Genomic DNA, 56222 nt, shown 5'->3' with positions numbered 1-56222 from the left:
AGCCGCGGCCGCGGGCCGGCTTGACCACCCACGGGCCGCCGAGCAGGGCGGCCTCGCGGGCGGTGCGCACGGTCGCCGGGTGCGGCACGCCGGCGGCGTGCAGGGCGGCCGCGAACGCCGCCTTGTCCAGGCACGTCTCGGCGGCGGCGGGCGACGGCAGCCAGGTGCGGCAGCCCAGCTCCGCGAGGCGGCCGGCCAGCGGGGTCAGGGCCGCGTACTCCTCGGCGACGGTGCACACCAGCGCGGCTGGGCGGTGCTCCGCGACGGCGGCCAGCAGCGCCTCGGCGTACCCGGGCGCGTCGGCGCGGGGGAGCACGACGGCGATGCCGCCCAGGCGCAGGCCGACCGCGTCGGGGTTGGCGTCCAGCGCGACGACGTGGTCGCCGGCGGCCTGCAGCGCGCGGATGACCGCCACCCCGGCGGGCCCGCCGGCGCCGGTGACGGCGACGAGGCGGCCGGAGCCGCCGGGCAGGTCGCGGCGCACCGGCGCGCGCATCAGCCACGCCCGCGCCCACAGCCGCAGCGCGACGACGTCCCTCGCGCTGACCGGCTCCCACTGGCGGGCGGCGACGGCGTCGGCGAGGGCGTCCAGCACGATCGGGTCGGTCTCGTGGGTGGCGACCGCGAGCAGGGTGGCGGTGTGCACGCCCAGGCCGCGGCCGGCCAGCTCGCGCACGGCGGCGGCGCGGCGCCCGGCGGTCTGGTGGCCCACCCGGTAGTCGACGCGGCGCGCCTCGCGGCGGGCGTTCAGCCACCGCGACACCGGCGCCGGCAGCACGTTCCGGTGCAGCCAGGCGGCGACCCGCACTGGCGGGCCCTGCGGCGCGCCCGCCACGGGCGCCCGGTAGCCGAGGCCCGGGCGGGCCCAGGCGTCGGGACGGTTCGCGGTGTGCCGGCCGGTGCGGTCCTGCTCCGCCTGCTGCGCGTCGTGCATCGTCAGTCCGATCATGATGAGCAGTCCGATGAGGGTGTAGGCGAAGTTGAGCAGGGCGCCCACCCAGTCGTGGAAGAACACCAGCGCGTCCACCGCGAGGTACCGGCCGGCGAGCAGCGACAGGATCAGCCGCAGCTGGTTGGCGAACAGCACGAACGCGCACGCGGCGGCCAGGCCGACGACGACCTGGGCGCGGCGGCGCAGCGCCACGACCGCCAGCGCGGACAGGGCCAGCACGCTGGTCAGCGCCGAGCAGGAGGCGCTCATCTCGGCCACCACCGGCGAGCCGTCCGGCCCGAAGACCAGGAACGCGTCGCCGAGCACGCCGGAGATCTGGCCGCCGAGCCCGAACGCGTCCAGCACGCCGGTGGCCAGCGCCACCTCGAACCTGCGCGCCCACTCGATGAGCAGGGCGAAGCCGCCGGCGCACCAGGCGACCGCGAACGCGATCTCCAGCAGCACCAGGTGCCGGCGCACGGTCGTGCCGCCGGGGGCCGGCCGCCCCGCCGCGCGGGCGAGGGTGCGGTCGAGCCGGCGGTCCAGCCGCCGGTGCACCAGCGTGCTCACGCCGCCACCCCCCGCCGGGCGAACGAGACGGTCGCCGTGGCCGGCGCGGCGGCGGCCGGGACCGGCGCCGCCGGCGCGGACGTCGCGCCGGAGCGCGCCGTCTTCGACCAGCTGTAACGCCTTCCCCACATTCCGTCGAGATACGCGGCCGTGGCGGTCAGGATCGACATCCCGAACGCGGGGATGAAGCCGACCAGCATCCACGCGGCCCGCCGCTCCACCCGGCCCAGCAGCAGCCCGACCGCGAGCTCGCAGAACGGCCCGGCGAACAGCAGCGCCGACAGCGGCAGCAGCGTGATGCCCGACGTGCCGCCGATGCCGAACGCGCGCAGCGAGATCAGCAGCAGGCCCAGCCCGCACAGCACCGGCACGTGGTAGACCCAGAGGAACAGCATCGTCTCGGCCTTCTGGGCGAGCGTCAGGTGCGGGCTGGCCAGCATCGGCCGCCAGTAGTCGCGCAGGCACTTCTGGTGCCCCCGCGCCCAGCGGTAGCGCTGCTTCCAGAACCGCCGCGACGACAGCACGGCCTCCTCGAAGTCGACCGCGGTCGGGTCGTAGCGCACCCGGTGCCCGCCGAGCAGCACGCGCAGCGTCAGGTCGGTGTCCTCGGTGACGGTGTGCGGGTTCCAGCCGCCCAGGGAGTGCAGCAGGTCGGTGCGCACCGCGCAGTTCGCGCCGCCGTACGCGGGCAGCTCGAACAGGGCCTGCCGGCCGTACTCGTTGACCAGGTAGCCGGACAGGTAGTCGATGAAGATGGTGGAGGCCAGCGACGACTCGACGCCGTTGCGCACCACGCAGCGGCCCATCACGGCGCCCACGTTGGGGTCGCGGAAGTGCCGCACGAGCCGGCGCAGCACCGAGCGCTCCGGCTGGTGGTCGGCGTCGAAGATGACCGCCACGTCGGCGTCGACCATGGCGAGGGCGTCGTTGAGCGCGCCGGACTTGCCGCCGCCCGCGCCGGGGGCGCGGTGCAGCACCCGCAGCCGCGGGCTGGCGGCCGCCCACGCGTCCAGCCGGGCGCCGGTGCCGTCGGTGGACGCGTCGTCGACGACGACCACGGTCATCGCCTCGTGCGGGTAGTCCAGCGCGAGCAGCGCCGCCACCATGCCGTCGACGACGAGCTCCTCGTCCTTGCACGCGACGAGCACGGCGATAGTCGGCGTGAACGACTCGGCGCCGACGGTGGGCGCCGCCAGGTCCCGCTCCGCCCACCGGGCGGCCGAGATCGCGAAGGCCAGGTGCCGGAAGAAGAACAGCAGGAAGACGACGTTGAGGACGGTGGCGATCGCGCCCAGCACGGGGTCGATCCCGAACAGCGCCACCGCGGCGGCGAACAGCACCGCGTAGGCGGCGAGGGCGGGCCGGTGGTGCTCGGCACGGGCGGCACGGGCGGCGCGGCGCCGCCCCGGGAAGGAGGAGGACGGCGCCCGCGTCACCACGCCGCGACCCGCGCGAACGCGGGCGCGGGGACGAGGGGGGCCACGGGTTCGGCGACGGGCAGGACGGGCACGGGCAGCAGGTCCCAGACGAACCGGGCCGGCGCGAACGCCTCGGCGTAGCGGACGCGCGCCTGCGCGCCGAAGTGCCGGGCGGAGGCGGCCACGACGTCGGGCTCCACCATCGCCGAGCCCTCGACCTGGCTGCGGTGGCAGGCCAGGGCGGCGAGCTTGCGCGGCAGGTGCGCCGAGATGTCCACGTACACGGTCGGCTCGAAGCGCACCGTCGACGGGCTGCGGTAGTGCAGCACCCGCGAGCTGTGCCGGGCGGCCGACAGGGTGGCCGCGGCGGCGGCCCGGTGGTCCTGGTGCGAGTCGTCCGGCGCGTGCACGTACACGACGTCGGCGTCGACGCTCTCCAGCACGCTCTCGATGAGGGCGATGGTGGCGGTGTCCGGCTGCATGGCGCAGTCGGCGAGCCGGCCCCAGACGAGCAGGCAGTCCAGGGCGCGGGCGGCCGCCTCGGTCTCGGCGCGGCGCTCGGCGTCGGTGCCGGGGCCGTTCTGCCCGCCGGTGAGCACCAGCATGGTGACGGCGTCGCCGGCGGCCCGGTGCGCGGCGAGGGTGCCCGCGCAGCCCAGCTCGATGTCGTCGGGGTGCGCCCCGATGGCCAGCACGCTGCGCATCACGACCCCAGCGGCTTGATGCGGAACCGGCGGGTGAGCACGACGCCGGCCGCGATGAGCAGGCTGGCGGCCAGCGCGATGACCGGGCCGGAGCCGTTGCCGTCGGCGGGCAGGCTGACCGAGGGGCCGCAGGTGGGCTTGTTCCAGTTCGCGACGACCCGCTGCGAGCCGATCGTCCAGGTGACGACCTGGTCCTTGTTGACCCAGCCGGACGCGAACGCGGCCTTGTGGGTGCCCGGCTCGAACCGGGTGACGACCTTGGTGCCGGTCGAGCCGCTGACGGTGTTGTACTGCCCGGCCTCGAAGCGGCCGATCTTGTCGGAGGTGTTGGAGTAGCCGAACACGGCCTTGTACCGGTCGCCCTGCTTCACGACGCAGTCGCACGACGCCTTCGCCTCGAACGTCGTCCACGTCGCCGTGGCCGGCGAGGAGGCGAGGAACGTGCCGCCGACGGCGACGACCACCAGGGCGGCCACGGCGAGGCCGGCGCGGACGATCCGCCGGCGGGCGGACGGGGCGAAGCGGGCCATGACGGGGAACCTCCGGGAATGCGCGGCGTCGGGTACGCCCGCACCTGTCGGCCCGGCGGGGGCCCGGTTGAGGGGTTGCCGGGGCGGCCGATGCGTCGCTTGCCCCGCTCGGGCAGGCTGTGAGACGTGGATCTCACCGACACCGGCTCGACCGTCACGCTCCTCAGCGGCCTGGCCGTCCTCGTGGGTGTGCTCGGGGTGGTGATCCCCGTGCTGCCCGGCCTGCTGCTGTGCTGGGGCGGGGTGCTGCTATGGGCGCTGCTGGGCGACGCGGGCGGCGGCCGCTGGCTGGTGCTGATCCTGGCCACCCTGGTCGCCGGCGCGGGGGTGCTGGTGAAGTACCTGTGGCCCGGCCGCCGGCTGACCCGCACCGGGGTGCCGGCGTGGTCACTGGCGGCGGGCGGCCTGCTCGGCGTCGCCGGGTTCTTCGTGGTGCCGGTGATCGGCCTGCCGATCGGCTTCGTCGGCGGCGTGCTGCTGGCCGAGCGGGCCCGGCTCGGCGGCTTCGCCCAGGCGTGGCCGTCGACGCGCGGCGCGCTGGGCGCCGTGGGGCTGTCGATGGCGGTCGAGTTCACCGCCGCGCTGGGCGTCGCCGCGCTGTGGCTGGCCGGGGTGCTCTGGGCCTGACCCGCTGAGCCTGACCCGCTGAGCCTGACCCGCTGGGCCGGTCAGCGCACCGCGCGGCGGAACCGGGGCCGGCGGCCGTACCGGCGGCGCCGGTTGAGCAGCAGCAGCGACAGCGGGGCCGCGGCCAGCGCCGCCGCGACGGCCGCCATGGCCGCCGGGTGCAGCGTGAACGACGTGGCGCTCGACGCCGCGGCGGGCGCCCGCAGGGGCGTCGACCCGGCCGGCGGCTCCGACGCCGTGGCGCCGGTGGCCGGCTCGTCGTTCGTGCCGGGCGGCACCAGCTCGCCCACGCGGGCGTCGGCCGGCAGCGAGAAGCCCCAGTCGAGCAGCGCCGCCCCCTGCTCCCAGCCGCGCAGCGGGCGCGCCTCCGCGCCGAGCACGGTGGCGACCAGGCGGCGGCCGTCGCGCTCCGCGGCCCCGACGTAGGTGTGCCGGGCGAGCTGCGTGAAGCCGGTCTTGCCGCCCAGCGCCCCCGGGTAGTTGAAGACGAGCTTGTTCTCGTTCTGGATCTGGAACCCGCCCTTCTTCTTCTGCGGCTGGGCGGGGATCTGGGTGTTGCGGGTCAGCGCGTAGTCCTGGAAGCCGTCGACGGCGAAGCACGCCCGGGCGATCAGCGCCAGGTCGTAGGCGCTGGTGAACTGCCCCGGCCCGTCGAGCCCGGACGGCGTGACGGCGTGCGTCTGGAACGCGCCGAGCCGCCGGGCCTCGGCGTTCATGGCGTCGATGGTGGCGGGCAGGCCGCCGTCGCCGCCGCCGAGGCGGGCCAGCACGTTCGCGGCGTCGTTGCCGGACTGCAGCAGCAGGCCCAGCCACAGCGTCTGCACCGTGTACCGGCCGCCCTCCAGCAGGCCGACCGCGGAGCTGCCCGGCTCGAACGCCAGGTCCTCGCGGGTGACGGTCACCTTGCGGTCCGGGTCGAGCCGCGGCATGACGGTGGCGGCCAGCAGCAGCTTCTGCACGCTCGCCGGGGTGCCGCGCACGTGCGGGCCGCAGCCGCCGAGCACCGCGCCGGTGTCCAGGTCGGCGACCAGCCACGACGCGGCCGTCAGCTTCGGCGGGGCGGGCGCGCCCTCCGGCACGACCAGACCGTCGGTGTCCAGCCCGGCCCCGCCCACCTGGCGCAGCACCGGGTCGGCGGCGGGCGGGCGCGGCTTCGGCGGCCGGCTCGGCAGCGGGTTCGCCTTCACCCGCGGGCACGGCACGTCGGCGCGCAGCGCGGCCGCCGGTGCGGGCGCCGCCGGTGCCACCGCCGGTGCCACCGCCGGTACCACCGCCGGTGCGGCGGAGGCATGGACGGGAGTCGCTGCGGGCAGCGCGAACGCGAGCGCCGCAGCGGCGGTGGTCGCCGCGAGCCGTCGGGTCATCCGGGCCAGATTAGCGGCGGCGCGGCGCGGTTCCCAGGGGCGGGTCACCCGGGCCAGCGGGCGGGCAGCGTCAGCCGCCGCTCCAGCAACTCCTTCAGGGGTACGGACTCCCCGTCGCCGCCGCCCGCGCCCACCACGAGCCGCGGGTCGGACGGCTCCACGGCCGCGCCGCGCAGCCGCGCGCGCAGCGACGGCGGCACCGACAGCACGTAGTAGCCGCCGTCGGCGCCCACCGCCACCGACCGGTTCGACTTCAGGTACCAGCCCCGCAGCGCCGTGCGGTACGTCGCCCCGCCGCTGAGCGCCCGGGCGGCCAGCGGGCCCGGCTCCAGGCCGGCCGCCGCGGCGCGGCGCACGAAGTCGGCGATCAGGGCGCGGCCCTCGGCGGCCTCGGCCGCGCGGGCGGCCTCGAGCGCCGCGGCATGCCCGGCGACGGCCTGCCGGCGCTGCTCGGCCCAGGACGGGGGTTCAGCCACACCGCGACTCTACCGGGCCCTTTCTCCCGGCGTGTCGCGCACATTTCCGTACCGAATACTGGACGGGGATCGAACCGGGGACCCTAATACAAACAACCCTCTGGCGATCTGTGTAAAGTTCCGCGGGAAAAGTTGCGTCTCCCGTTCTGGCCGGGGGAGACTCGACTCGGCTCTCGTTGAATGGCTTCAGGAGTTGTCATGGCGCGGCAGGTAATCACCACTCTGATCGACGACCTGGACGGAAAGCCGGCGGATCGCACCGTCGAGTTCAGCCTCGACGGAACCAACTACACGATCGACCTCTCCGACGCCAATGCGGGAAAGCTGCGCAAGGCGCTGGACCCGTTCATCGCGGCGGGCACCCGGGTCGGCCGGGGTGCGGCGGCCCGGTCCGCCGGGCGTCCGGCCTCGTCCACGGGCCGTGCGGGCGGCGACCGGGACCAGAACCGCGCGATCCGGGAATGGGCCGTGCAGAACGGCCACCAGGTGAGCGAGCGCGGCCGCATCCCGCAGAACGTCATCGACGCGTTCCGGGCCACCCACGGCCGCTGACCGTTCGCGGACTTCCCGGCGCCGCCGGGTGGTCCGCATTCCGCACCAGGATCGCCGGATCGCGCATTCGGCCGCGCCGTCCCCGCCGGGCATTGCCGCCCGGGCCGGGGGCGGCGCGTTCTGTATCCGGCGCACATCCGGGCCCGGGCGGACGGCCGCGCGCACCGTCCGATCAGGAACCGATCACGTTCCGCGCAGTTCCGGCAGCAGCGCCGCCACGCTTTCCAGGATTGCCTCGTCGCCGGCGTACCAGCTCGATTCCCGGGGCCAGTGGACGACCACGTCGGTGAATCCGAGCGCGGCGGCCCGGCCGACCGCGTCGGTGAACGCGGCCACGCTCGACAGCGAGTAGACGGGCCCCGCGTCCAGCGTCAGGTAGCGGTCGACGGCCCCGGTGCGACCGGCCGCCGCAAGCGCCTCGTCGAACCGCCGGGCGTTGGCGGCCACCGATTCCCACCACGCCCCGGCGCTGTCGGCGGCGTGACCACCCGCGGACACCCCCGCTCCGCCGGTGGTCACCCAGCCGTCGCCGAACCGCGCCGCCAGCCGCATCGCCCGCGGCCCGTTCGCCGCCACCACGAACGGCACCCGCGGCGTCTGCACGCAGCCCGGGCGGCTGCGCGCGTCCACGGCCGAGAAGTAGGCGCCGCGGCGGGTGACCGGGTCGCCGCGCAGCAGCTCGTCGAGCAGCTCCAGGAACTCCGCGAAGCGGTCCACCCGCTGCCGCGGGGTGGGCTCCGGGGAGCCCAGCACCGTGGCGTCGAACCCGCCGCCGCCCGCGCCCAGGCCGAGCAGGACCCGCCCCCCGGAGATGTCGTCCAGCGCCGTCACCTCGCGGGTGAGGTGGACCGGGTGGCGGAAGTTCGGCGACGCGACGAACGTGCCGAGGCGGATCCGCGACGTCACCGTGGCGGCGGCCGTCAGCGTGGGCACCGCGTCGAACCACGGGCCGTCGGCCAGGTCGCGCCAGCCCAGGTGGTCGTAGGTCCAGGCGTGGTCGAAGCCGTACCGCTCCGCCAGCTGCCAGCGGCGCCGGGCCACGGCCCAGCGCTGGTCGGGCAGGATCACGATGCCGATACGCATCGCCGGACCGTATCGCGGCGCGGATCAGGCGGTGCGCAGGCCGGGCTCGGCCGGCTCGTCGCGCCGGGCGGCGGCGTCGAACGCCTGCAGCGCGCGCACCAGGTCCTGGCGGGCGCCCGGCGGCATCCGGTCGAGCACCTCGGCCAGCGCCAGCCGGCGCCGCTCCCGCAGGTCGTCGAGCAGCTGGCGGGAGGCCGGCGTCAGCTCCAGGCGCACCTCGCGGCGGTCGCGCGGGTCGACCACCCGGCGCAGCAGGCCGGTCGCCTCCAGGCGGTCGCACAGCCGGCTGGCCGACGACGGGACCACGTCCAGCGCCTCGGCCAGCCGGTTCATGTTGGTCTGCTCGGCGGCCGCGACGATCAGCAGCACCCGCAGCTGCGTCGGCGGGACCGCCGGCGACTGGGCGAGGCGGGCAGCGTCGAGGACCGCCAGCAGTGACTCGACCGCCGACTCCACCGCCGCCGCATGGTCCGTGACCCGCTCCATGTCGTCCTTACCGCGCCGATCGGACAACGCACATCGTGGCCGATCACGTTACCCCGTGGCGGAGCGTAATCACACCCGCGACACCAGGGCGGGGCCGGCCCAGTCGAGGCACACGATCACCGCGTCGTCGGTCGGCTCGCTGCCCGCGTGGTACTCCTCCAGGCTGCGCATGACCGTGCCGATGGCATCGGCGGCGGGCTGCAGGCGGGTCCGCCGGACGGCCGCCGCGAGCGCGGCGTCGCCGTACGGGGCCCGGCCCGCCGGGGTCGCGTTGTGCACGCCGTCGCTGATGACCAGCATCCGGTCGCCCGGCTCCAGGGCGAGCCGCTGGATCTCGTAGCGGGCGTCGCCGAACATGCCGACCGGCAGCTGCTGCTCCAGGTCCAGCATCCGGACCAGCCCGTCGCGGGCCACCACGGCCTTGGGGGAGCCGGCGTCCACGGCCTCGACCGCGCCGGTGGCGAGGTTGACCTCCAGCAGCAGGGTGGCGACGTGCCGGGTGCCGCCGAAGCGGGCGTACACCGCCTCGGAGGCCAGCTCGGCCTGCTCGACGATGTTGGCGCCGGAGCGGCGGGCGTTGCGCATGGCGTTGACCGCCACCGCGGTCAGCAGGGCGGCGTCCATGCCCTCGCCGAAGCCGTTGAGCACGGTGACGGTGAGCCGGTCGCCCTCCAGCGCCCAGTCGAAGTGGTCGCCGCACACCGAGTAGGCGGGCTCCAGCTGCCCGGCCAGGGTGAAGCGCTCGTCGCCGAGGCAGCGCCCCGGCAGCAGGTCCCACTGCAGCTCCGCAGCCATCGTCAGGCGGGCCCGGCGGCGCACCCGGCGGTACCGGTCGGTGACGCTCTCGGCGGCCCTCAGCGCCACCGCGAACACGTCGGCGGCGGAGCGCAGCGCCTCCGGGCCGGCCGGGCCGGGCTCGACGACCAGCACGCCGACGCGCTCGCCCCAGGCCGACAGGGGCACGTGCAGCAGGCCCTCCCCGCCGGTGCGCCGGCTGGCGACGATCTGCTGGCTGGAGAAGCAGCGGTTGGCGGCCTCCCGGTCGGGCACCGCGTCCCCGCCCAGCACGGGCCACAGGCCGCTGAGCTGGTAGTCGGGGAGCAGGATCTCCACGCGGCCGGTCCCGCACTCCTTCTGGAGGTGGTCGCGCAGCGCTTCCGCCAGGCGGTCCGGCGCCGCCGCCCGGAGCTGCGTCCCGACATCGGGATGGGTCATGCCTCTCCTTCACACGTTTGCCGTAGGGCAAGCATGATAGGTCGCCCCGGGCCGTCGACCGCGGACCCGGTCGGAGAGACCTCCGTGCTCCTCAGCAGGCCGGGGCGGTCCCGCCCACCGAGGTGAACCGCTTCTCGAAGTGGATCAGGCTGCCGCGGCGCGGGCTGCTGTCCATCCGCACGTTGTCACTCAGCGCGCGGATCAGGAACAGCCCGCGGCCCCGGTCGTGGTCCGGGGCGGCGACGGCGGCGCTCGCGGCGGCGGCGTCGAACCCGGAACCCTGGTCGACCACCTCGATGGCGCAGCCGTCGTCGGCGACGTCGAGCAGCACCTCGAACTTGTCCGCGCCGTCGGCGTGCTTGACGACGTTGGCACACGCCTCGGTCAGCGCGATCTCCAGGTCGGCGCCGTCCTGACGGTCCACGTGCAGCAGCGACAGCGCACAGCGCAGCAGGCGGCGAACCGCCGGCACGCTGTTCACCTCGCGCGGCAGATTCAGCCGGACCGACATCCGCATCGCGTGTGCCCCTCTCCTACCGTGAACCCCGTACCCGTGTTGTGCCCGCCGGTGGCACCCCCTAATCCCCGGCGTGGCGCGGGGCACCGGCCCGCCGACCGGTACGGTGCCACCATGTCGTCCGAGGTGCGGTCCGTCGTCCCCGTGGTCTACGTCGCCGATCAAGCGCGAGCGCAGGCGTTCTACCAGCTGCTCGGCTTCAGCGTGGCCGCCGAGGGCACCGGGGACGGCTGGGCCTGGACCCTGCTGCAGTCGGGCGAGCTGTCCGTCATGCTGGCCACCGGCGCCCAGGAACCGCAGCCCGACTCCGGCCCGGCGGTCCTCTACGTGCTGCTGACCGAGCTGGACCCGGTCCTGGCGGCCCTCACCGGCGCCGGCTACGCGGCCGAGCACCTCGGCTACCCCGACCACGCCCCCGGCGGCGAGGCCCGCGCCACCGACCCCGACGGCCACGGCATCATGCTCGGCCAGCCCACCGCCCTGCCCACGGCCGACGGCCGGCCCGGCGTGCCCGGCGCCCGCGACGGCCTGCGCGCCGCCGCCGAGGCCGTCTCCCGGCGCGGCGGCGCCGCCCAGCGCTGCCAGATCGGGCTGTCCGGCGGCGCCGTGTGCCCCGCCGACGCCGACGTGAAGCTCGCCGACTCGTGGGGCGACACCGCGTGGGCCTGCATCGAGCACGCCGACGAGGTGCTGGTCAACGCCCGCGGCGCGTTCATCGCCAACGAGGACGCCCAGGGCCTCACCCAGTTCCTCCGGCTGCGCCGGCTGCCCCGGCCGGCCGCCGGCGCCTGAGGGGGCGTTCGGGCAACGCCGTTGACCTGGCCCTTCCGCCGGTTTCGGTTATCGGGTTTGATGACGGGCGTCTCCTGACCGGACGCACGGCGCCGCCGAGCGGTGCGTCGGTCACGATCCGTCGCACGAGGAGAGGTGCCGTCCCGTCATGGCAGACCAGACACCCGACGCCCGTACGGTCGTCGCGGCCCAGGCCGGCGACCCGGCCGCCGTCGACCGGCTCGTCGCGCAGAGCCTGCCGCTCGTCTACACGGTGGTCGGGCACGCCCTCGGCGGCCACGCCGACACCGACGACGTCGTCCAGGAGACGATGCTGCGGGTCCTGCGGCGCCTCGGCACGCTGCGCGACCCCGAGAGCTACCGGTCCTGGCTGGTCGCGATCGCCGTCCGGCAGGTGCGCGACCGGCACCGGGCCCGCCAGGACGTCGACACGTTCCCCGACGAGCCCGTCGACCCGGGCGCCGACTTCGCCGACCTGACCGTCGCCCGCCTGGAGCTGTCCGGGCAGCGGCGCGAGACCGCCCTGGCCACCCGCTGGCTGGACGAGGACAACCGCGAGCTGCTCGCGCTGTGGTGGCTGGAGGCCGCGGGCCGGCTCACCCGCGACGACGTCGTGGCCGCCGTCGACCAGCCCCGCCAGCACGTCGCCGTGCGGGTGCAGCGGATGAAGGCGCAGCTCGACACCGCCCGGGCCGTGGTCCGCGCCCTGGAGGCCCGGCCGGGCTGCCCGGACCTGCTGCTCATCGCCGCCCGCTGGGACGGCCGCCCCGAGCCGCTGTGGCGCAAGCGGTTCGCCCGGCACACCCGCGACTGCGCGCACTGCGCGAAGGCGTGGGAGGGCCTGGTCGCCACCGATCGGCTGCTGGTCGGGCTGGCGCTGGTGGCGGTCCCGCCGGGGCTGCTGGAGTCGGCCGCGTCGTCGGCCGCCCTGTCCTCGGCCACCGTCTCGTCCACGGCGAGCCTGTCCACGGTCGCCGTCTCGTCGTCGGCCGGCGTCTCCTCCGGCACGGCGGTCGCCGGGGCCGGGGGCGCCCACGCCGCCGCCGCGACCGGCATCTTCGGCGGGTCCGCCCTCGCCGTCGCCGGGTCGGCCGCCGGCGTGCTCGCCGTGGCCGTCGTCGCCGCCGTGGCGCTGCGCGCCGGCCCGCCCGCGCCCACCCCCGCGTTCGCCGCCGAGGCGCCCGCCCCGGTCAGCGCCCCCGCCGGCCCGTCGGCGGCGCCCTCGCCGTCGGCGACCCCGTCGGCCACCCCGTCGCCGAGCGCGTCGCGCTCCGCCACCGCGCCCGCCGCGCCCGCCACCCCGGACGCCGCCGCCACCAGCGCCAAGAAGGGCGTCAGCACCTGGGAGTTCGCGGGCGTCAAGGGCGCGCTCGCCGACGTCGGCGCCGGCTGGTACTACAACTGGTCGGCCACCAACGACTCCATGCCCGGCCCGGACGGCGTCGAGTTCGTCCCCATGATCTGGGGCAGGGCCAACGTCACCGACGCCACCCTGGCCCAGGCGAAGCGGGAGGGCGACGTGCTGCTCGGCTTCAACGAGCCCGACCTCGCCGGGCAGGCCGAGATGTCCGTCGAGCAGGCCCTCGACCTGTGGCCGCGGCTCGAGTCGACCGGCATGCGGCTGGGCAGCCCGGCCGTCGCCTTCGGCGGCGACACCCCCGGCGGCTGGCTCGACCGGTTCATGACCGGCGCCGAGCAGCGCGGCCTGCGCGTCGACTTCATCACCGTGCACTGGTACGGCTCCGACTTCAGCGCCGCCGCCGTCGGCCACCTGCGCGACTACCTGGACGCCGTGCACCGCCGCTACGGCAAGCCGATCTGGCTCACCGAGTACGGCCTGATCAACTTCGCCGGCTCGCCCAAGTACCCGGGCACGCAGCAGCTCACCGCGTTCATCACCGGCTCGACGGCGATGCTGGAGAAGCTGCCGTACGTCCAGCGCTACGCCTGGTTCGGGCTGCCCGCCGTCGGCGACTCGGCCGCGTTCGGCCTGTACCGGGACGCCGACACCCCCACCGCCGCCGGGGAGGCGTACCGGGCGGGCGGCTGAAGCCGGCCCGCCAGGTGCCGCCGCGCCACCACGGACACCTGCGCGCCCACCGCGTCGCGGACCATGGTGCTGCGGTGCGCCACCCGGTCGCCGTCGTCCTCGCGCAGCAGGTGCGCGTGGACCAGCTGGTCGACGGACCGGACCAGCTCGGCCACCGGCGCGTCCACCACCGCGGCCAGGTCCGGCACGCGCAGCGGTCCCAGCGCCGCGCAGGCGCGCAGCACCTCCCACGCGGCGGGCGGCATCCACCTCGTGCGGTCGCGGGCGACCTGGACGGCGATGTGCGGCGCCACCGTCGCCGCCGTCGCGGCGGGCAGCCCGGCGGCCGCCACCAGCGCGGGGATGCCGCCGGTGGCCTCGGCCAGCGCGGCGTCGCCCAGCTCGGCGGCGCTCAGCGGCGCGAGCCGCACCACCAGCGGCGAGCCGAGCACGGCGAGCGGCCCGGCGGCGGCCACGGACGGGTAGCGGTAGGCGAGCACCAGCCGGGCGGCGGGGTCGCGGCGCAGCACGGCGGCGAGCGCGGCCACCCCGGCGTCGTCGAGCCGGTCGGCGTCGTCGACGGTCAGCACGACCGCCGCCGGGAGAGAGTCCAGCGCCCCGCCGGCCGCGCCGCCGTCCGGCGCGGTCTCGGCGCCCGTGCCGTCCGGCGCGGTCTCGGCGCCCGTGCCGGTCGCGTCCGCGGCGCCGCCCGGGCCCGCGCTGCCGGCTGTCCCCGCCGCGCCCGCGGCGGCGTCCACCGGGCGGACCCGGTCGGGGGCCACCGCGGCCAGGTGGCGCAGCAGCGCCGACTTGCCCGCGCCCGCCGGGCCCACGATGTGCGCGACCGGCGGCGCCGCGTCGCCCAGCAGCAGCGTCGTCTCCACCTCGCGGCCCAGGAACGCCGTCGGCCGGGGCGCGGCCGGGCGCAGCAGGTCGCCGCGCAGCCGCAGCAGCTCCGGCGACGGCGGCACGCCCAGCTCGTCGGTCAGGATCCGGCGGCAGCGCTCGTACAGGCGCAGGGCGTCGTCGGGGCGGCCCAGGGCGGCGGCCGCCGCGATGGCGGCGCGGTAGGCACGCTCGCTGTACGGGTCCGCGTCCACCGCCCGCAGCGCCAGCCGCGACGCCCGCGCCGGGTCGGCGGGCAGCGCCTGCTCGGCCACGTGCAGCCACGCGGCCAGCACGGCGGCGCGGACCTCCTGGCGGACGGCGTCGGCCCAGTCGGCGTACTGGTCCTCCGCGAACGGCAGGTCGGCGGCCAGCTCCAGCACCCCGTCGTGCGCGGCCGGCTCGCCCGCGTCGGCCCGGCGCACCAGGTCGCGCAGCTCCGCCAGGTCCAGGGCGGCGCGCCCGGTGTCGAACAGGTAGCCGCCGCCGCGGGTCACGATGAACGTTCGGGCCGGCGGCACCCCCGGCTGCAGGGTGCGGCGCAGCAGCGACACGTAGTGCTCCAGGGCGGCGGCGTGGTTGCCGGGCAGCCCCTCGCCGCCCCAGACGGCGTCGGCGAGCGCGTCCTTGCCCTGCACCCGGTCGTGCCGGGCGGCCAGCACCCCGAGCACCTGCCGGGCGCGGCGCGGCAGCCGGTCGGCGGGCACGGCGCGGCCGTCGGCGTCCACCACCGCCAGGTTGCCGAGGACCGTCACCCGCATGCTGTCCTGATCGGCACCCCGTGCCCGGCGATAAGCTCGGGGGAGTGGATCAGGGAGGCTCGATGGTGCGGTTCGGGTACAAGGCGTCGGCGGAGCAGTTCGCCCCCGCGGAGCTGCTGCGCTACGGCGTGGCGGCCGAGGAGCGCGGCTTCGACTCCGTGTTCGTCAGCGACCACCTCCAGCCGTGGCGGCACGACGGCGGCCACGCCCCGGCGGCGCTGCCCTGGCTGGGCGCCCTGGCGGCGCGCACCGAGCGGGTCGCCATCGGCACCAGCGTGCTGACCCCGACCTTCCGGTACCACCCGGCGGTCGTCGCGCAGGCGTTCGCCACCCTGGGCTGCCTGGCCCCGGGCCGGGTCATCCTGGGCGTCGGCTCGGGCGAGAGCCTGAACGAGGTGCCGCTGGGCACCACCTGGCCGGACGGCAAGGAGCGGTTCGCCCGGCTCAAGGAGGCGGTGACGCTGATCCGGCGGCTGTGGACCGAGGACCGGGTCACGTTCGAGGGCACGTACTACCGCACCGAGCTCGCCACCATCTACGACAAGCCGGAGCAGCCGGTGCCGCTGTACATCGGCGCGTCCGGCCCCGCCGCCACCCGCCTCGCGGGCCGCGTCGCCGACGGCTTCATCACCACCAGCGGCAAGGGCCACGAGCTGTACACGGACACGCTGCTGCCCGCCGTCGCCGAGGGCGCGGGGAAGGCCGGCCGCAGCACCGACGACCTGGACCTGATGATCGAGGTGAAGGTGTCGTTCGACCCGGACCTGGAGAAGGCCCGGGCGGACACCCACTACTGGGGCGCGCTGGCGCTGACCCCGGAGGAGAAGACCGGCGTCGAGGACCCGGTCGAGATGCAGCGCCGCGCCGACGCCCTGCCGATCGACCGCACCGTCAGCCGGTGGATCGTGTCGGCGGACCCGGACGAGCACGCCGCCCGCGTCGCCGAGTACCTGGACATGGGCTTCCGGCACCTCGTCTTCCACGCGCCGGGGCCGGACCAGGACCGCTTCCTCGCCCTGTACGGCGACGAGATCCTGCCCCGCCTGCGCGCCCGCTGAGCCGGGCGCGGCGGGCGCGTCAGCTCCAGCGGGTGTCGCCGGCCACGGCCCGCAGGTGGGTCGGGCGGCGGCCGGGGGTCAGCGTCGTCATGGGGGAGTCCCCGGCGCCGGTGATCACGGTCAGCTCCGGCCGGGGGTTCGCCTCCCAGGAGGCCGCGCCGGTGGAGGGAGCCCGCCGGGTGGCGGACCGGCGCCGGTCGGCGCCGTGCCGCCGCTCGCCCCCGCGCCAGGCGGGCTCGCCGCCGCCGGACCCGAGGCCACCCGCCGCGCTGAAGGCGCTGCCGTGATCGTCCAGGGTGTCCGAGGCGTCCGGTGCCCCGTGCCGCCCGGTGGGCCGGTCGGGGGCCTGCCGGCGGGGGAAGCGGTCCTGCTCGTCGTCGGAGGGGGCCGCGTGCCGGCCACCGCCGCCGCCCGGGCCGGGGCGGGGGCCGGCCGGCGGGGCGGCCGGGCCGGGGAGGATGTCCGCCCACGGCGGCAGGGGTTCGGCGGCGGCGCGCTGCAGGGGCGGGGTGACGTCGGTGCGGGCGGGCGCGGGCGCGGGCGCGGTGGCCGCGGCGGCCGCGGAGGCGCCGTGCCGGCCGGCGACGGTGCGGTTGGCGCGGCGGTGGCGCTGCCATTCGGCGGCGACGGCCTTGAGGGCCAGGCCGCCCTCGCGCAGCCGGCTGCGGCGCACCTCGCCGTGGATGCGGGGGTAGCCGATGCTGGCGACCTCGACGACGCGCAGGCCCTGCGCGGCCATCCGGATGTTGATCAGCGGTTCGATCTCGGGGCCGTCGCCCCAGACGGCGCCGCCGCGGCGGGGGGCGGGCCCGTCGGCCTCGGGCAGGTCGAGGGCGGGCAGCAGGCTGCGCCAGAACGCGTTGTAGCCGAAGGCGAGGTCGGTGAACCGGGTGCCGAACAGCGCGTTGACCATGGTGTTGAGGGTGCGGTTGCCCAGGTCGTCCCAGCGGCTGCCCTCGAAGCTGCCGCCGCCGGCCCGGTAGCGGGAGCCGTGCGCCACCTCGGCGCCGGCCAGCAGCGCGTCGACGTAGCGGGGGATCTCGCCGGGGTCGGTGGAGCCGTCGGCGTTGAGGGTGACGATGATGTCGCCGGTGGCGGCGGCGAAGCCGCAGACCAGGGCGTTGCCCTTGCCGCGCCGGGTCTGCCGGACGACGACGGCGTCGGGGCGCACCTCGCGGGCGATCGCCACGGTGTCGTCGACGGAGCCGCCGTCGACGACGACGACCTCGTCGACGAGGTCGGGCAGGCCCTCGAGCACCAGCGGCAGGTTGTTCTCCTCGTTCAGGGCGGGCAGCACGACGCTCACGGTCGGTGACTGTCCGTCATCACGCACCGTGGCGTGCGAGCGCGGCGAAGGAGGCATGGCGGTTCCCCTCGTCGTCCGACCGGCCCGGGGGCGGACCGGCAGCCGGCGCCGGTGGAGCACTATGTCGGCGCTGCCAACAAACGTAGCAACTTGTCACGGTGCGTCAACTGGACGAATGGATCTTTCGGCCGCCGATCGGGGAGGAGGTAATAAAGTCCAGCTCACGAAGATCGTTAGAGGTCCTTACGGTCGGGGAGCGCTCCCACTGCTGGTCACGGTGTGTCATGTTTCATGAAACCTTGTTTAAGGTCGGCTGGCATTTCCGGCCCGACCTCGCAGCTGCATCGAAACCTGTCAAGGTTCGGGGAGCGGGCATAACGGAACGCGGCCTGTGATGCAGATCACATGCCATGGTGACGCAGAGTCAAGGCGTGATCATGCCGTGTCACCGTCGGCGGGCCGCGATAGGGTTGCGCGGTGAAGCTGGGTCTGCACATCTCGAATTTCACCTGGCCCGACGGCGCCCCGCGCCTGGCCGACGTCCTCGCCGAGATCGGCGCCGCCGCCGACGACGCCGGGTTCGACCGCATCAGCGTGATGGACCACCTGTGGCAGATCGAGCACATCGGCCCGCCCGAGCACGAGATGCTCGAGGCGTACACGGCGCTGGGCTTCCTGGCCGCGCACACCTCCCGGGCCAAGCTGCTGACGCTCGTCTCCGGCGTCACTTACCGCGACCCGGGCATGCTCGCCAAGATGGTCACCACGCTCGACGTGCTGTCCAAGGGCCGCGCGATGCTCGGCATCGGCGCGGCATGGAACGCCGACGAGTCGCGCGGCCTCGGCCTGTTCTTCCCGCCGACGAAGGAGCGCTTCGAGCGGCTGGAGGAGACGCTCCAGATCTGCCTGCGCATGTTCCACGGCGACGAGACCCCGTACGCCGGCCGGCACTACACGCTGCACCGCCCGCTGAACTCGCCCGCGGTGCTGAGCCGGCCGCACCCGCCCATCCTCATCGGCGGCGGCGGCGAGCAGAAGACGCTGAAGTTCGTCGCCCGCTACGCCGACGCGTGCAACCTGTTCCCCGGCCCGCAGCTGGAGCACAAGCTCGACGTCCTCAAGCGGCACTGCGAGGCCGAGGGCCGCGACTACGACACCATCGAGAAGACCGTCATGGTGCCGTTCGACCTGGGCGACCACGGCGAGCGGGTGAAGGAGACCATCGACACCCTGCGCGACCTGGCCGCCCGCGGCTTCACCGTCGGGCACGGCAGCCTGCGCCACGCGTGGAAGACCGAGCAGTTCCAGCTGTTCCGGGACGAGATCGTCCCCGCGGCGGCCGAGCTGTGACCGCGATCGAGGCGGTCGTCTTCGACCTCGACGGCGTCCTCATCGACACCGAGGGCGTGTGGGAGGAGGTCCGCCGGGCGTACGTCGCCGAGGCCGGGCGCGCGTTCCTGCCCGACAGCCAGACCCGCATGATGGGCATGAGCACCCCCGAGTGGTCCCGCCACCTCAGCGAGGACGTCGGCGTCGGCCGCGCCCCCGAGGTCGTCGCGGCCGAGGTGCTCGAGCGCATGGCCGGGCGCTACCGCGAGGCGCTGCCGCTGATTCCCGGCGGCGTCGAGGCGGTCCACCGGCTCGGCGAGCGCTACCGGCTGGCCCTGGCCAGCTCGTCGGCGCGGGTGCTCATCGACCAGGTGCTCCAGACGGCCGGGCTGACCGGCGCGTTCGAGGCGACGTACTCCACGGAGCAGGTGCCGCGCGGCAAGCCGGCGCCGGACGTCTACCTGACGGCGGTCGAGGCGCTGGGCCTGACCCCGGCGGTCTGCGCGGCGGTCGAGGACTCCAGCAACGGGCTGCGCGCCGCCGCGGCGGCCGGGCTGGCCGTGGTGTGCGTGCCGCACGGCGTCTACCCGCCCGCGCCCGACGCCCTGGCCCTGGCCGACCTGGTCGTCGGCGGCCTCGACGAGCTGACCGTCGAGGCGGTCGCCGCGCTGCGCTAGATCCAGCCCTGCTCCCACGCGGTGCGCGCCGCGGCCTGCCGGTTCGGCGCGCCCAGCTTGGCCATCGCGGCCGACAGGTAGTTGCGCACGGTGCCGGGCGCCAGGTGCACGGCCGCCGCGATCTCGGCGACCGGCGCGCCGCGGGCGGCCGCGCGCACCACGTCCAGCTCGCGCGGCGTCAGCGGGCACGGCCGCTCGGTCAGGGCGGCGGCGGCGATGTCGGGGTCCACGTACCGCCGCCCGCCGTGCACCTCGCGGATGATCGCGGCGAGCCGGGCGGCGGGCGTCGTCTTCGGCACGAACCCGCGCACCCCGGCGGCCAGCGCCCGGCGCAGCACGCCGGGCCGGGCGTGCCGGGTCACCAGCACGACGGGCACGCCGAGCCGGGCGTGGATCTCGGCGGCGGCGCCCAGCCCGTCGCCGGGCGGCATCTCCAGGTCGAGCACGGCCAGGTCGGGCCGCTCGGCGCAGGCCACGGCGACGGCCTCCGCCGCGCTGGCCGCCTCGCCCACGACGACGAGGTCGTCCTCCAGGCCGAGCAGCGCGGCCAGGGCCCCGCGGATCAGGTCCTCGTCGTCGGCGAGCACGAGCCGGATGGTCACCGCGGCTCCCCGGGCAGGGTGGCGACCACGGTGAACCCGGCCGGCTCGCGCCGCCAGCGCACCCGCCCGCCCGCGTCGCCGAGGCGCCGGGCCAGCCCGGGCAGCCCGCCGCCGCCCGCGCCGGCCGCCGCGTCGAGCGGGGCGTCGTTCGTGACGGTCAGCGTCGTGCCGTCCGGTGTGGACGCGCACGTGATGGCCGCATCGGCGGCGGCGCTGTGCCGCAGCACGTTCGTCGTCGCCTCGCGCACCACCAGGGCGAGCAGCCGCTCGTGGGCCGCCGGGACCGCCGCCACCGCCGTGCGGCAGCGCACCCCCGCGGCGGCCAGCACCTGCACCGCGTTGGCGATCTCGGCGGCCAGCGAGACGGGCCGGTAGCCGTGCACCACGTCGCGGGTGTCGCGCAGCGCGTCGCGGGCCAGCGCCTCCACCGCGCGCATCTCGGCGGCGGCCCGGTCCGGGTCGGTCCCGGCCAGCCGGGCGGCCAGCTCGCTCTTGAGGACGATCACCTGCAGGCTGTGCCCCTGGATGTCGTGCAGCTCGGCGGCGAACCGGTTCCGCTCCGCCGTCACCGCCGACGCCGCCTCGGCCCGCCGGGCGCGGTCGACGCCGACCGCGACCTCCCACACCCACACCTGCGCCATGATCGCGGCCAGCGACAGCGCGGTCGCCGCCGCCGCCCCGGCGCCGGTGACCCAGTCGGCGGTGGCGGCCGCCGACGCCGCGCCCGTCACCCCCGCCGCGAGCGCGGCGAGCGGGGCGCGCGGCAGGTCCGTGCCGGTCAGGGCCGCCGCCGCGGCCAGCGCGGGCAGCGCCACCCACGGCCACAGCTGACCTCCGCCGGCCTGCCCCGCCGCGCACGCGCCGAGCGCCGCCGCGCCCGCGGGCGGCAGGGCCCACCGGAACCAGCCGGGGCGGGCTGGCGCCAGCACGGCGGCCAGCAACACCGCCGCCGACAGCCCGGCCGCGGCGACCACGGCCGCCCCCAGCGGGACCTGCCGGCGCGGCAGGTCGCCCAGCGTCAGCGCCGCCGCCAGCACCGCCGTGCCGGCCAGCGTGCCGGCCGTCAGCCACCGCAGGAACGCCAGGCCGGCCGGGGTGGCGGCGGGCTCCGGTCCCGGCGGTGTCGGCATGGGCACATCATGCCCAGCGGCCGGCCCGGCGACGACCCCGCGCCCGCGAACCCATGACATCTGTCATCGGCTCCGGTGCGCCGCGGCACTGGGCCGGGCCGCCGCCGGCGGCGACGCTCGGGACATGACCGACAACGTCCTCACGGCCCGCGACCTGCGGTGCCGCTACGGCGCCTTCGAGGCGGTCCGCGGCGCCGGCTTCACGGTGCGCCGCGGCGAGCTGCTGTGCCTGCTCGGCACGAACGGCGCCGGCAAGACCACCGTCCTTGACGTCCTGCGCGGCCACCGGCGGCCCACCGGCGGCGCCGTCCGCGTCCTCGGCCTGGACCCGGCCCGGCACCGCCGCCGGCTGGCGCCGGCCGTCGGCGTCGTGCCGCAGGACCCCGGCTTCGCCGGCGCGCTCACCGTCGCCGAGACCTGCGAGCTGTGGGTACGCCTGCGCGGCCTGCGCCCGGACGCCGGCGCCCCGGCCGAGGTGGGCCTGGACCACCGGCTGACGGTGCCGGTGCGGCAGCTGTCCGGCGGCGAGCGGCGCCGGCTCGACCTGGCGATCGCGCTGGCCGGGCACCCCGCCGCCCTGCTGCTCGACGAGCCGACCGCCGGGCTGGACCCGCAGTCGCGCGAGCGGGCGTGGGAGCTGATCCGCGCCCGGTGCGCGGCCGGGGCCGCCGTGCTGCTCACCACCCACGCCCTGGACGAGGTGGAGGCCCTCGCCGACCGCATCGTGCTGCTGCGCGCCGGCCGGGTCGTCGCGGCGGGCACCCCGGCCGAGGTGACGGCGGGCCGCCCGCACCGCATCGTCTGCGCCGTCCCGGCCCGGCTGCGCGACCGGCCGCCGCCCGCGCTGGCCGGGGCGGTCGCGTGGCGGGCCACGGCCGGGCCGGGGGCGGAGCTGACCGTCACCACGCCGGCGCCCGCCGCGGACCTCGACGCGCTGCGCGCCTGGGCCGCCCCGGCCGGGCTCGCCCGGGTGGCCGTCACGCCGCCGTCGGTGGGCGACCTGCTGCGGGAGGTGCCGGCATGACCTGGCTGATCCTCGTGCGCGCCGAGCTGCTGCTGCTCCTGCGCAGCCCGCTCGCCGTCGTCAACGCCGTGCTGTCGCCGCTGCTGTTCGGGGTGGGCTGGCTGTGGCTGGCCGAGAGCACCGGCCGGGGCGCCGGGGGCGACGCGGCGGCCATCCAGCTGCTGCTCCTGCTCGGCTTCGCGCCGTTCGCCGGCGCCACCACCGCCCTGGCCGCCCGCCGGTCCGACCTGGTGCTCAAGCGGCTGCGCACCTGCGCCCTGCCCGGCGCGGCCGTGGTCGCCGGGCTGATGGCCCCGTTCGCGCTGCTGGCCGTCGTCCAGTCGGCGGTCCTGTTCGGACTGACCGCGGCGGCCGGCGACGCCCCGCCGGCCCGGTGGTGGCCGCTGGTCGTGGCAGTGGCGGCGGGCGTGCCGCTGGCGGGCGCGCTGGCGTTCGCGACGGCCGCCGGCACGCCCGCTCCGGAGCTGGCCCAGCTCACCACCGTGCCGGGGTTCCTGGCGCTGTTCGGCGGCGGCATGTGGCTGCTGGACGCGGCCGGGCCGACGTGGCCGATGCGCCTGGCCCCCGGGGTGCCGGTGGCGGAGCTGGCCCGGGCGGCCTGGTCGCCGGCCGCGCCGGTGTGGCCGGCCCTGACGGCCGTGGCGGTGCTCACGGCCGCCGCCGTGGGGTTCGCGGACCTGGTGTTCCGCTGGGAGCCGCGGCGCTGACGTTCACCGCCATGCCTCGGCGACGCGGCGCAGGGTGTCCTGGCGGGTCGCCGGGTCGTACGTGGTGCCGGCGAGCATCAGTTCGTCGGCGCCGGTGCGCTCCACCAGGGCGTCGAGCGCCGCCACGACGTCGGCGGCGGTGCCCGCGTACTGGGTGCCGGGCAGCTGGGCCAGGACGCCGCGGTCGAGGTCGGTCAGCGGCACGGCCGCCGCGTCCTCGGGCGAGACGACGGGCCCCAGCCGGCCGGTGCGCAGCGACAGCGCCATCACCCGGCTGGGCCCGGCCAGGTGCTCGGCCTCCTCGCGGGTCGCGGCGGCGATGACGGAGGCGGTGACCATCAGGTGCGGGCGCGGCCGGCGCGGCGACGGCCGGAACCCGTCGCGGTACAGCCGCACCGCCGTGTCGACGTCGGCGCTCATGGCGAAGTGGTGGGCGAACACGAACGGCAGGCCGAGCGCCGCGGCGAGCTGCGCCCCGTACGTGGAGGACCCGAGGATCCACACCTCGGGGTAGGTGCGCGGCTCGGGCGTGGCGCGCAGCCGCTCGACGCCGGCGGGGGCGGCCCGGTCGTCGCCGAGCAGCGCCAGCACCGTGCCGAGGTGCTCGGGGAACTGCTCGACCGTCAGGTACGGCGACACCCCGCGCAGCGCGGCCGCCGTGGCCTGGTCGGTGCCGGGCGCGCGGCCGATGCCCAGGTCGATGCGCCCGGGGTGCAGCGCCTCCAGCAGCGCGAACTGCTCCGCCACCACGAACGGCATGTGGTTGGGCAGCATGACGCCGCCCGACCCGACCCGGATGCGCCCGGTGTGCGCGGCGACGTGCGCGATGAGCACCGGCGGCGACGTCGAGGCGACGGCCGGCATGTTGTGGTGCTCCGCCACCCAGAACCGGGCGTAGCCGAGCTCGTCGGCGGTGCGGGCCACCTCGGTGGTGCCGCGGACGGCGTCGGCGCTGGTGTGCCCGGCGCTGACGGTGGCGAGGTCGAGCACCGACAGCGGCACCCGCGCGTTCCCGGACGTTGTGTCGGCCATGTCCCGACGCTATCTCTCGGCGAACCGCCCGCCCGGTGCGGCGCACGCCCCTACGCTGGGACATATGTCGCTTGTGACCCGTTTGTGCGCGGCGGTCGCGGCGGCCGTCACCCTGGCCGCGACGGCGGCGTGCGGGAGCGACGAGGAGGCTCCGCCCGCTCCGGTGCAGGTCGGCATCGTCGTCACCGAGCGCACAGCCGATCAGCAGCTGCCCGCCGTCACCGCCGCCGCCGACCTGTTCGCCCGGCACGGCGTCGTGGCGACGATCACGTACCTGCCGCCGGCCGACGCCCTGACCGCGCTGCGCGAGGGGCGGGCCCAGCTGGCCGTGCTCGGCGCGCCGGACGCCCAGGCGGCCGCCCTCGCGGGCACCCCCGTGCGGCTCGTCGCCCAGTGGCAGGACGCCGCCGACCTCGTGCTGATGGGCCGGCCGGGACAGGCCGGCGGGGCGGCGCTGAAGGACCGGCGGGTGGCGGTCGGCGCCGAGCGCGGCGTGACGGGACTGCTCGCGCTGCTGGCCGGCCGCGAGTCGGGCGTGCGGGTGCGGCCGGTCGCCGACCCGGACCCGGGCGCCGCGCTGCGCGCCGGCCGGGTCGACGCCGCCGTCGTGCCCGGCCTGGCGCGGGCCGGGCTGGAGGCCTCCCGGCCGGGCGCCGCCGTGCTGCGCGACTTCGCCCAGGCGCGCGGCAGCCGCCCGCTGGGCCTCGTCGGGCTCGACTCCTGGCTGCGCGCGCACCGCGACGAGGTGGTGTCGGTGATCCGGGCGCTGGACGCCGGCCGGCTGTCGTTCACCGCCGACCCGGCCGGGACGCAGGCCGCGATCCGCGCCGCCGTCGAGCTGCCCGACGACGCCCAGGCCGCGTACGCCTACGCGTCGGCGGCGGCCCGGATGCGCGGCTCGCTCGTGCCCGACCTGGCCGCGCAGCAGACCGTGCTGGACCTGCTGGCGGCGGCCGGGCAGGCGGAGGCGGACGGCTTCCCGGCGGGCGACCTGCTCGACGACTCGTACGCCGCCGACGCCCTCGGTGGGTGAATCCGGGTCCCGGAGATCATCGACGTGTGAAAGATCCTCGCACCGGGTAAGGGCGCGGCCGGACGGCGACGGCCGCCGCCCGGGGTGGAGGTGACCCGTGGAAGTCCTGGCGGCGGAAGCAGGGGGCCTCAGGCTCCAGCTGAACGTCCTCGACTACGTCCTGCTGACGCTGTACTTCGTCACGGTCCTGGGGGTGGGCTTCGCGGCCCGCCGGGCGATCAAGACGAGCGTCGACTTCTTCCTCTCCGGCCGGTCGATGCCCGCATGGGTGACCGGTCTCGCGTTCGTCTCGGCGAACCTCGGCGCGCTCGAGATCATCGGCATGGCCGCCAACGGCGCCCAGTACGGCATGATGACCGTCCACTACTACTGGATCGGCGCCGTGCCGGCGATGGTCTTCCTCGGCATCGTGATGATGCCGTTCTACTACGGCTCGAAGGTCCGCAGCGTCCCCGAGTTCCTGCGGCTGCGGTTCAACCGGCCGACCCACCTGTTCAACGCGGTCACCTTCGCCGTGGCGCAGGTGCTCATCGCCGGCGTCAACCTGTACGCGCTCGCCCTGGTGCTCGACGCGCTGCTCGGCTGGCCGCTGTGGGTCTCGATCGTCATCGGCGCCGCGATCGTGCTGATCTACATCAGCATCGGCGGCCTCAGCTCGGCGATCTACAACGAGGTCCTGCAGTTCTTCGTCATCCTCGCCGGCCTCATCCCGATCACCGTCATCGGCCTGGTCAAGGTCGGCGGCATCGACGGGCTGTGGGCCGCGGTGCGCTCCAGCGAGCTGGGCGAGAAGGCCCTGCACACCTGGCGCGACACCGGTGGCACCGACAACCCGCTCGGCGCGCACTGGTTCGGCCTGGTCTTCGGCCTCGGCTTCGTGCTGTCGTTCGGCTACTGGACGACGAACTTCGCCGAGGTGCAGCGGGCGCTGAGCGCCAAGGACATGAGCGCGGCCCGGCGCACGCCGATCATCGGCGCGTTCCCGAAGCTGTTCATCCCGGCGGTCACGGTCATCCCCGGCCTCATCGCCGCGGTCACCATCAGCGGGCTGGGCGCCGAGGAGGGCGACTACATCTACAACAACGCGATCCCGCTGCTCATGGACGCCCTGCTGCCCAACGGCGTGCTCGGCATCGCGGTCACCGGCCTGGTGGCCTCGTTCATGGCCGGCATGGCGGCGAACGTGTCGGGCTTCAACACCGTCTTCACGTACGACATCTGGCAGACGTACGTGAAGAAGCACATGCCCGACGCGTACTACCTGCGGGTTGGCCGGATCGCCACGGTCGGCGGCATCGTCGCCGGCATCGGCACCGCGTTCATCGCGGCCGGCTTCAACAACATCATGAACTACATCCAGGCACTGTTCTCGATGTTCAACGCGCCGCTGTTCGCGACGTTCATCGTCGGCATGTTCTGGAAGCGGATGTCGGCGGCGGCGGGCTTCTGGTCGCTGATCTCCGGCACCGTCGCCTCGGTGGCGCTGTACCTGCTCTACCTGGCCGACATCGTGCCGTTCAACTCCGACCTGGAGGAGAGCTTCTGGGGAGCGGGCCTGGCCTTCGTCACCGCGGTCGTGGTGGCCGTCATCGTCTCGATGGTGACCCCGCCGAAGCGCGAGGACGACCTGCGCGGCCTGGTCTACGGCCTGTCCGGCACCACCGCGCACGGCACCGCCGTCATGGAGGCGGACGAGGTGTGGTGGCGCTCGCCCGTCATCCTCGGCTCGATCGCCCTGGTCCTGTCCGTGCTCCTCTACCTGCCGTTCCTGTGACAGGGGGCTGACCGATGACTGACGACAACAACCGTCCCGCCGACGAGATGGTGGGCGAGGGCGCGGACCTGGAACGCGTGTCGGCGGCCGCCCGGCTGTTCGACGTGCGCCGCGTGATCGGCGGCCTGTTCGTCGTGTACGGCCTCATCGTCGCGGTGGTGGGGCTGTTCGACTCGCAGGCCGAGATCGACAAGGCGCAGGGCGTGCGCATCAACCTCTGGATGGGCCTGGCGATGCTGGCGCTGGGCGCCTTCTTCCTGGTGTGGCAGTGGCTGCGCCCGCCGGAGGTGCCGTCGGCGCCCGCGGAGGACGACGACCGCCCCCCGATGCACTGACGCGACACCCGACGGCGGCGCCCGCGTCGGACCCGCCCGCGCTCGGCTGAGTGCGGGACGGGTTCGGCTCGGGTGCCGTCCGGTTGTAACCGATGCTCGCATCTGGCGGTGAAATGCGCCGATTCCTACCCTGGACGGCATGACGACATCCCCCGTACCCGTCACCTTCGACACCTCGTCCGCGCCGGGGCCCGCCGGCTGGCAGGTGCAGCAGCGCGTCGACATGGTGGTCAACCGCATCCTCACCACGCACCGCGGCCTGCCCGAGGAGGACGTGGCCCACGCCATCGCGCAGAGCCTGCGCAGCCTCGGTGTGGTGCCGAACAAGCGGCAGGTCGCGGCGTACGCGGCCCAGATCGCCGGGCTGCCGCCCCTGCCGCCCGCCGACCGGTAGGGCTACCCCGCCGGGAACCGCAGGACGCGGTCGTCGCCCTCGCGCAGGTCGCCGCGCCCGTCGGTGTTGGACGTGGTCAGCCACAGCGCCCCGTCCGGCGCCACCTCGACCGTGCGCAGCCGGCCGTACTCGCCGGTGAAGTGCGCCCGGGGCGCCCCGCCGCCCAGCGGCACCGCCCACAGGCGCTCGCCGCGCAGCCCCGCCACGTACATGGTGTCGCCGACGATCGCCGCGCCCGACGGCGACGCCTGGTCGGTCGGCCAGGTGACCAGCGGGTCCTTGTAGTCGCTGCCGCCGCCGGTGCCCTCGACCTCCGGCCAGCCGTAGTTCGCGCCGGGGTCGATCTGGTTCACCTCGTCGAGCCGGTTCTGGCCGAACTCGGTGGCGAACAGCCGGCCGCGCGCGTCCCACGCCAGGCCCTGCACGTTGCGGTGGCCGAGGCTGTACACCGGCGAGCCGGCCACCGGGTTGCCCGGCGCGGGGTCGCCGTCCGGGGTGAGCCGCAGGATCTTGCCGTTCGGGCTGTCCCGGTCCTGCGAGGTCGCCGTGCGCGCCGCGTCGCCGGTGCCGGCGTAGAGCATCCCGTCCGGCCCGAACGCGATCCGGCCGCCGTTGTGGTTGCCGGCCTTGGCGATGCCGTCGAAGATCACCTCCGGCGCGCCGCCGCCGTCCAGGCGGAACCGCACGATCCGGTTGTCCTGTGCCGCCGTGTAGTAGGCGTACACCCAGCGGTCCTGCTCGTAGCCGGGGGAGACGGCGAGGCCCAGCAGGCCGCCCTCGCCGCGCGCCTCGACGCCCGGCACCGTGAGCACCTGCTCCGGGCGGGCGCCCGGCCGCACCCGCAGCACCCGGGCGGTGTCCCGCTCGGCGAGCAGAGCCGTGCCGTCGGGCAGGAACGCCAGCCCCCACGGCACGTCCAGTCCGGTGGCGACCGTCTCCGGGTCGGCCTCCAGGTCGGGCGCGGCCACCGGCGTCGCCGGCGCGGACGGCGCGGCGGACGAGGTGGGCGCGGCCGCGCTCGCGGCGGGCGACGGGGCGGTGGCGGCCTGCTCGCCGCACCCGGCGAGCAGGGCGGCCAGCGCGACGCCGGCGATGACCTTCGGTCGGTGCGACATGCCCTCCACCGTGCCACCGATCGGGCCGCCCCGCCCACCGCACGGGCGCGCTTCGCCGAACTCTCAGCGGGGTATCAGGTAACCCACCGCGAGCTGGGAGGCCGCCCGATGAGCGCTACCCCGTCGACCGAGACCGCGCCCCCGCAGGGCCCCGGCGAGCTGCGCCGGGTGATCAGCCGGCCGATGCTCACGTTCTTCATCATCGGCGACATCCTCGGCGCCGGCATCTACTCGCTGACCGGCGAGGTCGGCGGCGACGCGGGCGGGGCGATCTGGCTGTCGTTCCTGATCGCGTTCGCGCTGGCCTTCCTCACCGCGTTCGCGTACCTGGAGCTGGTCACGAAGTACCCGCAGGCGGCCGGGGCGGCGCTCTACGTCGACCGGGCGTTCGGCCGGCAGGCGCTCAGCTTCATCGTGACGTTCGCGGTGATGGCGTCCGGCATCACGTCGGCGGCGTTCGCGGCGAGCCGGATCGGCGGGCGCTACTTCACCGGCCTGACCGGCGTCGAGAACCCGCCGACGGTGCTCATCGGCATTCTGGCCATGCTGCTGGTGGCGGCGGTCAACCTGTGGGGCGTGGCCGAGTCGATCCGGGTCAACATCGGCATCACGCTCGTCGAGCTGTCCGGCCTGCTGTTCATCATCGCCGTCGGCGCGGTCGTGCTGGTGTCCGGCGAGGGCAACCCCGGCCAGGCGTTCCAGTTCGAGGGCAGCGGCTTCGGCATCGCCACCGGCCTGCTCGCCGGCGCCGGCACCGCGTTCTACGCCTTCCTCGGCTTCGAGGACGCGGTCAACCTCGCCGAGGAGACGAAGGAGCCGTCGCGCACCTTCCCGCCCGCGCTGGTCACCGGCCTGGTGCTGGCGGGCGTCGTCTACCTGCTGGTGGCGTTCACCGCCGTGATGACGGTGCCGCTGGACGTGCTCGTCGCATCGACCGGCCCGCTGCTGGAGGTCGTCCGCGAGGGCGCGCCCGGCCTGCCCGTCGACCGGGTCTTCTCCGCCGTCTCGATCATCGCGGTCGCCAACACCATGCTGATCAACATGGTGATGGCGTCGCGCCTGCTGTACGGCATGGCGCGGCGCGGCGTGGTGCCGGCGCCGCTCGGCCGGGTCTCGCGGCGCGGCGCGCCCTGGGTGGCCATCGCCTTCACCACCGGCCTGGCGATCCTGCTGCTCATCACCGTCTCCGACCTGTCCGACCTGTCCGACACCACCGTGCTGCTGCTGACCGGCGTGTTCCTGCTGGTCAACGTGTCGGCGCTGGTGCTGCGGCGGGACGCCGTCGAGCACGAGCACTTCACCGCGCCGACCGCCGCGCTGGTGGCAGGCGCCATCGTGTCGTTCGTGTTCCTGCTGCCCGTCGTGCAGGAGGGCAGCATCTACCTGCTGGCCGGCTGGCTGCTGCTGGGCGGGGCGGTGCTGTGGGCGGCGACGGCCGCGGTGAACCGCCGATCATGACGACACTCCGGGCCGTGTCATAGGCCGCCGCCCGGGCGTTTGACAGACTGATATGCCGTAAATGTCTGAATGACGCCTGGGCGGAGAAGCGTGCGAGCCACCCGATTGTTCCTCTGTGCACTCCTGGTGACCGTCCTCGCGGTCGCCGGCCTCGCCGCCCGCGGGCCGGATCAGGCGGACGCCGCCCGGCCGAGCGGGCTGACGTGGTCGACCTGCGCCGAGAACCCGGCCGCCGACTGCGCCGCCCTGCGCGTGCCCGTCGACTGGGCCGACCCGTACGGCCCGCGCATCGACGTGGCCGTCGCCCGCCGCGCCGCCGCCGACCCGGCCCGGCGCATCGGCGTGCTCGTCGTCAACCCCGGCGGGCCGGGGGAGTCCGGCGTCGACCTCGCCCTCGGCGCCCCCGCCTACTTCAGCCCCGAGCTGCTGCGCCGCTTCGACATCGTCGGCTTCGACCCGCGCGGCGTCGGCCGCAGCCACCCCATCCGCTGCTCCGCCGACCTCAGCGCCGCCGCGCCGTCGCCGCTCGGCGCCAGGCTGGCCACGCTGGCCGCCTACAACCGGCGGCTCGCCGCCGACTGCCGCGCCCGCTCCGGCCCGCTGTTCGACCACGCCGACACCGCCAGCGTCGTGCGCGACCTCGACGCCCTGCGCGCCGCCCTCGGCGAGCGCACCCTGTCGTTCTACGGCGTCTCGTACGGCACCCTGATGGGCCAGCAGTACCTGGCCCGCTACCCGCAGCGCACCCGCGCGGTCGTCCTCGACAGCGTCATGGACCACTCGGCGGGCGTGCGCGACTTCCTCGACGCCGAGGCCGCCGCCGCCCAGGCCGGCTTCGACGAGTTCGTCGCCTGGTGCGGCCGCGACGAGCTGTGCGCGCTGCGCGGCCGCGACGTGCGCGCCGTGTGGGCGGCCCTGCTGCGCCGCGCCGCCACCGGCACGCTCGCCGACCCGGTCGACCCGCGCCGGCCGCTGGACACCTACGGCCTGCTGTCGGTCGCGTTCGGCTCGCTCTACGGCCCCGACTGGTACGCCCTCGCGTACTACCTGCAGTCGGCCGCCTCCGGCGGGGCGGCGGCCACGCCCGCCGCCCGGGCCGCCGTCGCGCGCGCCGCCCGGTGGAGCGCCGCGCCCGCCACCACCCTGGCCGACAACCCGTTCGCCGCCGCGTTCTGCGCCGACTGGTCGCTGCCGGTGCCCAGCGACCGGGCGTACGCCGGTGCGCTGGCCCGCTCCGCCCGGATCGCCCCCGACATGCGGCTGTCGCCGCTGGCCGTGACGGCGGTGACGGCGTGCCTCGGCGGGCCCGTGCGCACCGCCTTCGGCCAGCGGGTGCCGCCGCGCGCCCAGCAGCCGGTGCTGCTGCTCAACGCCCGGTACGACCCGGCCACCCCGCTGGCCTGGGCGCAGACCGTGGCCGGCCACCTGGGCAGCCGGGCCCGGCTGGTCACCTACCTCGGCTGGGGGCACGCCGCCTACGCGCGCGGCGCCTGCACCCGCGCCGCGGTGGACGGCTACCTGCTGACCCTGACGCTGCCCGCGGCGGGCGCCACCTGCCCGGCCGTGGAGCCGGAGCCGTTCGGCATCGGCCGGCGCGGCGGCCCCGCGCGCCCCGCCGGGCCCCGGCCGACGGTGCCCGGCTGGGCCGGCTGACCCCCGGGGCGGCGGGCGTCAGGTGGCCGCGACGATGGTCACCACGCCCGCCGCCACCAGCACCGCCGCCCACAGCCGGTCCACGTTGAACCACGCCCGGCGCAGGATGCTGGTGCCGACGACCTCGTACACCAGCAGGGCGAGGCCGCCGGCCACCACGAACATCGCGACGGTGTGCACCCCGGCGGCCGCCAGCCCGGTCAGCGCCCCGCCGGCCCCGGCGGCGACCGCGTGCCCGGCGTGGCCGGCGCCGCCCGGCGCGGCCGCCGGCCCGGACGCCAGCACCGGCAGCAGCATCAGCCCGGCGCCGTGCGCCGACGACACCAGGAACGACCACCCCGCCAGCTGGGCGGCGGACAGCCGCATCCCGGCCCACCGGAAGTGCCGCTGCGACAGCAGCCGCCACAGCCCGAACCCCACCAGCAGCACCCCGCCGGCGACGCCGACCACCCCGCCGGCCACCGCCGACCGGGTCGCCGCGATCACCGCCGCGACGATCGCCACCGACGCCAGGTGCCCGCCGGCGATCGGCGGCAGCGCCCGCAGCAGGGCGCCGCGGTCGCGCTCCTGCATGCCGCGGGCCACCGCGAACAGCCAGCCCATGGCGGGGTTCAGCCCGTGGAACGCCCCCAGCGCCGCCAGCGCCGCAACCTGGCCACCACTCACGGGAAGCAGTACGAGTCGCTGGAGGCGTCGCCGCCCTGCAGCCGCGTCTGGTGCACCCGCAGCCCGCGGAACTCCTCGCCGTGCGGGAAGAACCGGGGGTCGAGCGTCAGCCCGCCGCCGTCGGTGTCCACGTCGATCTTCGCCTGCCACGCCCCGACGCCGTCCGGGAAGAACTGGTCGTCCCACGCCCCGTACAGCGAGTTGGTGACGTACACGCGCCGGCCGTCGCGGGAGATCTCCACCATCTGCGGGCCGCCCGCCAGGCGCTCGTCCGGGAAGGACGGGTGCGGTTCGCGGCGCACGATGCCGCCCAGCCGCACGGAGCCGACCTCGCGCGGCGCGAACGGGTCGGTCACGTCGAACTGCTTCAGCTCGCCGGTGCCCCAGCACGACACGTACAGGAAGCGGTCGTCGACCGACAGGTCGATGTCGGTGACCAGCGGCGGCACCGCGCCGAACGGCTGCAGCGCGGGCGGCAGGTCCGCCGGGTCGGCCGGCTCGGCCGGGATGTCGATCACCTTGGTGACGGCGAAGTCGCCGCCTTCGGCGCGGTGCCACACCCAGATCGACGCCGATAGGTCCTCGACGGAGGTGACGACGCCGACGAAGCCGTACTCCTTCGACGGGTCGTGCGCGGGGCGCAGCTCCAGCACCATCTGGTACTGGTCGCCCAGGTCGACGGTCTGCACGTTGCGCCGCTTCGCGAGGTCCCAGAAGTGCAGCCGGTGGCCGTACTTCCGGCCCAGCAGCAGCTCGGGCACGAGTCCGCCCTCGACCATCGCCGGGGTGCCCCACTCCGACGACACCAGCACGTCGCGGGTCAGGTGCCACCAGAAGTCGTAGGCGAGGTGCTGGTCGCCGCGGTCGGCCTCCCACGCCCCGCGCACCTCGAACGTGGTGTGGTCGAGCACGGCGATGCCGCCGGGGCCGTCGTCGGAGTCGCCCGCGCCCAGCGCCGAGACGTAGATGCCGTCCGGTCCGCAGTGGACGGTGTGCGGGCGCGAGTAGCCGGCGCCCGCGGCCAGCTCCTTGGCCTCGATGGTCTTGACCAGCTTCGGCGCGCGCGGGTCGCCCTTGACGTCGAGGACGTGGATGCGCGACGACCGCAGCCCCGGCACGATCAGGTAGCGGCGCTCGACGTGCGGGTGCGGGGCGGTCGGGCACAGCGCGCTGCTGCACGCGTTCCAGCCGAAGTGGTGCAGCTCGTCACCCACCGACGGCATGTCGGTCCACCCGACGACCCGGCCGTAGGTGGCGGAGCCGGGGTCGGTGTCCACCACGGCGATGGCGTCGGGCCGCTGCGCCGAGCGGTCGAAGGCGGCGACGTAGGCGAGCGTCTCGGCGGGCGCCGCCGCCGCGTCGCGGGGCGAGGCGTAGAAACTGGGATCGGGCGTCCAGCGCGTCATGCACCTCATCCTGCGCCGCCGTCCGGCGCCGGTGAAGGGCTGCGGCCGTCAACAGACTGTCAACGACCTGTCACATCGGCGGCCCACGCGGCCAGGCCGGCCTCGCTGGTGATGTGGTCGAGCCCGAGCAGGGCGGCGCCGTGCAGCGGGCCGTCGTCGCCGTGGGTCGCGTCGACCACCGGCGGCGGCTGCGTCCGGTGGAAGGCCATCAACCCGTCGGTGTACGCCGCGGCGAACGCGCCCGGGTCGGCGGCGCGCAGCGGCGCCCCGAGCCCGCCGAGCGTGACGGTGTCCGGGTCGTGCAGGTTAACCAGCCCGGCGATGCCCGAGCCGAGCGCGGCGGCCACCGTGGACAGCGCGGCCCGGGCCGCCGGGTCGGTGCGGTCCAGCACGGCACGGGCGTAGCTGCGCGGGTCGGCGGGCTCGTCCGCGCCGAGGTGCCGGGCGAGGGCGCGGCCGTCGACGTCGAGGTCCCAGCACCCGCGCGCCCCGCACGGGCAGCGCCGGGCCCGGTCGCCGAACGGCAGGTGGCCGTACTCGCCCGCGGCGCCGTGCGCGCCGGTGGCCGGGCGCCCGCCGACGGTGAGGGTGCCGCCGATCCCGGTCTCGACGATGAGGTGCAGCGCGGTACCGGCGGCCGTCGCGGCGCCGGTGCGGGCCTCGGCGACGCCGGCCAGGGTCGCGTCGTTGCCGAACAGCAGCGGCAGCCCGGTCAGCCCGGTGAGGTCGACCGGGCCCCAGCCCAGGGTCGCCGACTGCACCAGGTGCTCGTCGTGCACGGTGCCGGCCGCGGCGAGCGAGACGGCGCGCAGCCGGTCGCCGTGGGCGGCGCGCAGCTCGGCCAGGCCCGCCCGGATGGCGCCGAGCACCGCCCGCGGGTCGCGCCCGCGGTGCCGGCGGGTGACCTCGCCGGCGAGCCGGCCGTCCAGCCCGGCGACGGCGCACCGCCAGTCCTCGTGGCGCAGCTCGACCGCGGCCACCAGGGGCCCGCCGGGGTGCGGGCCGAGCACCGTGGTGGGCCGGCCGCGCCCGCGCGGCGGCGCCGGCGTCTCGGCGATCAGGCGCAGCGCCCGCAGCCGGGCCGTGATCTCGGTGGCCAGGCCGCTGCTGAGGTGCAGCTCCTGGGCCATCGTGGCGCGGGTGATGCCGGGGCGCCGGCGCACCTGCGCCAGCACCTGCGCCGCGGTCTGCCAGCGCGCGGTGCTTGCCATGGCCGGGGGTCACCGCCTTATCCTCGTAGTACGAGCATATTAGAGGAGGACGCGTGGAACTCTCCCACGTCGCGGGCGTGCTGCTCGACATGGACGGCACCCTGGTCGACTCCGACGCCGCCGTCGAGCGCGCCTGGCGCACCTGGTGCGCCGAGCACGGCGCCGACCCCGCCGCCGTCATCCCGCTCGCCCACGGCGCCCCGGCCGAGCGCACCGTCCGCCTGGTCTTCCCCGCCCTCACCGGACCCGAGGTCGCGGCGGCCGCGGCCCGCCAGCTGGAGCTGCAGTACGACGACCTGTCCGACGTCGTCGCCACGCCCGGCGCGGCCCGGCTGCTCGCCGTCCTCGCCCGCCGCGGCCTGCCGTGGGCGGTCGTGACCAGTGCCGACGTCCGGCTCGCCAAGGCCCGTCTCGGCGCCGCCGGCATCGACCCGCCGGTCCTGGTCACCGTCGACGACATCAGCGCCGGCAAGCCCGACCCCGAGGGCTACCTGCGCGGCGCCGCCCTCATCGGGGTGCCACCCGGGCGCTGCCTCGTCGTCGAGGACGCCGAGGTGGGCCTGGTCGCCGGGCGCGCGGCCGGCGCCACCACGGCCGCCCTGCGCGGCCTCGACGGCGACGTGCGCCTCCGCGACCTCGGCGAGCTGGCCCGGCTGCTCGAGGAGCGGTAGCGGTGCGCGGCGGGGCCGTGCTGCGCGCCGGGGTCGCCCAGGCGTCCCTCGGCTTCTCCCTCACCGGCCTGGGCGCGGTGCTCGTCCTGCTCGCCCGCGACCTCGGCGTCCCCGTCGGCCGGCTCGCCTCCCTGCCCGCCTGGTTCGGCGCCGGCCTGCTGCTGGTCGCGGTGCTCGGCCCGGTGCTGCTGCGCCCCGGGCCCGGGCCCGCCCTGCGCGCCGGCTGCGCCACCCTCGCGGCCGGCGCCGCGCTGCTCGCCGCCGCGCCGGGCCTCGGCCTCGCCTCGGCCGGCGCCGTCCTGCTCGGCCTGGGCGGCGCCGCGATCGTTCTCGTCACCCCCGCCCTGCTGACGGGCCCCCGGATGGCCGCCGACCTGACCCGCGCCAACGCGGCCGCCAGCGTCGCCGCGGTCCTCGCCCCCGCCCTGGTCGGGCTCGTCGACGCGACCGGCCTCGTCGGCGGCCGCTGGGCGATGGCCCTCGTGGTCCCGCCGCTGCTGCTGGTCGCGGCGAGCCCGGCGCCCGCCGTCGCCGCCCCGCCCGCCGCGGCCGGCGCCCCCGGCCGCCCCGCGGCGCGGCAGGCGGGCCTGCGGTGGAGCCGGATGGTGCTGTCCGTCGCGGTCGAGTTCTGCTTCACCGTGTGGGCCGTGGCGCGGCTGTACGACACCGGGCTGTCCGCGCCGGCGGCCGCCGCGCTCGGCGCCGCCTTCCCCATCGGCATGGCGCTCGGCCGGCTCGCCGGGCCGGTGCTCGTCCGGGTGCCCGGCCTGGTCCGCTGGTGCGCGGCCACCACCGCGACCGGCGCCCTCGGCGTCGTCGCCGTCGACCACCCCGCCGTCGTCACGGCCGCCCTCGCCCTGGCCGGGGCCGGCGTCGCGCCGCTCTACCCCGTCACGCTCGCCGACCTGGTCGCCACCCCGGGGCTGCGCGGGGCGCACGCCGCCTCGCTCGGGGCGCTCGCCTCCGGCGTGGCGATCGTCAGCGCTCCGGCCGGGTTGGCGCTGCTCGCGGACACCACGGGACTGCGGGCGGCGTTCCTCGTCACGCTGCCGCTGCTGCTCGTCCTCGTGCTGCTGCGGCCGTCGCGGCCCGCGCCGCCGGCCACCGGTCCGGTGCCGGCCGGCCGCACCGCCGGGAGGTGAGCCGGTGGTCGGCCTCCGAGCGCATCGCCGCTCGCGGTGCCACCACCGTGTGCCCGGGGCGATGCTCAGGTTGCGGCCGAGGTGCCCGATCATTGCTGTGTGAGGGACATGTCGGCATCGTCCGGGTCGACCGTGCCCGCGGACGGCTCGGTTCCCGGCGGAGGCGGCCCCGTGACGCGGGGCGTGACGACGATCGGGCCGGTCGGTGACGACGAGTTCGTGCCGGGGCTGACGGTTCACGAGGTGCTGGGTCACGGCGCGTACGCGGTCGTCCACCGTGCGCGCCGACGCGGCCGCGACTACGCCCTCAAGGTGCTACGCCCGTCGGCGTTCCCCGACGCGTCGACGCTGACGGCGTTCCGCCGCGAGGCCGCGCTGCTGTCCTGCGTCGACCACCCGGGGGTGGTGGCGGTGCACGAGGTGGGCGAGGCCCGCGGGTGGCCCTACCTGGTGATGGAGCTGGTCGAGGGCCGCACCCTGGCCCAGGCCGTGCCCGGCGCCGGGGACGACGGGCGTGTGCTCGCGATCGCCGTCGACGTCGCCGAGGCCCTCGGCGCCGCCCACCGGGCGGGCCTCACCCACCGTGACATCAAGCCGGACAACATCATGATCCTTCCGGACGGCCGGGCCAAGCTCATCGACTTCGGCCTGGCCACGAACGCGGCGCGGGCGCCGGGCGGAGGCGTCGCGGGCACGGTCGCGTACAGCGCGCCCGAGCAGACCGGCATGCTCGACCGCCCGGTCGACGCCCGCTCCGACCTGTACTCGCTGGGTGTCGTGTTGTTCCGGTGCGTCACCGGCCGGCTGCCGTTCGAGGCGTCGGACGCCGGTGAGCTGCTGCGCCGGCATGCCGTGCAGGCGCCGCCGGACGTGCGGGAGGTGCGCCCGGAGGTGTCCGCGCCGCTCGCCGCCGTCATCGCGAAGCTCCTCGCCAAGGACCCCGACGACCGGTACCAGAGCGGTGACGGGCTCGCCGCGGACCTGCGTGCCGCCGCCGGCGGGGTGCTCACCCCCGACAGACTCGGCGGTGCCGACGCGCCGGTGGGCGCGGCCGACGCGGCGCTCGTCGGCCGCAGCGCGGAACTCGCACACCTGACCGCCCGCTGGTCGAGGGCTTGCTCGGGTCACGGTGGCCTGGCGGTGGTCGCCGGCCCGCCCGGCGCGGGCAAGAGCCGGCTCGTGGGGGAGGTGCTGTCCGCGGCGTCGGCCGGCGGGTATCCGGCGCTTCGCGGCAAGTGCTCGCCCGGCGACCCGGCGCCGATGAGCCCGATCCGGTCCGCGGTCGACCGCTACCTCGCCGACGTCGCCCGCCTCCCGCCCGAGGACCGGGAGGACGCGTACCGCCGCACGCGCCGGGCCGCCGGTCGCGGCGCCGCCCTGCTGGGCGCCCTCAGTCCCGCCCTCGCGGTCGTGCTGCAGGCACCGGAGCTCGCCGACGAGCACCGCCAGGAGCAGTTCGCGGTCGCCGTGGCGGCGTTCCTCGCCGGGCTGGCGGGAGAGGCGGGCGGCGGCGTGCTCTGCATCGACGACGTCCAGTGGCTGGACGCGGGCACGCATCGGGTGCTGCACCACCTGACCAGGAGCCTGGGCGACAGCTCCCTGCTCGTCGTGGCCACCGCCCGCGACGACGCGGCCAGCCGGCCGGCGCTCGAGTCGTTCCGCCGGCACTTCACCGGCGACACCGGCGCAGTCCTCACGCTGGGCCCGCTGAGCGACACGGCGATGGGTGACCTGCTGGCCGCTCAGCTCAGCGGGGCCGAGGTCACCCCGGAGCTGGCCGCCCTGCTCACCGCGCGCAGCGGCGGCAACCCGTTCACCGCTCTGGAGTACGTCAGGGCGATCATCGATGGCGGGCTGATCCGGCCGAGCTGGGGCACCTGGCAGCTGGACGAGGCCGGGCTGGACGCCCTGGACCTGCCCGACAACCTCCTCGACCTCATCGGCGCCCGGGTCGCCGGGCTCGGCGCGCAGGCTCGCGACCTGCTGGTGGCGGCGGCGGCCGCGACGCAGATCCGCCCGGAGGTTCTGGCCCGCATCTGCGACGTCCCCGAGGAGCAGGTCGACGCCGTCCTGCGGCTCGCCGTCGACCGGCGGCTGATCGCTCGCGGGCGCGACGGGCGCCACACCTTCCTGCACGACCGGATCCGGGAGGCGCTCCTCGCCGACCTCGACCCGCCCGCGCTGCGTGCGCTGCACCAGCGGATCGCGGAGGCGCTGGACGGCCGCCATCCGGGCGACCCCGAGGACGTGTACGCGGTGGCGCGCCACTACGGGCTCGGGGACCTGACCGTGCAGCCCGCCCGCGCCTACCGGAGCGCGACGGACGCCGGCCGGGTCGCCCTGGCCAACCACGCGCCGGACCAGGCGCTGGCCTTCCTGCGGACGGCCGAGGCGGCGGCCGCGGCGGGCGGTGTCGAGCGCGGCACCGAGTTCTACGAGCCGAGCGGGATCGCCTGCCTGCGGATGGGCCGGTTCGCCGACGCCCGCGCCCACCTCCACGCCGCCCTGCGGACCGAGACGAATCCCACCCGCCGGGCGATGCTGCGCGCCCTTGTCTGCGAGTCGTACCAGAGCGACTGGGAGATGACGAAGGCGCTCGGCTCGGCCGACGAGGCGCTCGCCGAGATCGGCCGGCGGCTGCCGGCGAACCCGGTGCTGCTGGTTCTCTCCACGGTGTGGTTCTTCGCGGCGTCCGTCCTGGTGAAGTGGACCGGGATCGGCTACGGCACGGTGACCGGCGACCGGCGGGAACGAACGCGCGCCGAGGCGATCATCCTCGCCCACGCCACCCAGGCCGCAGTCTCCCAGCACCGGATGCTGCTGGTCGCCTGCCTGCAGTTCCGCCAGCAGTACCCGGCCAACCGCATCGGCCCCGGACCCGAGTACGTCAAGGCGCAGGTGACCCTGGCGGCCATCGCCAAGCTGATGGGCCTGCGCAGGTTCTCGGCGCGGCTGGTCCGGCACGTGTCCGCCGTCGCCGTCGAGCTGGCGGACCCGCGGCTCGTGGCGCACGTCGACTGGGTCCTGGCGACGATCGAGGTGACGCTGCCGAAGTCGGGGCCGGCCGTCGCGGCCGGACTGCGGCGCGTCCTGATCGAGCACGGGCAGTGGCTGGAGGCGCACGAGACCTTCAATGCCGCCAGCATCATCTGCAACCAGCTCACGATCGAGGGGCACACCGCCGAGTCCCAGGCCTGGTACGACCGCGTGAAGGCCAGCGTCAACCAGGTGGAGCCCGGCCCCACGCACCAGCTGACGCTGACGCCCGTGCCGAACCTCGCCGTCACCGGCCGCGGCGACGAGGCCGACCGGCAGCTGCAGTCAGCCCGGGACGCCCTCGCGAGGACCCCGGACAACCGCGAGCACCTGGTCGGCTACGTCATGCAGGCACTGATGTCGGCCGTCGACCAGGGGCAGCTGGACGACCGTTTCGAGGACCTCGTGCGAACCGTCGAGGCCCTCCGGCTCAGCCCGCGGAACACCTGGCCGCCCCAGCACCAGATCTGGGCGTCGATCGCCTACGGGCGGCTGATGCAGGCGCGGCTCGCGGACGGGTCCACGCGCCCGGGCCGCCTCGCCGACGCGCGGGCCGCGGTGCGGTCTCTGCGCCGCGTGGCGAAGACGCCGCTGCTGCAGGCCCACCGGCCGATCGCCGAGGCCGACCTCGCACTGCTGCACGGGAAACCCGACCGGGCGTTCGTGCTGCTGGAGCGCGCCGAGCGGCGGGCCCGGCAGATCGACGCGCCGATCCTCCACTTCGAGATCAGCCGGGTCCAGGCCCGGGCGCTGCTCGCGATCGGCAACCCGGCCCGGGCGCGGCAGTACGGGCTGCTCGCGCTGCAGCTCGCGAACGACGGCGGCTGGGTCACCCGCGCCCGGGCGGTGGGCGCCGAATTCGGGATCGGCGCCGGCGGCGCGCCCTCCGGCGCGTCCGCCACCGACACCGTCTCGGCGCAGGTGTACCGCCGCCGCCTCGACGCCCTGCAGCAGGTCAGCCTCGCCGCGGCCACCGTGCTCGAACCGCGCGAGCTGGCGCGGATCGCGCTGCAGGAGACGATCGGGATCGTCGGCGCCGAACGGGCCTTCCTGTTCCTGATCGACCCCGGCACCGGGCGGCTGGTGCCCTACCTCGGCCGCGACGCGGCCGGCGCAGACCTGGCCGAGCTCACCGGATACGGCTCGAGCCTGGTCAGCCGGGTCCAGCACACGGGGGAGCCACTGGTCGTCACCGGCACGGAGGACGGCGAGGTGCTCGGCTCGCAGAGCGCGCTCGTGCACGGCCTCCGCAGCATCCTGGTGGCGCCCCTGCGCCTCAAGGGCCGGCAGCTCGGCGTCGTCTATCTGGACAGCCGGGTGGCGAAGGGCATCTTCACCCGGGACGACGCCGACATCCTGATGGCGATCACCAACCACATCGCCGTCTCCCTGGAGACGGCCCGGGCCGCCCAGCTCGAGGCGACGGTGCGGGCGGCGGGTCAGCAGCGCGACCTCGCGGAGCTGATGCGGACCAGCATGACGCAGGTCAGCGCGACGCTCGACCCGGACGAGGTGCTGCGCCGGCTCCTGAACGCGGTGGCCGGCGCTGTGCCGGGGGACATCGCGTGCCTGGTACGCCGGGGGCGCGGCGCCCACCTGGCGGTCGACACGTCGGGAACGTGGCGCCGGCTCGGCCCCGACGAGGCGGACGCCGTGTCGGCGCTGGCCGGCGGGCCGGCCGCCGTGCTCGGCGAGGGCGGAAACGGGCACCCGGCCCCACCGCCCACGTTGCTGCCGTCGGCTCGTTCCTGGATCGCCGTGCCGCTGGCCTCGCGCCGGGCGCCCATCGGCGTCCTTCTGCTCGCCTCGACGGCCCACGGCACGTACACGGACGGCCACGTGCAGATCGCGGCCGCCCTGGCCGAGCAGGGCATGACGGCGTACGACAACGCGGAGTTGTTCGAGCAGGTCACCGAGCTCGCGACGGTGGACGCGATGACCAGCGTGCCCAACCGCCGGCACTTCCTCGCCCTCGCCGAACGGGCCGTGTCGGACACCGCGCGGCGCGGCCGCCCGCTCACCGCCGTCATGCTGGACATCGACCACTTCAAGCGGGTCAACGACACCCACGGCCACCTGGTCGGCGACAGGGTGATCGAGGAGGTCGGCGCCCGACTGCGCAGCGTCACCCGCGACGGCGACCTGATCGGCCGCTACGGCGGCGAGGAGTTCGCCCTGCTGGTGACGGCCGACCGGGAACAGGCCGAGGAGGTCGCCGAGCGGCTGCTCGACATCGTGCGGCGCACACCGGTCGAGACCACCGCCGGACCTCTGCGCGTGACGGTCAGCGTCGGCATCGCCCACCGCACCGACCCCGACGCCGGCCTGGCCGCGCTGCTCGGCCGCGCCGACGAGGCGTTGTATCGGGCCAAGCAGGGCGGACGGAACCGGTTCGCGACGTGAGGCGCTGCGGCGGGCCGGTCGTCAGAGGGGCAGCTTGAGGCGCACCGTGGTGCCCGGGCCGTCGTGCGACTCCAGGGTGATCGAACCCTGGTGCCGCTGGGCGACGGCCCGGCTCAGCGCCAGCCCCAGCCCGCTGCCCGGGATGGCCTTCTCCCGCACCTGGGTGGCCCGGTAGAGCCGGCCGAACAGCTTCTCCCGCTCGGCCGGGTCCACGCCGATGCCGGTGTCCGACACGGTCAGCACGGCGGCGCCCGCGGTGCGCTGCAGGCGCACGGTGATCAGGCCGCCGTCCGGGCTGTACTTGACGGCGTTGCCGAGCAGGTTGTCGACGACCTGGCGCAGGCGGCGCGCGTCGCCCGGCACGACGAGGGAGTCCGGCACCTCGCAGCAGACGCCCAGGTCGGTGCCGGCGACGGCGTCCGCGGTGGCGGCGGCCGCGTCCCGGACCACCTCGGCGAAGTCGAACGGGGCGTTGTGCAGCGGGGCGTGCCCGGTGTCCAGGGCCGACAGCTCCAGCAGGTCGTCGATGACCCGGCGCAGCTGGGCGGTGTTGCGGTCGATGACCTCGATGATGGCCGGTCCCTGCTCGGCCAGGGTGGGCCCGTCCGCCTCGCGCAGCAGCCCGGTGTACGCGCTGATCGAGGTGAGCGGCGTGCGCAGCTCGTGGCCGGCCAGCGCCAGGTACTCGTCCTTGCTGCGGGCGAGCTGGCGCTGCAGGTCCTGCACGGTGCGGTGCTCCAGGAACTGGCCGATGTGGGCGCCGATGCCGCTCATCAGCACCAGCAGCTCCTCCTCCTGGTCCTGCACGACGTCGGCGAACACGGTGAGCACCCCGACGATGCCGGTGCCGTCGCGCACGGGCACGGCCAGGGCGGTGTGCAGTTGCGACGCGGCGGCCGTGGCCGGGTCGATGAGGCTCTGCGGGTTGGAGATGTCGCGCAGCCACAGCGGCTTGCCGGCCTGCCAGGCGCGGCCGGCGAGCCCGTCGCCGTACCGCAGGTGCGCCGGCGCCGCCATGTGCCGGGCCGGGCCGGGGGCGCTCCAGCTCGCCGCGGGGTGCAGCCGGGCGGCGAGGTCGCCGGCGTCCGGGTCGGCGTCGGCGTCGCGGTCGACCAGCCACAGCTCGGCGTGCGCCCAGCCCAGCGCGGTGGCGATGGCCTCCAGGACCTTGGGCCAGGCCTGGTCGACGGTGCGGGCCTCGCCGAGCGCGCGCACGACGGCCAGCTCGCACAGCCGGAACCGCTCGGACTGCCGGCGCCGGGTGACGTCCTGCAGGGCGATGACCGCGCCGAGCCGTTCGCCGTCCGGCCCGGTGATGGGCTGGCCGTCGACCCGGTACCGCCGGCGGCGGCGGTCCTTCGTCTCGATCACCATCTCGTCGCCGGTGATGCGCTCGCCGGTCAGCGCCCGCCGCAGCGGCCGGTCGCCGGGCGTCATCGGGGTGCCGTCGGGGTGGCGCAGGTCGATGACCCCGGCCAGGTCGTCGATGTGGGCCGGCAGGTCCGCGCCGCCGCGGATGTCGCGGATCCGGCTGTTGGAGAACACGATCGCGCCGTCGGCGTCGCACGCGGTGACGGCGTCGTGCAGGTTGTCCAGGACCGCGTCCAGGAAGCGCTTCTGCCGGTCCACCTCGACGCGGGCGGTGCGCTCGGCGACGAGCAGGGTGCACACCCGGGCGCCCTGGTCGACGGCCGCCAGCTCGGCGTCGGTCCACTGCCGCGGCTCGGTGTCCAGCACCACGCACACCCCGACGACCGTGCCGGCGGCGTCGCGCACCGGGTAGGCGGCGTAGGCGCGCGAGGGGGCCCGGCGGATCATCGCGTCCGCGGGCACCCGCGGGTCGGTGCGCACGTCGCCGAAGACCAGCGGCTGCCCGGTGCGGATCACCTCGGCGGTGAGCGCGTCGGTCATCGGGATCCGGGAGACCGCCTCGACGTCCACGCCGTGGCCGCCCACCGGGTAGAGGTCGGCGCCGTCGACCAGGCCGATCATGCCGATCGGGGCGTGCACTGCGGTGGCCGTCAGGGCGGCGATCCGGTCCGCCGCCGACCGGGCGAGCACGCCGGTGGGCGGCTGTGCGTCCGCGTGCGTAGCCTCCTGCCCCGGCGGGCCGGGCCGTTCGTCCCCCATGTCGCCTCCACGCTCAGCGTAAGCGCCGCAATGCCGCCAGACCGGCGAATCAGTCCGCTGCGTCGGTTGTCCCGGTGCGGTGGTACACGAGATCGGTGATCGGCCGGCCCGCCGCGACGCCCCGGCGCTCGAACTTGGTGACCGGCCGGGCCGCCGGCCGGGGCACCACGCCGCCGCGCAGCAGCGGCTGCGCGTCCAGCGCCGCGCGCATCGCCTCGGCGTAGTGCGGCCAGTCGGTGGCGCAGTGCAGCGTCCCGCCGGGGCGCAGCCGCCCGGCGATGGCCGCCAGGTGCGCCTCCTGCACCAGCCGCCGCTTGTGGTGGCGGGCCTTCGGCCACGGGTCCGGGAAGAACACGTGCACCGCGTCCAGGCTGTCCGGCGCGAGCCGGCCGAGCAGCACCAGCGCGTCGCCCCGGGCCACCCGCACGTTGCCCAGGCCCCGCTCGGCCACCAGGGCCAGCAGGTTCGCCACGCCGGGGGTGTGCACCTCGATCGCGAGGTAGTCGCGCCCCGGGTCGGCCGCCGCCATCTGCGCCGTCGCGTCGCCCATGCCGAATCCGATCTCCAGGACCACCGGGGCCGTCCGCCCGAACAGCTCGGCGGGCCGGATCGCGGTGTCGTCGTCGTCCGCCACGGTCAGCCCGTACCGGGGCCAGGCGGTGTCGAGGGCGTCGGCGTGCCGGGCCCCCATGCGCCCCCGCCGCGGGTGGAAGGTCCGGATGTGCGGGGGAGCGGGATCAGGCGTGACACTCATGAGGCCGCCCACGATATCCGTGGACGGCCTCGGTGACCTCACCGGTCAGGGGCGGACGGTCGGCTGCGAACCCGCCTTGAACGCCGTGCGCTTGCCGGTGGTCAGGTCGAGCACGAACAGCTGGGAGCCGCCCTGGTGGGTGCCGGTCACGATCGCCGTCGCCGCGTTCACGTAGGCCAGCTCGCGGTCCTGCGCCGCGCCCAGGTCGCGCTTGGCGCCGGTGGCCGGGTCGAACTCCACGACGTGCACCGGCTTGTCGTCGGCCGCCGTCTCGCCCTCCTGGTACGCGGTGTACGCCAGCTTGCGGCCGTCGGCGCGCCAGGTCGGCACGACCGCGAATCCGGAGGTCTGCAGGCTGCCGCCGCCGAACGCCGCGACGGTGCGCTCCCGGCCGGTGGCCACGGCGCCGACGCTCAGGCAGGCGTCGTACGTCGACTCGCACAGCCCGCCGCGGAACGCGACCTGGGTGCCGTCGGGCGACCAGGCGACCGCGTCGTCGTAGCGCAGCCGGTCGGTGAGCGTGCCGGCGTCGGCGGGCTGGATCTCCGGCTCGGCCGGCAGCGCCTCGGTGCGGCACTCGGCCGGGAACAGCGCCTGCGGGGCGCCGCCGTGCTTCACGTCGACGCGGAACACGCCGGGGCCGCCGGTGCAGCTCTGCGACGCGAAGGCCAGCCAGACGCCGTCGGGCGACCAGGACGCCCCCGCGGCGGCCCGGGTGGTCAGGCGGCGCTTGCCGCTGCCGTCGGCCTTCATCACCCAGAGCCGGCCGTCGCGCAGGGCCGCCAGCTTGGTGCCGTCGGGCGAGAACCGCGGCCGGGCGTAGTTGCCGTCGGCGATCTTCTTCTCGGTGGCGCCGGTGGCGCTGAAGAGGTCGCCGCTGCGCACGTAGACGACCGTGGCGTTGCCGGCCGGCGTGGCCGCGACCGCGCTGCCCGCGGGCAGCAGCGCCGCCGTCGCGCCGCCGATGATGCTCAGTGCCGCCGTGCCGATGATCTGTGCGATGGCCTTCATGACGCCCCCCGACGCGTTGTTTCTGCCTTACGCCGGGAAGAATCGTCGCAACCGGGCTGCACCTAAGAGCTTCCTGTCGGGAAACTTTGCGCGAGTTCACGCGAAGGGGCTCGCCCGAGCGGGCGAGCCCCTCGTCGTCAGGCGGCCGCGGTCGCCCACATGGTGGAGAAGGCCGCCGCCTCACCGGCCAGCCAGCGCTCGACGTCGGCCGGCCGGGTGGCCGGGTCGAGCCGGTGGGTGACCCCGCGGCGCAGGTCGACCAGCACGGGCTCGGCGCCCGGCAGGATCGCGTCCATGTGCCGGCGCATGAGGTGCAGGGTGGCCGTGACGACCTCGCCCGCCGGGGGCAGCTCGTCGAAGTGCAGCCGGACCGCCTCGCGCCGGCCGTCGGCGTAGCGCAGCCCGAAGTGCGGGTTGATCTTGACGGCCAGGCCGCCGACGACGCCCAGCGCGTCGCGGGTCTGGGCCAGCTCGACCTCCCGCGGCTCGCCCAGCGAGTGCAGGTAGTCGGCCGCGCCGGCGGTGACCGCCTCGTAGAGCGGGCGCCACCGCGGCTTGACCTGGCCGACCACGGCCGTCAGGTGCGAACCGCCGGTGCGGAACGCGATGTCGGCCTTCAGCGCCTTGACCAGCTGGCCGTGCGGGTTGAAGCCGGAGCGGCGCTCGCGGGCCTTGCGCAGCCCGCCGACGAACGTGGCCTTGGCCGGGCCGGTGCGGGCCACATACCGCGTGAAGCCGAGCATCGTGGCGTACGGGACGGGGGACGAATCGGGCGTCGTCACGGGATCTCCTCGCAGGTCAGGAGCCGTTTTCGTACACACATACTAATCGACGGGTACGACATTTCCCAGGTGTCGCCGGGACAGCCGGCGGCCGGCGCGGGATCATGGCCGGATGGCTGAGATCCTGCTGTTCCACCACGCCCACGGCCTCACCACCGGCATGCGCGACCTCGCCGGCACGTTCGAGCGGGCCGGGCACACCGTGCACCTGCCCGACCTGTACGAGGGCCGGGTCTTCGACTCCACGGACGCCGGGGTGGCCCACGCCCGGGACACCGGCTTCGACGTGGTGCTGGAGCGCGGGGTGCGCGCCGCCGACGGCCTGCCGGACGGCCTCGTCTACGCCGGCTTCTCGCTCGGCGTCATGGCCGCCCAGCGGCTGGCCCAGACCCGGCCGGGCGCCCGGGGCGCCCTGCTGGTGGCCGCCTGCGTGCCGCCGGCCGAGTTCGGCGGCGACTGGCCGGCCGGGGTGCCGGTGCAGATCCACGGCAAGGAGTCCGACCCGATCTTCGCCGGGGACGGCGACCTGGCCGCCGCCCAGGCGCTGGTCGCGTCCGCGCCGGACGCCGAGCTGTTCCTCTACCCCGGCGAGGAGCACATCTTCACCGAGCCGGGCCTGAGCGAGTACGACGCGGCCGCCACCGCCGCGTTCACCGAGCGCGCGCTGGCCTTCCTCGACCGGGTCGGGTGAGGCGGCGATGGCGCGCCTGCGGGTCGACTTCTACTCCGACGCCCTCGAACTGGGCACCGCCATGACCGTGCTGCTGCCGCAGCGCACGGTCACCCAGATCGGCCTCGACACGGCCCCGGCCGCGGGCCCGCCGCCGGTGCTCTACCTGCTGCACGGCCTCAGCGACGACGACACCGCCTGGTCGCGCTGGACCAGCATCGAGCGCTACGCCGCCGACCGCGGCCTGGCCGTCGTGATGCCGCAGGTGCACCGCAGCTTCTACGCCGACGAGCGCGGCGGCTACCGGCACTGGCAGTTCCTCAGCGAGGAGCTGCCGCGGCTGGTGGGGGAGTTCTTCCAGGTGTCGCAGCGCCGCGAGGACACGTTCGTCGCCGGGCTGTCCATGGGCGGCTACGGCGCGCTGAAGTGGGCGCTGCGGCAGCCGGAGCGCTTCGCGGCGGCGGCCAGCCTGTCCGGGGCGCTGGACGCGGCCCGGCTGTACGCCCGGCCCGAGCGGCGCGCCACGCTGGAGCGCATCTGGGGGCCCGAGGCACCGGTGGGCACCCCGGACGACCTGCTGCACCTGGTGTCGGGCGCGGACCCGGCCGCGACGCCGCCGCTGTTCGTGGCGTGCGGCACCGAGGACCCGGTGTACCCGCACCACGCCCCGTTCGTCACGGCGGCGCGCGAGCGCGGGCTCGACGTCACCACCGCCTTCGGCCCGGGCGAGCACGTCTGGCAGTACTGGGACGACCGGATCCGCGACGTCCTGGCCTGGCTGCCGCTCAGCCGGGGGTAGGGGGCTGGTCGCCGCGGCTCTGCTCGGCCAGGTAGCGCTCCAGCTCGGCGCCCAGCTCGTCGGCCGTGGGCAGCGGGCCGGTCTGGGCGAGCAGGTTGGTGCCCTGGCGGCCGCGCAGGAACGCGTCGTACTGCTGCTCCAGCGACACCACCAGCCGGGCGGCCTGCTCGTCCTCGGCGACCTGCTTGTCGACCTCGGCGCGCACGGCCTCGCCCGCGGTGCGCAGCGCGTCGGTGGGCAGCAGCAGGCCGGTGGACTGCGACACCGAGGCCAGCAGCACCTCGGCGGCCTGTGGGTAGGTGGTCTGGGCCAGGTAGTGCGGCACGTGGGCGGCGTAGCCCATCGCGTCCGCGCCGCGCTGGCCGAGCCGGAACTCCAGCAGGCTGCCGACGCTGGCCGGCACCTGGACGCGCTGCAGCCACGACTCGCGGTCGCCGAGCAGCTCGGGCCGGGTGGCGTGGGCGGTGACGCCGACCGGGCGGGTGTGCGGGACGGCCATCGGGATGGCGTTGAGGCCGATGGTGAGCCGGACGCCGAGGCGCTGCACCAGGGCGCCGACGGCGGCGACGAAGCGTTCCCACTGGGTGTCCGGTTCGGGGCCGGTGAGCAGCAGCAGGGGCGTGCTCCCGGCGTCGCGCAGCAGGTGCAGGGTCAGCTGCGGCGCCTCGTAGCTCTCCCAGTGGTCCTCGACGAAGATCATCGGGGGGCGGCGGGAGCGGTAGTCGAGCAGCTGGTCGACGTCGAAGGTGGCGATCGGCTCGCCGTCGAGGGTGTCGAGCAGGTGCTCGCGGGCCAGCTGGACGGCGCTGCCCGCGTCGACGAAACCGGTCAGGGCCTGCAGCAGCACCGGCCGGTCCAGGTCGGGCAGGTCGGCGCTCAGCTCGTAGAGTCCGTGTGGGTCGAGCAAGGGTGCGGGCCTCCTCGTGGCAGCGCCCGGGGCTCCGGGTCGCCGTAGCCAGAACGAACGTCGCGGTCGGCTCCGTCATTCCTACCGTCGTGTGCGGTGCCCCACAGCACCGGGGTGCGAAAGAGGGTCCATGGTCGAGATCAGGGCGATGCGGGCGGCCGACGCCGGCGCCGTGCTCGCCGTCTACCAGGCCGGTCTGGACGGCGGCCACGCCAGCTTCGAGACGCGGGCGCCGTCGTGGGCGGCGTTCGACGCCGCGCGCCTGCCGGCGCACCGGTTCGTCGCCGTCGACAGCGCCGGGCTGCTGGGCTGGGTCGCGGTGAGCCCCACCTCGTCGCGGCCGGTGTACGCCGGGGTGGTCGAGCACAGCGTGTACGTGGCGGAGCGCGCCCGCGGCCGTGGCGTGGGCGCGCTCCTGCTGGCCGCGCTGGTCGCCTCGACGGAGGCGGCCGGGGTGTGGACGATCCAGTCCGGGGTGTTCCCGGAGAACACCGCCAGCCTGGCGCTGCACCGCCGGGCCGGCTTCCGCGTCGTCGGCACCCGGGAGCGGGTCGGCCGCCACCACGGCCGCTGGCGCGACGTGGTGCTGCTGGAGCGGCGCAGCGCGGTGGTGGGCTGACCCGGCGCCCGGTCAGATCTTGAAGCCGCCGACGAGGCTCTGCAGCTCGGCGGACAGCTGGGCGAGCTGGCCGGCGGCGCGCCGGGACTCGGCGACGCCCGCGGAGGTCGACTGGGCGGCCTGGGCGACGCCGGTGATGTTCTCCGCGATGTTCGACGAGCCGGTGGCGGCCTCGCCGACGTTGCGGCCGATCTCGCTGGTCGTCGCGGTCTGCTCCTCGACGGCGGAGGCGATCGTGTCGGAGTAGGCGTTGATCTTCTCGATGACCTCGGCGATCTGGCGGATGGCCTCGACCGCCGCCCCGGTGTCGGTCTGGATGGCCGTGATCCGCGACGAGATCTCCTCGGTCGCCTTGGCGGTCTCCTGCGCCAGGTCCTTGACCTCGCTGGCGACGACGGCGAAGCCCTTGCCGGCCTCGCCGGCCCGGGCGGCCTCGATGGTCGCGTTGAGGGCCAGCAGGTTCGTCTGCTCCGCGATCGTGGTGATGACCTTGACGATGTCGCCGACCTCGGCGGACGACGCGCCGAGCTTCGCGACGGCCGCGTTGGCGTGCCCGGCGACGTCGACGGCGCCCCGCGCGATCCCGGCGGCGTCGGCCGCGCTGGACGCGATCTCCCGGATCGAGGCCGTCATCTGCTCCGACGCCGCGGCGACCGTCTCGATGTTCACCGACACCTGCTCGGCGGCGCTGGACACGGCGTCGGCGCGGGCGCTGGTCTCGTCGGCGTTGCCGGCGATCTGGGTGCTGACCGTGGCCAGCTCCTGCGCGGAGCCGGACAGGGTGTGGCTGCTGCCGCCGATCCGGTCGACGGTGGCCCGCAGGGCCGCGATCGCCGTGTCGAGCTGGGTGGCCATCACGCCGATCTCGTCGGCGGTGTCGACCCGGGCCGAGCGGGTCAGGTCGCCGTCGGCGAGCCCGGCGACGACCGTGGACACCCGCCGGACCCGCCCGACGATGCCGCGGGCGATCCACAGCCCCAGCAGGGTGCCCAGCGCCAGGCCCACGACCATGACGACGATCAGCGTGGTGCGGCCGGCCTCGTAGGTGGCCTGCGCCTCCTCGACCCGCGCCTTGCCGTCGGCGAGCTCGTCCTCCACCAGGTGCTGGACCAGCTCGTCGGCCTCCCGGGTGAACGGGGCGAGGACCGTGTCGCGGATGCGCTCGGCGGCGGCCAGGTCGTTGGTGCGGCTGGCCGGCAGCATCTGCGTGTCGCGCGCCTGCCGGAACTGCGCCCACACCTGGACGAGCCGGTCGACGGTCGCCGGGTCGACGGCGTTGCCCCGGTACTCGGCGACGTCGGCGTCGAACTGCCGGTCGTAGTCGGCGATGTCCTGTTCGTACTCGGCCTTCTTCGCGTCCGTGGACGACACCGTGTGGTTGAGCACGGCCCGGCGCGCGACGGCGATGTCCAGCGCGACGCTCTCCACCTGCTCGACCGGCACCAGGCCGCGGGAGTAGAGCCGCTCGGCGTCGTCGTTGAGCACCCCCATCCGGTCGATCGCCACGACCCCGACGACCAGGCAGACGGAGCCGAGCAGGCCCACGATCGCCAGGATCTTCGCGTTCAGCGACCGGTCGATCAGCCACCGGGCCACGGGGTTGCGGGACATGGGGATCACCTCGGAGTGGGTCGGCACACCTGTGACGGACGAGTCACTCCGCGTAATTTCGCACAAACCGGCGTGCGGACGAGGCCTCAATGCCCAGACCAGCGGTCCGACCTTTTCAGGCCGCCTGCCGGTGCCCCGCGTGCAGCCGCGCCTCGACCAAGTCCGGCGTCATCGGCCGGGCGAACAGGTACCCCTGCAGGTACCGGTAGCCCAGCCGGCGCAGCGCCGCCGCCTGCTCCGCGGTCTCCACGCCCTCCGCCACGGCGTCCAGGTGCAGCCCGTCGGTGATCTGGATGAGGGCGGCCGCGATCACCGACTCCTGCGACCCGCCGCAGATGCTGTCGACGAAGGACTTGTCCAGCTTCAGCGTCTGCGCGGGGCAGGTGCGCAGCAGGCCGAGCGACGAGTGGCCGGTGCCGAAGTCGTCCAGGGCGATGCCCACCCCGAGGTCCGCCAGGGCGTGCAGGGTGTCCAGCGTGCTGCCGCCCTCGAACACCGCCGTCTCGGTCACCTCGACCGTCAGCCGGTCCGGGGCGAGGCCGGCGGCGTGCAGGGCCTGCGCCACGTCCACGGCGAAGCCCGGCTCGCGCAGCTGGCGCGCCGACACGTTGACCGCGACCGCCGGGGGCGCGGCGTCGCCGAAGCGGTCCAGCCAGTCCGCCGCCTGCCGGCAGGCGGTCCGCATGATCCAGTCGCCCAGCGGCACGATGAGGCCCGTGCGCTCCGCGATCCGGATGAACGTGTCGGGCGGGATCGTGCCCCGCTCCGGGTGGTGCCAGCGCACCAGCGTCTCCAGGCTCGCCCACTCGCCGTCCGGGGCGTGCACGATCGGCTGGTAGACCAGCGAGAAGCCGCCCGCGTCGAGCGCCTGGCGCAGCTCCGCGCCGAGCTGGGCGTCCAGCGCGTGGTGCTGCTCCAGCTCCGCGTCGTAGACGGCGTAGCGGCCCTTGCCGCGCTCCTTCGCCGCGTACATGGCCAGGTCGGCGCGGCGCAGCAGCTCCGCCGCCTCCAGGCCGGGGCGGGCCTCGGCCAGCCCGATGCTCGCCCGGATCAGCAGGTCGTGGCCGGCGGCGTGCACCGGGCGGGCCAGCGCCGCCTGCACCCGGTCCAGCACGGCCGCCGCCTCGGTGCCGCTCAGGCCGGGCAGCAGCAGGGCGAACTCGTCGCCGCCGAGCCGGGCGACGATGTCGAAGCGGCGCAGGCACTCCCGCAGCCGCTGGGCCACCCCGACGAGCAGCATGTCGCCGACGGTGTGGCCGAGCCGGTCGTTGACGGCCTTGAAGTCGTCCAGGTCGATCAGGGCCACGCCGAGCGTGCCGAGCTGGGCCAGCCCGTCCAGCATCCGCTGCGACTCCTGCTCGTACAGGGCGCGGTTCGGCAGGCCGGTCAGGGCGTCGTGGTTGGCGCGGTGGGTCAGCTCCGCCTGGTAGCGGTTCATCTCGACCAGGTTGGCGTCGACGCGGTCGAGCAGCCGCCGGTTGTGGCACAGCGCCAGCACCTGCCGGACCACCACCAGGGCGGTCAGCGCGACCACCGCCGCCGCGACGACCAGCGTCGTGGGCCCGGCCTCCGCCGCCACCACCAGCAGCAGGCCGTCGGTCGCGGCCACCGCCGCGTACGGCACCAGGGAGTACGGGCGGCGCACCCGCGGCGGCTGCGGCACCCCGGCGGCGCGCCACTGCCGGTCGGCGGCGAACGCCACCACGCACATGACGCCCGGGATGGCGAGCATCGCGCTGTTGAGCTGCGGCTCGCCGACGACCAGCGACGGCGACACGCCGCTGGCGACGCCGCCGGCCAGCGTGGCGCCGGCCAGCAGCCGGATCGACCAGCGGTCCACGTCGCCGAAGCCGCTGATCGCCACCTTGGTGAAGGCGAGCGCGACGACCAGGCCGAGCACCACGAAACCGACGACGGGCACCAGCAGCCGGGTGGAGGTGGTCCAGGCGTCGCCGGAGCGGGTGGCGGCGAAGAACGCGGCCACGCCGGCGCAGATGACGACGGCGCCCGCGTCGAGCAGGAAACGGCCCAGCCGGCCGCTGCGCCGGCGCGGGCCGACGGGCAGCCGCAGCAGCGCCCACAGCACGGCGAACATGGCCGTGACGTAGCCGGCCGCGGTGACCGGCCCCGGCTGCTGGGTGGGGGCGTACGGGCCGGCGGCGGAGTCGTAGGCGTTGCTCACCGTCGCCACCACCACCAGCCCGGTGACGATGCTTAGGTGCAGCCAGAGCCGGCGGGTGGCCTCGGTCAGCTTCGGCGACCGGGTCACCCGCAGGCAGCCGATCATCGCCATCAGGGTGGCGAGCGACGCGCCGGGCCAGCCCAGGATCGGCGGCAGCACCGTCGCGGTCCCGTTCACCACGCAGTACGCGGCGGTCCAGGCGACGGCCAGCACGGCGCCGGCCAGCACGGGCGTGACCCGGAGGCGCTGCACCTGCTCGGCTGCCATGGACCCGTCGCCCTCCGCTGTGCCCGGGCGGACCCTCCGCCTCGCAGGCCTATCGGACACCCGACCGGCGCCCTGAGCGGATGGGCCGGCCGGTCCGGCTTGTCGTGGGACCTGCCGGGCTGCACATTTGAGGGGACCGGTCCCGGCGAAAGGAACCCCCATGGCCTCCCTGACCCAGCGCATCCAGCAGTTCCTGCGCAGCCCCGCCGGCCGGCGGGCCATCAGCGAGGGCCAGCGCCAGCTAGCCAAGCCCGAGAACCAGGCGAAGCTGCGCCGCCTGCTGGCCCGCTTCCAGGGCCGCCGCTGAGCGCGCCCGCCGGGACACCCGGCTCCGCCGGTCCGCCGGGCGGCGTGCGCCCGCCCGGCACAATGGCGGCCACCCCTCCCCAGCGAAACCGGAGCGCCCCGTGACCGACCCCCTCCCCGCCGGAACAGGCGTCGACGACCAGGGCCCGCCCGGGCGCCTGTGGGACCGGATGAAGGCCGACCCGCAGTACGCCCCGGAGCACCTCGCGCTCGAGGCCGTCCGCCGGCTGGGCCCGCAGGCGCAGGCGTGGGCCGAGCGCAGCCGCGCGCAGCAGCCCGGCATCACGCCCGACGCCCTGGCCCAGCTGGCGGTACGCCGGTTCACCACGCACGCCCGGCTGTCCGGCGCGATGAGCGGGGCGGCCGGCCTGCCCGGGGCCGTCGTTGACGTGGGGGTGCTCGCCTGGACCCAGTGCCGGATGGCGCTGCACATCGCCGCCGCCTACGGCGTCGACCCGACCAGCGGCGACCGGGCCGTCGACCTGCTGGTGCTGCAGAAGGTGCACCGCATCGCCGAGACCGCCCGGGTGGCGCTGGGCGTCGCCGCCGGCCGGGAACGCGCCAGCGCCCTGTTCAGCTCCTCGTCCGGCCGGCCGATCGGCCGGGTGATGCTCCAGCTCGGCGGGCGGCTGGCCCGGATGGCCGGGGTGGGCGCCGCGAAGCGGATGGCCGCCAAGGTCATCCCGGGGGCGGCGGTGCTGCTCGGCTCGTGGGCCAACTCGGCCGCCGCGGCCGACCTGGCCCGCCGCGCCACCGCGATGTACCGGCCCGCAACCGGCTGAACCGTCAGGTCCCGCTCCCGCCCGCCGATCGAACGGTACGGCCGGGCGACAGGCGCCCGCCGGGAGACGGAGGTGCGGGCATGCGGGGCCGCGTGGAGATCGGCGTACTGGCGATCGGCGTCGTGCTGGCGTTGTTCACCGGGTGGGCCGTGTTCTTCGCCGACTTCGGTGGCGGCGCGGCCGCGGAGGCCGCCCCGGGTGACGAGGGGGAGAGCTGGATCGTCGTCGACCAGGGCAAGCGGGTCGCCTCGGCCTCGCCGCGCCCGGCCGGCTCGCCCAGCCCGTCGCCCACGTTCACGTTCGCGCCGCAGGCCACGCCCACCGCGGCGCCCAGCCCCACCGGGGCGTGCGAGGGCGTGCTGACGTTCGGCCAGATCGCCGGGCTCACCGTCGAGGCGGGCGCCGGCACCGCCACCGTCAGCTGGTTCAACCCCGGCGACCCCGACCTGGTGGAGTACAAGCTGACCGCGCTGCCGCAGGTGCTGGTGACCGGGCAGCAGCCGGACCTCGACTGGGTGACCGTGCAGCCCGGCGCGCCGTGCCGCACCCTCACCGCCACGATCACCGGCTTGGACCGCGGCGCGCCGTACATGTTCTCCGTCGACGCCGTGTCGAAGGCCTACAACAGCGACGGCAACCGCACCGTCACGGTGGCCCGCTCCGGGGTCCTGTACACCGACTGACGAACTCCTCGAAGGTCTCCCGGGGCGCCCAGCCGGTGGCCCGGGCCTTAGCGGTGTCCAGCACCATCCCATCGGTGAGCTGGTCGACGGCGTACCGGGTCAGCGCCGGCGCGGCGCCGGTGAGCGACGCCCACGCCGTGGCGCCGGCCGCCGCCGCCCGGGCGAGCCCGGCCGGGACGTGCCGCACGGGCACCCCCGTGGCGGCGGCCACCACCGCGTCGCGCCGGTACGCCCGCGCGTCCGCCACGTTGTACGCCCCGGCCGGCCAGCGCAGCGCCGCCAGGCACGCGCCGGCCAGGTTGCCCACGGCGGTCAGGCTCATCGGCACGTCCGGCCCCGGCAGCAGCACCCGGCCGCCGCGCGCCGCGGCCCGCAGCCGGGGCAGCAGGTGCCGGTCGCCGTCGCCGTAGACGGCGCGCGGGCGCAGCACCACCGCCCCGGCGGCCAGGGCCAGCGCGTCGCCGGCCGCCTTGGTGCGCCCGTACGCGCTGCGCTGGGCGTCACGCGGGTGGTCCTCGCCGACCGGCGCGGCGTACGGGCCCGGCCGGTACGCGCTCGCGCTGCCCACCCACACCACCCTGCGCCCGGCGGCGGCGTCCAGCAGCCGCGCGGTGCCG

General features: G+C 76.0%; 51 protein-coding genes (2 of these 51 only partly in view). 24 read left to right on the top strand and 27 right to left on the bottom strand.

Annotated elements, in window-relative coordinates; translation table 11 throughout:
• The 4 genes in view from Sya03_RS23310 to Sya03_RS23295 are tightly spaced (each overlapping or abutting the next) and all read right to left on the bottom strand, a layout consistent with a single transcriptional unit that may run on beyond the window.
• Positions 1-1501 carry the 5' portion of an ATP-grasp domain-containing protein gene (locus Sya03_RS23310; protein ID WP_203940506.1) on the bottom strand. The gene continues 602 nt to the left of window position 1, outside the view, so only the first 1501 of its 2103 coding nucleotides appear in the window; its start codon is at positions 1499-1501; its stop codon lies beyond the left edge, outside the window.
• On the bottom strand, positions 1498-2940 hold the full coding sequence (locus Sya03_RS23305; RefSeq protein ID WP_239107789.1) for a glycosyltransferase family 2 protein: 1443 nt from the start codon (positions 2938-2940) through the stop codon (positions 1498-1500). Before Sya03_RS23305 ends, Sya03_RS23310 begins: the two co-directional genes overlap by 4 nt.
• On the bottom strand, positions 2934-3623 hold the full coding sequence (locus tag Sya03_RS23300; protein WP_203940505.1) for a PIG-L deacetylase family protein: 690 nt from the start codon (positions 3621-3623) through the stop codon (positions 2934-2936). Before Sya03_RS23300 ends, Sya03_RS23305 begins: the two co-directional genes overlap by 7 nt.
• Positions 3623-4153, bottom strand: a complete 531-nt coding sequence (locus Sya03_RS23295) for a hypothetical protein (RefSeq protein WP_203940504.1) — start codon at positions 4151-4153, stop codon at positions 3623-3625. Before Sya03_RS23295 ends, Sya03_RS23300 begins: the two co-directional genes overlap by 1 nt.
• 126 nt (positions 4154-4279) lie before the next feature.
• Here Sya03_RS23295 and Sya03_RS23290 point away from each other — a divergent pair, with 126 nt between their 5' ends.
• Positions 4280-4780, top strand: coding sequence for a DUF456 domain-containing protein (locus Sya03_RS23290; protein ID WP_203940503.1), 501 nt, complete (start codon positions 4280-4282; stop codon positions 4778-4780).
• 41 nt (positions 4781-4821) lie between these two features.
• On the opposite strand, the gene Sya03_RS23285 is transcribed toward Sya03_RS23290, so the two are convergent.
• On the bottom strand, positions 4822-6144 hold the full coding sequence (locus tag Sya03_RS23285; protein WP_203940502.1) for a D-alanyl-D-alanine carboxypeptidase family protein: 1323 nt from the start codon (positions 6142-6144) through the stop codon (positions 4822-4824).
• A gap of 44 nt (positions 6145-6188) precedes the next feature.
• Complete coding sequence (locus Sya03_RS23280; RefSeq protein ID WP_203940501.1) at positions 6189-6620, bottom strand: hypothetical protein; 432 nt, start codon at positions 6618-6620, stop codon at positions 6189-6191.
• A gap of 198 nt (positions 6621-6818) precedes the next feature.
• Between Sya03_RS23280 and Sya03_RS23275 the strand changes: the two genes are divergently transcribed.
• Entirely contained in the window at positions 6819-7172 is a 354-nt protein-coding gene (locus Sya03_RS23275; RefSeq protein WP_203940500.1) for a histone-like nucleoid-structuring protein Lsr2, read from the top strand.
• A gap of 183 nt (positions 7173-7355) precedes the next feature.
• Here Sya03_RS23275 and Sya03_RS23270 read toward each other — a convergent pair whose 3' ends face one another.
• The 4 genes from Sya03_RS23270 to Sya03_RS23255 all read right to left on the bottom strand — a co-directional run bounded on the left by Sya03_RS23270 (position 7356) and on the right by Sya03_RS23255 (position 10467).
• Positions 7356-8255 (bottom strand): LLM class flavin-dependent oxidoreductase, encoded by a 900-nt coding sequence (locus Sya03_RS23270; RefSeq protein ID WP_203940499.1) that lies wholly within the window; start codon positions 8253-8255, stop codon positions 7356-7358.
• Between the two features lie 24 nt (positions 8256-8279).
• Positions 8280-8741 (bottom strand): MarR family winged helix-turn-helix transcriptional regulator, encoded by a 462-nt coding sequence (locus Sya03_RS23265; protein WP_203940498.1) that lies wholly within the window; start codon positions 8739-8741, stop codon positions 8280-8282.
• A gap of 69 nt (positions 8742-8810) precedes the next feature.
• Positions 8811-9956: a PP2C family protein-serine/threonine phosphatase gene (locus Sya03_RS23260; protein WP_203940497.1), complete on the bottom strand. Its 1146-nt coding sequence runs from the start codon at positions 9954-9956 to the stop codon at positions 8811-8813.
• Positions 9957-10047: 91 nt separating this feature from the next.
• On the bottom strand, positions 10048-10467 hold the full coding sequence (locus Sya03_RS23255; protein WP_343950379.1) for an ATP-binding protein: 420 nt from the start codon (positions 10465-10467) through the stop codon (positions 10048-10050).
• A 120-nt stretch (positions 10468-10587) separates the two neighbouring features.
• On the opposite strand from Sya03_RS23255, the gene Sya03_RS23250 reads away from it, so the two are divergent.
• On the top strand, positions 10588-11265 hold the full coding sequence (locus tag Sya03_RS23250; RefSeq protein ID WP_203940495.1) for a VOC family protein: 678 nt from the start codon (positions 10588-10590) through the stop codon (positions 11263-11265).
• Between the two features lie 148 nt (positions 11266-11413).
• Positions 11414-13315 carry a sigma-70 family RNA polymerase sigma factor gene (locus Sya03_RS23245; RefSeq protein ID WP_203940494.1) on the top strand — a complete coding sequence of 634 codons (1902 nt, stop codon included), beginning with the start codon at positions 11414-11416 and terminating at the stop codon, positions 13313-13315.
• Here Sya03_RS23245 and Sya03_RS23240 read toward each other — a convergent pair.
• A complete protein-coding gene (locus tag Sya03_RS23240; protein ID WP_203940493.1) occupies positions 13207-14940 on the bottom strand; it encodes an AfsR/SARP family transcriptional regulator in 1734 nt (577 codons plus the stop codon). The genes Sya03_RS23245 and Sya03_RS23240 overlap by 109 nt on opposite strands.
• Positions 14941-15002: 62 nt before the next feature.
• Between Sya03_RS23240 and fgd the strand changes: the two genes are divergently transcribed.
• Positions 15003-15998: a glucose-6-phosphate dehydrogenase (coenzyme-F420) gene (gene fgd / locus Sya03_RS23235; RefSeq protein WP_203940492.1), complete on the top strand. Its 996-nt coding sequence runs from the start codon at positions 15003-15005 to the stop codon at positions 15996-15998.
• Positions 15999-16017: 19 nt separating this feature from the next.
• On the opposite strand, the gene Sya03_RS31640 is transcribed toward fgd, so the two are convergent.
• Entirely contained in the window at positions 16018-17304 is a 1287-nt protein-coding gene (locus Sya03_RS31640; RefSeq protein ID WP_275411476.1) for a glycosyltransferase family 2 protein, read from the bottom strand.
• Positions 17305-17781: 477 nt separating this feature from the next.
• Here Sya03_RS31640 and Sya03_RS23225 point away from each other — a divergent pair, with 477 nt between their 5' ends.
• Together Sya03_RS23225 and Sya03_RS23220 are read left to right on the top strand one after the other, a co-directional pair.
• Positions 17782-18654: an LLM class F420-dependent oxidoreductase gene (locus Sya03_RS23225; protein ID WP_203940490.1), complete on the top strand. Its 873-nt coding sequence runs from the start codon at positions 17782-17784 to the stop codon at positions 18652-18654.
• The gene (locus Sya03_RS23220; RefSeq protein ID WP_203940489.1) at positions 18651-19310 is read left to right on the top strand and encodes an HAD family hydrolase; all 660 of its coding nucleotides are present in this window, start codon (positions 18651-18653) and stop codon (positions 19308-19310) included. The genes Sya03_RS23225 and Sya03_RS23220 overlap by 4 nt, the downstream gene beginning before the upstream one ends.
• Here the strand turns inward: Sya03_RS23220 and Sya03_RS23215 are convergent.
• Positions 19307-19912 carry a response regulator transcription factor gene (locus Sya03_RS23215; protein ID WP_239107787.1) on the bottom strand — a complete coding sequence of 202 codons (606 nt, stop codon included), beginning with the start codon at positions 19910-19912 and terminating at the stop codon, positions 19307-19309. The two genes, Sya03_RS23220 and Sya03_RS23215, sit on opposite strands and share 4 nt — an antisense overlap.
• Complete coding sequence (locus Sya03_RS23210; protein WP_203940488.1) at positions 19909-21042, bottom strand: sensor histidine kinase; 1134 nt, start codon at positions 21040-21042, stop codon at positions 19909-19911. The genes Sya03_RS23215 and Sya03_RS23210 overlap by 4 nt, the downstream gene beginning before the upstream one ends.
• Positions 21043-21166: 124 nt before the next feature.
• On the opposite strand from Sya03_RS23210, the gene Sya03_RS23205 reads away from it, so the two are divergent.
• Positions 21167-22066, top strand: a complete 900-nt coding sequence (locus Sya03_RS23205; protein ID WP_203940487.1) for an ABC transporter ATP-binding protein — start codon at positions 21167-21169, stop codon at positions 22064-22066.
• A complete protein-coding gene (locus tag Sya03_RS23200) occupies positions 22063-22773 on the top strand; it encodes a hypothetical protein (RefSeq protein ID WP_203940486.1) in 711 nt (236 codons plus the stop codon). Before Sya03_RS23205 ends, Sya03_RS23200 begins: the two co-directional genes overlap by 4 nt.
• A 3-nt stretch (positions 22774-22776) precedes the next feature.
• On the opposite strand, the gene Sya03_RS23195 is transcribed toward Sya03_RS23200, so the two are convergent.
• Entirely contained in the window at positions 22777-23805 is a 1029-nt protein-coding gene (locus Sya03_RS23195) for an LLM class flavin-dependent oxidoreductase (protein WP_203940485.1), read from the bottom strand.
• A gap of 64 nt (positions 23806-23869) precedes the next feature.
• On the opposite strand from Sya03_RS23195, the gene Sya03_RS23190 reads away from it, so the two are divergent.
• From Sya03_RS23190 to Sya03_RS23175, 4 genes are all read left to right on the top strand, one after another.
• Positions 23870-24838, top strand: coding sequence for an ABC transporter substrate-binding protein (locus Sya03_RS23190; RefSeq protein WP_203940484.1), 969 nt, complete (start codon positions 23870-23872; stop codon positions 24836-24838).
• Positions 24839-24935: 97 nt separating this feature from the next.
• Positions 24936-26612 carry a sodium:solute symporter family protein gene (locus Sya03_RS23185; protein ID WP_203940483.1) on the top strand — a complete coding sequence of 559 codons (1677 nt, stop codon included), beginning with the start codon at positions 24936-24938 and terminating at the stop codon, positions 26610-26612.
• A gap of 14 nt (positions 26613-26626) precedes the next feature.
• Positions 26627-26947 carry a hypothetical protein gene (locus Sya03_RS23180; RefSeq protein WP_239107786.1) on the top strand — a complete coding sequence of 107 codons (321 nt, stop codon included), beginning with the start codon at positions 26627-26629 and terminating at the stop codon, positions 26945-26947.
• Positions 26948-27086: 139 nt separating this feature from the next.
• Complete coding sequence (locus Sya03_RS23175; RefSeq protein ID WP_239107785.1) at positions 27087-27341, top strand: hypothetical protein; 255 nt, start codon at positions 27087-27089, stop codon at positions 27339-27341.
• A 2-nt stretch (positions 27342-27343) separates the two neighbouring features.
• Here Sya03_RS23175 and Sya03_RS23170 read toward each other — a convergent pair whose 3' ends face one another.
• Positions 27344-28456 (bottom strand): PQQ-dependent sugar dehydrogenase, encoded by a 1113-nt coding sequence (locus Sya03_RS23170; RefSeq protein ID WP_203940482.1) that lies wholly within the window; start codon positions 28454-28456, stop codon positions 27344-27346.
• A 108-nt stretch (positions 28457-28564) separates the two neighbouring features.
• Here Sya03_RS23170 and Sya03_RS23165 point away from each other — a divergent pair, with 108 nt between their 5' ends.
• Both Sya03_RS23165 and Sya03_RS23160 read left to right on the top strand, forming a co-directional pair.
• Positions 28565-29914 carry an APC family permease gene (locus Sya03_RS23165; RefSeq protein ID WP_203940481.1) on the top strand — a complete coding sequence of 450 codons (1350 nt, stop codon included), beginning with the start codon at positions 28565-28567 and terminating at the stop codon, positions 29912-29914.
• Positions 29915-30040: 126 nt separating this feature from the next.
• A complete protein-coding gene (locus Sya03_RS23160) occupies positions 30041-31567 on the top strand; it encodes an alpha/beta fold hydrolase (RefSeq protein WP_306892178.1) in 1527 nt (508 codons plus the stop codon).
• Between the two features lie 18 nt (positions 31568-31585).
• On the opposite strand, the gene Sya03_RS23155 is transcribed toward Sya03_RS23160, so the two are convergent.
• From Sya03_RS23155 to Sya03_RS23145, 3 genes are read right to left on the bottom strand one after another with little or no spacing between them, the layout of a single operon-like run.
• Positions 31586-32233 carry a hypothetical protein gene (locus Sya03_RS23155; RefSeq protein ID WP_203940479.1) on the bottom strand — a complete coding sequence of 216 codons (648 nt, stop codon included), beginning with the start codon at positions 32231-32233 and terminating at the stop codon, positions 31586-31588.
• Positions 32230-33639 carry a selenium-binding family protein gene (locus tag Sya03_RS23150; RefSeq protein ID WP_203940478.1) on the bottom strand — a complete coding sequence of 470 codons (1410 nt, stop codon included), beginning with the start codon at positions 33637-33639 and terminating at the stop codon, positions 32230-32232. Before Sya03_RS23150 ends, Sya03_RS23155 begins: the two co-directional genes overlap by 4 nt.
• 59 nt (positions 33640-33698) lie before the next feature.
• A complete protein-coding gene (locus Sya03_RS23145) occupies positions 33699-34850 on the bottom strand; it encodes an ROK family transcriptional regulator (protein WP_203940477.1) in 1152 nt (383 codons plus the stop codon).
• 53 nt (positions 34851-34903) lie between these two features.
• Between Sya03_RS23145 and Sya03_RS23140 the strand changes: the two genes are divergently transcribed.
• The 3 genes from Sya03_RS23140 to Sya03_RS23130 all read left to right on the top strand — a co-directional run bounded on the left by Sya03_RS23140 (position 34904) and on the right by Sya03_RS23130 (position 42102).
• A complete protein-coding gene (locus Sya03_RS23140; RefSeq protein WP_203940476.1) occupies positions 34904-35521 on the top strand; it encodes an HAD-IA family hydrolase in 618 nt (205 codons plus the stop codon).
• Between the two features lie 2 nt (positions 35522-35523).
• Positions 35524-36663, top strand: a complete 1140-nt coding sequence (locus tag Sya03_RS23135; RefSeq protein ID WP_203940475.1) for a hypothetical protein — start codon at positions 35524-35526, stop codon at positions 36661-36663.
• Between the two features lie 171 nt (positions 36664-36834).
• Positions 36835-42102 carry a diguanylate cyclase gene (locus Sya03_RS23130; RefSeq protein ID WP_203940474.1) on the top strand — a complete coding sequence of 1756 codons (5268 nt, stop codon included), beginning with the start codon at positions 36835-36837 and terminating at the stop codon, positions 42100-42102.
• Positions 42103-42123: 21 nt separating this feature from the next.
• Here the strand turns inward: Sya03_RS23130 and Sya03_RS23125 are convergent, their stop codons facing one another.
• The 4 genes from Sya03_RS23125 to Sya03_RS23110 form a co-directional block, all read right to left on the bottom strand.
• Positions 42124-44232: a sensor histidine kinase gene (locus Sya03_RS23125; RefSeq protein ID WP_203940473.1), complete on the bottom strand. Its 2109-nt coding sequence runs from the start codon at positions 44230-44232 to the stop codon at positions 42124-42126.
• A 49-nt stretch (positions 44233-44281) separates the two neighbouring features.
• Positions 44282-44986, bottom strand: coding sequence for a tRNA (guanosine(46)-N7)-methyltransferase TrmB (gene trmB, locus Sya03_RS23120; RefSeq protein ID WP_203940472.1), 705 nt, complete (start codon positions 44984-44986; stop codon positions 44282-44284).
• Positions 44987-45031: 45 nt separating this feature from the next.
• Positions 45032-45997: a TolB family protein gene (locus Sya03_RS23115; RefSeq protein WP_203940471.1), complete on the bottom strand. Its 966-nt coding sequence runs from the start codon at positions 45995-45997 to the stop codon at positions 45032-45034.
• Positions 45998-46134: 137 nt separating this feature from the next.
• On the bottom strand, positions 46135-46740 hold the full coding sequence (locus tag Sya03_RS23110) for a hypothetical protein (protein ID WP_203940574.1): 606 nt from the start codon (positions 46738-46740) through the stop codon (positions 46135-46137).
• A gap of 151 nt (positions 46741-46891) precedes the next feature.
• Here Sya03_RS23110 and Sya03_RS23105 point away from each other — a divergent pair, with 151 nt between their 5' ends.
• Positions 46892-47470 (top strand): dienelactone hydrolase family protein, encoded by a 579-nt coding sequence (locus Sya03_RS23105; RefSeq protein WP_203940470.1) that lies wholly within the window; start codon positions 46892-46894, stop codon positions 47468-47470.
• A gap of 7 nt (positions 47471-47477) precedes the next feature.
• Positions 47478-48248, top strand: coding sequence for an alpha/beta hydrolase (locus Sya03_RS23100; protein WP_203940469.1), 771 nt, complete (start codon positions 47478-47480; stop codon positions 48246-48248).
• Here the strand turns inward: Sya03_RS23100 and Sya03_RS23095 are convergent.
• Entirely contained in the window at positions 48235-49155 is a 921-nt protein-coding gene (locus Sya03_RS23095; RefSeq protein WP_203940468.1) for a proteasome assembly chaperone family protein, read from the bottom strand. The two genes, Sya03_RS23100 and Sya03_RS23095, sit on opposite strands and share 14 nt — an antisense overlap.
• A 130-nt stretch (positions 49156-49285) precedes the next feature.
• Here Sya03_RS23095 and Sya03_RS23090 point away from each other — a divergent pair, with 130 nt between their 5' ends.
• Positions 49286-49774: a GNAT family N-acetyltransferase gene (locus tag Sya03_RS23090; RefSeq protein ID WP_203940467.1), complete on the top strand. Its 489-nt coding sequence runs from the start codon at positions 49286-49288 to the stop codon at positions 49772-49774.
• A gap of 12 nt (positions 49775-49786) precedes the next feature.
• Here Sya03_RS23090 and Sya03_RS23085 read toward each other — a convergent pair whose 3' ends face one another.
• Both Sya03_RS23085 and Sya03_RS23080 read right to left on the bottom strand, forming a co-directional pair.
• Entirely contained in the window at positions 49787-51385 is a 1599-nt protein-coding gene (locus tag Sya03_RS23085) for a methyl-accepting chemotaxis protein (protein ID WP_203940466.1), read from the bottom strand.
• Between the two features lie 115 nt (positions 51386-51500).
• Positions 51501-53834: a putative bifunctional diguanylate cyclase/phosphodiesterase gene (locus Sya03_RS23080; protein WP_203940465.1), complete on the bottom strand. Its 2334-nt coding sequence runs from the start codon at positions 53832-53834 to the stop codon at positions 51501-51503.
• Between the two features lie 160 nt (positions 53835-53994).
• On the opposite strand from Sya03_RS23080, the gene Sya03_RS23075 reads away from it, so the two are divergent.
• The 3 genes from Sya03_RS23075 to Sya03_RS23065 all read left to right on the top strand — a co-directional run bounded on the left by Sya03_RS23075 (position 53995) and on the right by Sya03_RS23065 (position 55605).
• Complete coding sequence (locus Sya03_RS23075) at positions 53995-54141, top strand: hypothetical protein (RefSeq protein ID WP_203940464.1); 147 nt, start codon at positions 53995-53997, stop codon at positions 54139-54141.
• A gap of 100 nt (positions 54142-54241) precedes the next feature.
• Positions 54242-54922 carry an EcsC family protein gene (locus tag Sya03_RS23070; RefSeq protein WP_239107784.1) on the top strand — a complete coding sequence of 227 codons (681 nt, stop codon included), beginning with the start codon at positions 54242-54244 and terminating at the stop codon, positions 54920-54922.
• A gap of 80 nt (positions 54923-55002) precedes the next feature.
• Entirely contained in the window at positions 55003-55605 is a 603-nt protein-coding gene (locus tag Sya03_RS23065; RefSeq protein ID WP_203940463.1) for a fibronectin type III domain-containing protein, read from the top strand.
• Here Sya03_RS23065 and Sya03_RS23060 read toward each other — a convergent pair.
• A protein-coding gene (locus tag Sya03_RS23060; protein WP_239107783.1) for an NAD-dependent epimerase/dehydratase family protein crosses the window boundary here: on the bottom strand, positions 55568-56222 show its 3' portion. Its footprint extends 269 nt past the window's final position; the window shows 655 of its 924 coding nt (coding positions 270-924); the start codon falls outside the window, past its right edge; its stop codon occupies positions 55568-55570. The two genes, Sya03_RS23065 and Sya03_RS23060, sit on opposite strands and share 38 nt — an antisense overlap.

The sequence above is a fragment of the Spirilliplanes yamanashiensis genome (assembly GCF_016863475.1).
Lineage (GTDB): Bacteria > Actinomycetota > Actinomycetes > Mycobacteriales > Micromonosporaceae > Spirilliplanes > Spirilliplanes yamanashiensis.
This window is presented reverse-complemented; position numbering and strand designations above follow the sequence as displayed.

Bases quoted from the DNA above. Each gene is read 5' to 3' on its own strand.
- Sya03_RS23145 (WP_203940477.1), bottom strand. From the start codon at position 34,850: ATGGCAAGCACCGCGCGCTGGCAGACCGCGGCGCAGGTGCTGGCGCAG.
- Sya03_RS23210 (WP_203940488.1), bottom strand. From the start codon at position 21,042: ATGCCGACACCGCCGGGACCGGAGCCCGCCGCCACCCCGGCCGGCCTG.
- Sya03_RS23175 (WP_239107785.1), top strand. From the start codon at position 27,087: ATGACGACATCCCCCGTACCCGTCACCTTCGACACCTCGTCCGCGCCG.
- Sya03_RS23075 (WP_203940464.1), top strand. From the start codon at position 53,995: ATGGCCTCCCTGACCCAGCGCATCCAGCAGTTCCTGCGCAGCCCCGCC.
- Sya03_RS23170 (WP_203940482.1), bottom strand. From the start codon at position 28,456: ATGTCGCACCGACCGAAGGTCATCGCCGGCGTCGCGCTGGCCGCCCTG.
- Sya03_RS23250 (WP_203940495.1), top strand. From the start codon at position 10,588: ATGTCGTCCGAGGTGCGGTCCGTCGTCCCCGTGGTCTACGTCGCCGAT.
- Sya03_RS23180 (WP_239107786.1), top strand. From the start codon at position 26,627: ATGACTGACGACAACAACCGTCCCGCCGACGAGATGGTGGGCGAGGGC.
- Sya03_RS23200 (WP_203940486.1), top strand. From the start codon at position 22,063: ATGACCTGGCTGATCCTCGTGCGCGCCGAGCTGCTGCTGCTCCTGCGC.
- Sya03_RS23240 (WP_203940493.1), bottom strand. From the start codon at position 14,940: ATGCGGGTGACGGTCCTCGGCAACCTGGCGGTGGTGGACGCCGACGGC.
- Sya03_RS23125 (WP_203940473.1), bottom strand. From the start codon at position 44,232: ATGGGGGACGAACGGCCCGGCCCGCCGGGGCAGGAGGCTACGCACGCG.
- Sya03_RS23245 (WP_203940494.1), top strand. From the start codon at position 11,414: ATGGCAGACCAGACACCCGACGCCCGTACGGTCGTCGCGGCCCAGGCC.
- Sya03_RS23115 (WP_203940471.1), bottom strand. From the start codon at position 45,997: ATGAAGGCCATCGCACAGATCATCGGCACGGCGGCACTGAGCATCATC.
- Sya03_RS23195 (WP_203940485.1), bottom strand. From the start codon at position 23,805: ATGGCCGACACAACGTCCGGGAACGCGCGGGTGCCGCTGTCGGTGCTC.
- Sya03_RS23165 (WP_203940481.1), top strand. From the start codon at position 28,565: ATGAGCGCTACCCCGTCGACCGAGACCGCGCCCCCGCAGGGCCCCGGC.
- Sya03_RS23105 (WP_203940470.1), top strand. From the start codon at position 46,892: ATGGCTGAGATCCTGCTGTTCCACCACGCCCACGGCCTCACCACCGGC.
- Sya03_RS23255 (WP_343950379.1), bottom strand. From the start codon at position 10,467: ATGTCGGTCCGGCTGAATCTGCCGCGCGAGGTGAACAGCGTGCCGGCG.
- Sya03_RS23285 (WP_203940502.1), bottom strand. From the start codon at position 6,144: ATGACCCGACGGCTCGCGGCGACCACCGCCGCTGCGGCGCTCGCGTTC.
- Sya03_RS23265 (WP_203940498.1), bottom strand. From the start codon at position 8,741: ATGGAGCGGGTCACGGACCATGCGGCGGCGGTGGAGTCGGCGGTCGAG.
- Sya03_RS23110 (WP_203940574.1), bottom strand. From the start codon at position 46,740: ATGCTCGGCTTCACGCGGTATGTGGCCCGCACCGGCCCGGCCAAGGCC.
- trmB (WP_203940472.1), bottom strand. From the start codon at position 44,986: ATGAGTGTCACGCCTGATCCCGCTCCCCCGCACATCCGGACCTTCCAC.
- Sya03_RS23100 (WP_203940469.1), top strand. From the start codon at position 47,478: ATGGCGCGCCTGCGGGTCGACTTCTACTCCGACGCCCTCGAACTGGGC.
- Sya03_RS23270 (WP_203940499.1), bottom strand. From the start codon at position 8,255: ATGCGTATCGGCATCGTGATCCTGCCCGACCAGCGCTGGGCCGTGGCC.
- Sya03_RS23295 (WP_203940504.1), bottom strand. From the start codon at position 4,153: ATGGCCCGCTTCGCCCCGTCCGCCCGCCGGCGGATCGTCCGCGCCGGC.
- Sya03_RS23150 (WP_203940478.1), bottom strand. From the start codon at position 33,639: ATGACGCGCTGGACGCCCGATCCCAGTTTCTACGCCTCGCCCCGCGAC.
- Sya03_RS23300 (WP_203940505.1), bottom strand. From the start codon at position 3,623: ATGCGCAGCGTGCTGGCCATCGGGGCGCACCCCGACGACATCGAGCTG.
- Sya03_RS23090 (WP_203940467.1), top strand. From the start codon at position 49,286: ATGGTCGAGATCAGGGCGATGCGGGCGGCCGACGCCGGCGCCGTGCTC.
- Sya03_RS23190 (WP_203940484.1), top strand. From the start codon at position 23,870: ATGTCGCTTGTGACCCGTTTGTGCGCGGCGGTCGCGGCGGCCGTCACC.
- Sya03_RS23065 (WP_203940463.1), top strand. From the start codon at position 55,003: ATGCGGGGCCGCGTGGAGATCGGCGTACTGGCGATCGGCGTCGTGCTG.
- Sya03_RS23080 (WP_203940465.1), bottom strand. From the start codon at position 53,834: ATGGCAGCCGAGCAGGTGCAGCGCCTCCGGGTCACGCCCGTGCTGGCC.
- Sya03_RS23275 (WP_203940500.1), top strand. From the start codon at position 6,819: ATGGCGCGGCAGGTAATCACCACTCTGATCGACGACCTGGACGGAAAG.
- Sya03_RS23205 (WP_203940487.1), top strand. From the start codon at position 21,167: ATGACCGACAACGTCCTCACGGCCCGCGACCTGCGGTGCCGCTACGGC.
- Sya03_RS23260 (WP_203940497.1), bottom strand. From the start codon at position 9,956: ATGACCCATCCCGATGTCGGGACGCAGCTCCGGGCGGCGGCGCCGGAC.
- fgd (WP_203940492.1), top strand. From the start codon at position 15,003: ATGGTGCGGTTCGGGTACAAGGCGTCGGCGGAGCAGTTCGCCCCCGCG.
- Sya03_RS23085 (WP_203940466.1), bottom strand. From the start codon at position 51,385: ATGTCCCGCAACCCCGTGGCCCGGTGGCTGATCGACCGGTCGCTGAAC.